General features: G+C 61.0%; 59 protein-coding genes, 1 tRNA gene and 1 pseudogene (2 of these 61 cut by a window edge). 28 read left to right on the top strand and 33 right to left on the bottom strand.

Annotated features, from left to right (window positions below):
• From FHX16_RS01065 to FHX16_RS01090, 6 genes are all read right to left on the bottom strand, one after another.
• Positions 1–1,261, bottom strand: the 5' portion of a protein-coding gene (locus FHX16_RS01065; RefSeq protein WP_183753659.1) for a CpaE family protein. The gene continues 17 nt to the left of window position 1, outside the view; 1,261 of the gene's 1,278 nt are visible here — the first part of the coding sequence; it begins with the start codon at positions 1,259–1,261; its stop codon lies off the left edge, out of view.
• A gap of 15 nt (positions 1,262–1,276) precedes the next feature.
• The gene (locus FHX16_RS01070; RefSeq protein ID WP_405049253.1) at positions 1,277–2,008 is read right to left on the bottom strand and encodes a CpaD family pilus assembly protein; all 732 of its coding nucleotides are present in this window, start codon (positions 2,006–2,008) and stop codon (positions 1,277–1,279) included.
• 17 nt (positions 2,009–2,025) lie between these two features.
• Positions 2,026–3,519: a type II and III secretion system protein family protein gene (locus FHX16_RS01075; RefSeq protein WP_183753655.1), complete on the bottom strand. Its 1,494-nt coding sequence runs from the start codon at positions 3,517–3,519 to the stop codon at positions 2,026–2,028.
• Positions 3,520–3,530: 11 nt separating this feature from the next.
• Positions 3,531–4,346, bottom strand: a complete 816-nt coding sequence (gene cpaB / locus FHX16_RS01080; RefSeq protein WP_183863345.1) for a Flp pilus assembly protein CpaB — start codon at positions 4,344–4,346, stop codon at positions 3,531–3,533.
• A gap of 109 nt (positions 4,347–4,455) precedes the next feature.
• Complete coding sequence (locus FHX16_RS01085; RefSeq protein ID WP_183863347.1) at positions 4,456–4,968, bottom strand: prepilin peptidase; 513 nt, start codon at positions 4,966–4,968, stop codon at positions 4,456–4,458.
• Between the two features lie 99 nt (positions 4,969–5,067).
• The gene (locus FHX16_RS01090; RefSeq protein ID WP_183863349.1) at positions 5,068–5,265 is read right to left on the bottom strand and encodes a Flp family type IVb pilin; all 198 of its coding nucleotides are present in this window, start codon (positions 5,263–5,265) and stop codon (positions 5,068–5,070) included.
• A gap of 401 nt (positions 5,266–5,666) precedes the next feature.
• Between FHX16_RS01090 and FHX16_RS01095 the strand changes: the two genes are divergently transcribed.
• From FHX16_RS01095 to FHX16_RS01125, 7 genes and pseudogenes are all read left to right on the top strand, one after another.
• Positions 5,667–6,077 carry a pilus assembly protein N-terminal domain-containing protein gene (locus FHX16_RS01095; RefSeq protein ID WP_183863351.1) on the top strand — a complete coding sequence of 137 codons (411 nt, stop codon included), beginning with the start codon at positions 5,667–5,669 and terminating at the stop codon, positions 6,075–6,077.
• A gap of 107 nt (positions 6,078–6,184) precedes the next feature.
• Positions 6,185–6,799: a TadE/TadG family type IV pilus assembly protein gene (locus FHX16_RS01100; protein ID WP_183753649.1), complete on the top strand. Its 615-nt coding sequence runs from the start codon at positions 6,185–6,187 to the stop codon at positions 6,797–6,799.
• A complete protein-coding gene (locus FHX16_RS01105) occupies positions 6,799–7,374 on the top strand; it encodes a TadE/TadG family type IV pilus assembly protein (RefSeq protein ID WP_183753647.1) in 576 nt (191 codons plus the stop codon). The genes FHX16_RS01100 and FHX16_RS01105 overlap by 1 nt, the downstream gene beginning before the upstream one ends.
• Positions 7,375–7,473: 99 nt before the next feature.
• Positions 7,474–8,694 (top strand): phosphopentomutase, encoded by a 1,221-nt coding sequence (locus FHX16_RS01110; RefSeq protein WP_183863353.1) that lies wholly within the window; start codon positions 7,474–7,476, stop codon positions 8,692–8,694.
• A complete protein-coding gene (locus FHX16_RS01115) occupies positions 8,691–9,659 on the top strand; it encodes an adenosine deaminase (protein ID WP_183863355.1) in 969 nt (322 codons plus the stop codon). Before FHX16_RS01110 ends, FHX16_RS01115 begins: the two co-directional genes overlap by 4 nt.
• 109 nt (positions 9,660–9,768) lie before the next feature.
• Positions 9,769–10,398 carry a uracil phosphoribosyltransferase gene (gene upp / locus FHX16_RS01120; RefSeq protein WP_016552306.1) on the top strand — a complete coding sequence of 210 codons (630 nt, stop codon included), beginning with the start codon at positions 9,769–9,771 and terminating at the stop codon, positions 10,396–10,398.
• A gap of 124 nt (positions 10,399–10,522) precedes the next feature.
• Positions 10,523–11,081: pseudogene (locus tag FHX16_RS01125) on the top strand (TIGR02281 family clan AA aspartic protease).
• A gap of 16 nt (positions 11,082–11,097) precedes the next feature.
• On the opposite strand, the gene FHX16_RS01130 reads toward FHX16_RS01125, so the two are convergent.
• From FHX16_RS01130 to FHX16_RS01185, 12 genes are all read right to left on the bottom strand, one after another.
• Entirely contained in the window at positions 11,098–11,889 is a 792-nt protein-coding gene (locus FHX16_RS01130) for an ATP-binding cassette domain-containing protein (protein ID WP_183753639.1), read from the bottom strand.
• Entirely contained in the window at positions 11,882–14,134 is a 2,253-nt protein-coding gene (locus FHX16_RS01135; protein ID WP_259126366.1) for an ABC transporter permease, read from the bottom strand. Before FHX16_RS01135 ends, FHX16_RS01130 begins: the two co-directional genes overlap by 8 nt.
• Positions 14,135–14,214: 80 nt before the next feature.
• A complete protein-coding gene (locus tag FHX16_RS01140; RefSeq protein ID WP_183753635.1) occupies positions 14,215–15,297 on the bottom strand; it encodes a substrate-binding domain-containing protein in 1,083 nt (360 codons plus the stop codon).
• A gap of 268 nt (positions 15,298–15,565) precedes the next feature.
• The gene (gene deoA, locus FHX16_RS01145; RefSeq protein ID WP_183863361.1) at positions 15,566–16,885 is read right to left on the bottom strand and encodes a thymidine phosphorylase; all 1,320 of its coding nucleotides are present in this window, start codon (positions 16,883–16,885) and stop codon (positions 15,566–15,568) included.
• A gap of 1 nt (position 16,886) precedes the next feature.
• Positions 16,887–17,663: a deoxyribose-phosphate aldolase gene (deoC, locus tag FHX16_RS01150; RefSeq protein ID WP_183753631.1), complete on the bottom strand. Its 777-nt coding sequence runs from the start codon at positions 17,661–17,663 to the stop codon at positions 16,887–16,889.
• Complete coding sequence (locus tag FHX16_RS01155) at positions 17,660–18,463, bottom strand: purine-nucleoside phosphorylase (protein WP_183863363.1); 804 nt, start codon at positions 18,461–18,463, stop codon at positions 17,660–17,662. Before FHX16_RS01155 ends, deoC begins: the two co-directional genes overlap by 4 nt.
• Positions 18,460–18,849 carry a cytidine deaminase gene (locus FHX16_RS01160; RefSeq protein ID WP_183863365.1) on the bottom strand — a complete coding sequence of 130 codons (390 nt, stop codon included), beginning with the start codon at positions 18,847–18,849 and terminating at the stop codon, positions 18,460–18,462. The genes FHX16_RS01155 and FHX16_RS01160 overlap by 4 nt, the downstream gene beginning before the upstream one ends.
• A gap of 4 nt (positions 18,850–18,853) precedes the next feature.
• On the bottom strand, positions 18,854–19,825 hold the full coding sequence (locus FHX16_RS01165; protein ID WP_183863367.1) for an ABC transporter permease: 972 nt from the start codon (positions 19,823–19,825) through the stop codon (positions 18,854–18,856).
• Between the two features lie 11 nt (positions 19,826–19,836).
• Complete coding sequence (locus FHX16_RS01170; protein ID WP_183863368.1) at positions 19,837–20,940, bottom strand: ABC transporter permease; 1,104 nt, start codon at positions 20,938–20,940, stop codon at positions 19,837–19,839.
• A 7-nt stretch (positions 20,941–20,947) separates the two neighbouring features.
• Complete coding sequence (locus FHX16_RS01175) at positions 20,948–22,459, bottom strand: ABC transporter ATP-binding protein (protein WP_183753621.1); 1,512 nt, start codon at positions 22,457–22,459, stop codon at positions 20,948–20,950.
• A 68-nt stretch (positions 22,460–22,527) separates the two neighbouring features.
• Entirely contained in the window at positions 22,528–23,520 is a 993-nt protein-coding gene (locus FHX16_RS01180) for a BMP family protein (protein WP_016552315.1), read from the bottom strand.
• Positions 23,521–23,779: 259 nt separating this feature from the next.
• Complete coding sequence (locus tag FHX16_RS01185; protein WP_183753619.1) at positions 23,780–24,097, bottom strand: hypothetical protein; 318 nt, start codon at positions 24,095–24,097, stop codon at positions 23,780–23,782.
• 228 nt (positions 24,098–24,325) lie between these two features.
• On the opposite strand from FHX16_RS01185, the gene FHX16_RS01190 reads away from it, so the two are divergent.
• Positions 24,326–24,415 (top strand) — tRNA-Ser (locus tag FHX16_RS01190).
• A 515-nt stretch (positions 24,416–24,930) separates the two neighbouring features.
• Here the strand turns inward: FHX16_RS01190 and msrA are convergent.
• The 9 genes from msrA to FHX16_RS01235 all read right to left on the bottom strand — a co-directional run bounded on the left by msrA (position 24,931) and on the right by FHX16_RS01235 (position 34,843).
• Positions 24,931–25,449: a peptide-methionine (S)-S-oxide reductase MsrA gene (gene msrA / locus FHX16_RS01195; RefSeq protein ID WP_183863422.1), complete on the bottom strand. Its 519-nt coding sequence runs from the start codon at positions 25,447–25,449 to the stop codon at positions 24,931–24,933.
• 131 nt (positions 25,450–25,580) lie between these two features.
• Positions 25,581–25,928 carry a hypothetical protein gene (locus FHX16_RS01200; RefSeq protein WP_259126368.1) on the bottom strand — a complete coding sequence of 116 codons (348 nt, stop codon included), beginning with the start codon at positions 25,926–25,928 and terminating at the stop codon, positions 25,581–25,583.
• 159 nt (positions 25,929–26,087) lie between these two features.
• Positions 26,088–27,392 (bottom strand): nicotinate phosphoribosyltransferase, encoded by a 1,305-nt coding sequence (pncB, locus tag FHX16_RS01205; RefSeq protein WP_183863424.1) that lies wholly within the window; start codon positions 27,390–27,392, stop codon positions 26,088–26,090.
• A gap of 170 nt (positions 27,393–27,562) precedes the next feature.
• On the bottom strand, positions 27,563–27,913 hold the full coding sequence (locus FHX16_RS01210; protein WP_183863426.1) for a hypothetical protein: 351 nt from the start codon (positions 27,911–27,913) through the stop codon (positions 27,563–27,565).
• A gap of 90 nt (positions 27,914–28,003) precedes the next feature.
• Complete coding sequence (locus tag FHX16_RS01215) at positions 28,004–28,963, bottom strand: glyoxylate/hydroxypyruvate reductase A (protein WP_183863428.1); 960 nt, start codon at positions 28,961–28,963, stop codon at positions 28,004–28,006.
• Between the two features lie 8 nt (positions 28,964–28,971).
• Positions 28,972–30,609, bottom strand: a complete 1,638-nt coding sequence (locus FHX16_RS01220; RefSeq protein WP_183863430.1) for an ABC transporter ATP-binding protein — start codon at positions 30,607–30,609, stop codon at positions 28,972–28,974.
• The gene (locus FHX16_RS01225) at positions 30,606–31,754 is read right to left on the bottom strand and encodes an ABC transporter permease (RefSeq protein WP_183863551.1); all 1,149 of its coding nucleotides are present in this window, start codon (positions 31,752–31,754) and stop codon (positions 30,606–30,608) included. Before FHX16_RS01225 ends, FHX16_RS01220 begins: the two co-directional genes overlap by 4 nt.
• On the bottom strand, positions 31,754–32,848 hold the full coding sequence (locus FHX16_RS01230; RefSeq protein ID WP_183863432.1) for a microcin C ABC transporter permease YejB: 1,095 nt from the start codon (positions 32,846–32,848) through the stop codon (positions 31,754–31,756). Before FHX16_RS01230 ends, FHX16_RS01225 begins: the two co-directional genes overlap by 1 nt.
• A gap of 156 nt (positions 32,849–33,004) precedes the next feature.
• Positions 33,005–34,843, bottom strand: a complete 1,839-nt coding sequence (locus tag FHX16_RS01235) for an extracellular solute-binding protein (protein WP_183863434.1) — start codon at positions 34,841–34,843, stop codon at positions 33,005–33,007.
• 228 nt (positions 34,844–35,071) lie between these two features.
• Between FHX16_RS01235 and mepA the strand changes: the two genes are divergently transcribed.
• The 6 genes from mepA to FHX16_RS01265 all read left to right on the top strand — a co-directional run bounded on the left by mepA (position 35,072) and on the right by FHX16_RS01265 (position 41,076).
• Complete coding sequence (gene mepA, locus FHX16_RS01240; RefSeq protein WP_183863436.1) at positions 35,072–36,160, top strand: penicillin-insensitive murein endopeptidase; 1,089 nt, start codon at positions 35,072–35,074, stop codon at positions 36,158–36,160.
• A 92-nt stretch (positions 36,161–36,252) separates the two neighbouring features.
• Positions 36,253–36,633, top strand: coding sequence for a methylglyoxal synthase (locus FHX16_RS01245; RefSeq protein WP_037115063.1), 381 nt, complete (start codon positions 36,253–36,255; stop codon positions 36,631–36,633).
• 34 nt (positions 36,634–36,667) lie between these two features.
• Positions 36,668–37,690, top strand: a complete 1,023-nt coding sequence (locus FHX16_RS01250; RefSeq protein WP_259126369.1) for a glucokinase — start codon at positions 36,668–36,670, stop codon at positions 37,688–37,690.
• A gap of 96 nt (positions 37,691–37,786) precedes the next feature.
• On the top strand, positions 37,787–39,574 hold the full coding sequence (locus tag FHX16_RS01255; RefSeq protein ID WP_183863440.1) for an ABC transporter ATP-binding protein: 1,788 nt from the start codon (positions 37,787–37,789) through the stop codon (positions 39,572–39,574).
• A gap of 20 nt (positions 39,575–39,594) precedes the next feature.
• Positions 39,595–40,419: a 4-hydroxy-tetrahydrodipicolinate reductase gene (gene dapB / locus FHX16_RS01260; protein ID WP_183863442.1), complete on the top strand. Its 825-nt coding sequence runs from the start codon at positions 39,595–39,597 to the stop codon at positions 40,417–40,419.
• 21 nt (positions 40,420–40,440) lie between these two features.
• Positions 40,441–41,076 (top strand): 2,3-bisphosphoglycerate-dependent phosphoglycerate mutase, encoded by a 636-nt coding sequence (locus tag FHX16_RS01265; RefSeq protein WP_183863444.1) that lies wholly within the window; start codon positions 40,441–40,443, stop codon positions 41,074–41,076.
• Positions 41,077–41,138: 62 nt separating this feature from the next.
• Here FHX16_RS01265 and FHX16_RS01270 read toward each other — a convergent pair whose 3' ends face one another.
• Positions 41,139–41,552 (bottom strand): helix-turn-helix domain-containing protein, encoded by a 414-nt coding sequence (locus FHX16_RS01270; protein ID WP_183863446.1) that lies wholly within the window; start codon positions 41,550–41,552, stop codon positions 41,139–41,141.
• Between the two features lie 87 nt (positions 41,553–41,639).
• Here FHX16_RS01270 and FHX16_RS01275 point away from each other — a divergent pair, with 87 nt between their 5' ends.
• The gene (locus FHX16_RS01275; protein ID WP_183863448.1) at positions 41,640–42,476 is read left to right on the top strand and encodes an oxidoreductase; all 837 of its coding nucleotides are present in this window, start codon (positions 41,640–41,642) and stop codon (positions 42,474–42,476) included.
• Between the two features lie 46 nt (positions 42,477–42,522).
• Here the strand turns inward: FHX16_RS01275 and FHX16_RS01280 are convergent, their stop codons facing one another.
• The 3 genes from FHX16_RS01280 to FHX16_RS01290 are packed head-to-tail and all read right to left on the bottom strand — an operon-like array spanning position 42,523 to position 44,089.
• The gene (locus FHX16_RS01280; protein WP_183863450.1) at positions 42,523–43,206 is read right to left on the bottom strand and encodes an MIP/aquaporin family protein; all 684 of its coding nucleotides are present in this window, start codon (positions 43,204–43,206) and stop codon (positions 42,523–42,525) included.
• Complete coding sequence (locus tag FHX16_RS01285; RefSeq protein ID WP_183863452.1) at positions 43,206–43,736, bottom strand: arsenate reductase ArsC; 531 nt, start codon at positions 43,734–43,736, stop codon at positions 43,206–43,208. Before FHX16_RS01285 ends, FHX16_RS01280 begins: the two co-directional genes overlap by 1 nt.
• Positions 43,733–44,089: a helix-turn-helix transcriptional regulator gene (locus tag FHX16_RS01290; protein WP_183863454.1), complete on the bottom strand. Its 357-nt coding sequence runs from the start codon at positions 44,087–44,089 to the stop codon at positions 43,733–43,735. The genes FHX16_RS01285 and FHX16_RS01290 overlap by 4 nt, the downstream gene beginning before the upstream one ends.
• 42 nt (positions 44,090–44,131) lie before the next feature.
• On the opposite strand from FHX16_RS01290, the gene FHX16_RS01295 reads away from it, so the two are divergent.
• A complete protein-coding gene (locus FHX16_RS01295) occupies positions 44,132–44,662 on the top strand; it encodes a DUF6428 family protein (protein ID WP_183863456.1) in 531 nt (176 codons plus the stop codon).
• Between the two features lie 49 nt (positions 44,663–44,711).
• Here the strand turns inward: FHX16_RS01295 and phnF are convergent, their stop codons facing one another.
• Complete coding sequence (phnF, locus tag FHX16_RS01300) at positions 44,712–45,443, bottom strand: phosphonate metabolism transcriptional regulator PhnF (protein ID WP_183863458.1); 732 nt, start codon at positions 45,441–45,443, stop codon at positions 44,712–44,714.
• 98 nt (positions 45,444–45,541) lie between these two features.
• On the opposite strand from phnF, the gene phnG reads away from it, so the two are divergent.
• The 9 genes from phnG (at position 45,542) to FHX16_RS01345 (ending at position 52,110) form a co-directional block, all read left to right on the top strand.
• Positions 45,542–46,009, top strand: coding sequence for a phosphonate C-P lyase system protein PhnG (gene phnG / locus FHX16_RS01305; protein ID WP_183863460.1), 468 nt, complete (start codon positions 45,542–45,544; stop codon positions 46,007–46,009).
• A complete protein-coding gene (phnH, locus tag FHX16_RS01310; RefSeq protein ID WP_259126370.1) occupies positions 46,009–46,617 on the top strand; it encodes a phosphonate C-P lyase system protein PhnH in 609 nt (202 codons plus the stop codon). Before phnG ends, phnH begins: the two co-directional genes overlap by 1 nt.
• Before the next feature lie 3 nt (positions 46,618–46,620).
• Positions 46,621–47,730 carry a carbon-phosphorus lyase complex subunit PhnI gene (locus tag FHX16_RS01315; RefSeq protein WP_183863464.1) on the top strand — a complete coding sequence of 370 codons (1,110 nt, stop codon included), beginning with the start codon at positions 46,621–46,623 and terminating at the stop codon, positions 47,728–47,730.
• Positions 47,727–48,608 carry an alpha-D-ribose 1-methylphosphonate 5-phosphate C-P-lyase PhnJ gene (locus FHX16_RS01320; RefSeq protein WP_183863466.1) on the top strand — a complete coding sequence of 294 codons (882 nt, stop codon included), beginning with the start codon at positions 47,727–47,729 and terminating at the stop codon, positions 48,606–48,608. Before FHX16_RS01315 ends, FHX16_RS01320 begins: the two co-directional genes overlap by 4 nt.
• A complete protein-coding gene (gene phnK / locus FHX16_RS01325; RefSeq protein ID WP_183863468.1) occupies positions 48,605–49,381 on the top strand; it encodes a phosphonate C-P lyase system protein PhnK in 777 nt (258 codons plus the stop codon). Before FHX16_RS01320 ends, phnK begins: the two co-directional genes overlap by 4 nt.
• A 64-nt stretch (positions 49,382–49,445) precedes the next feature.
• Positions 49,446–50,156, top strand: coding sequence for a phosphonate C-P lyase system protein PhnL (gene phnL / locus FHX16_RS01330; protein WP_183863470.1), 711 nt, complete (start codon positions 49,446–49,448; stop codon positions 50,154–50,156).
• Entirely contained in the window at positions 50,153–50,770 is a 618-nt protein-coding gene (locus FHX16_RS01335) for a DapH/DapD/GlmU-related protein (RefSeq protein ID WP_183863472.1), read from the top strand. The genes phnL and FHX16_RS01335 overlap by 4 nt, the downstream gene beginning before the upstream one ends.
• Positions 50,771–51,098: 328 nt before the next feature.
• On the top strand, positions 51,099–51,500 hold the full coding sequence (locus FHX16_RS01340) for a hypothetical protein (protein WP_183863474.1): 402 nt from the start codon (positions 51,099–51,101) through the stop codon (positions 51,498–51,500).
• Between the two features lie 79 nt (positions 51,501–51,579).
• On the top strand, positions 51,580–52,110 hold the full coding sequence (locus FHX16_RS01345) for a ribonuclease H (protein WP_259126371.1): 531 nt from the start codon (positions 51,580–51,582) through the stop codon (positions 52,108–52,110).
• A 94-nt stretch (positions 52,111–52,204) separates the two neighbouring features.
• On the opposite strand, the gene FHX16_RS01350 is transcribed toward FHX16_RS01345, so the two are convergent.
• Positions 52,205–52,417 carry a hypothetical protein gene (locus FHX16_RS01350; protein WP_183863478.1) on the bottom strand — a complete coding sequence of 71 codons (213 nt, stop codon included), beginning with the start codon at positions 52,415–52,417 and terminating at the stop codon, positions 52,205–52,207.
• Positions 52,418–52,679: 262 nt separating this feature from the next.
• Here FHX16_RS01350 and phnC point away from each other — a divergent pair, with 262 nt between their 5' ends.
• The 3 genes from phnC to phnE all read left to right on the top strand — a co-directional run.
• Positions 52,680–53,525, top strand: coding sequence for a phosphonate ABC transporter ATP-binding protein (gene phnC / locus FHX16_RS01355; protein WP_183863553.1), 846 nt, complete (start codon positions 52,680–52,682; stop codon positions 53,523–53,525).
• A gap of 89 nt (positions 53,526–53,614) precedes the next feature.
• Complete coding sequence (gene phnD / locus FHX16_RS01360) at positions 53,615–54,520, top strand: phosphonate ABC transporter substrate-binding protein (protein WP_183863480.1); 906 nt, start codon at positions 53,615–53,617, stop codon at positions 54,518–54,520.
• Between the two features lie 71 nt (positions 54,521–54,591).
• Positions 54,592–55,298: the 5' portion of a phosphonate ABC transporter, permease protein PhnE gene (gene phnE / locus FHX16_RS01365; protein WP_259126372.1), read on the top strand. The gene runs 274 nt beyond the window's last position; only the first 707 of its 981 coding nucleotides appear in the window; the start codon lies at positions 54,592–54,594; the stop codon falls past the right edge of the window.

Genomic DNA, 55,298 nt, shown 5'->3' on the forward strand with positions numbered 1-55,298 from the left:
GGCCGAGCAATCTACCTTTGCGCGCCTTTCTGACGGCAATCCGCCCAGTCACGATGTGTGATACCTGCGAAAATGTTTCCGCGGTTGGCGACTTCGCATCCATCTCCGAAATCATACGGCCGCTATTGGCCGCATTCCCGAAGAGGTTGGCGTCGAACGGGATGATGGCGATCGGATCGGTCTCCAGCGGCTCGCAGAAATCCGACGGGCTGATCTCCGGCCGTTTTGGCATGCCGACTTGATTGAGAATCAGATGCGGCATCTTGTCGTTGGGCCGCATCTTGCGCAGCGCGTCCATCATGTTCTTGGCGTTGCGGAGGTTGGCGAGGTCGGGGGAGGCGCAGATGACGACCTCATCGACGCTCGCGAGCACCGAACGCGTCCATTCCGACCAGGCATGCGGTACGTCGAGGACGGTAACAGGGGCATTGCGCTGCAATACCTCGAGAACGGGCTGGAACGCTTGTCCTTCAAAGTCATAGGCGCGATCGAGAAGGGAAGGGGCCGCAAGCAGCGACAGATGCTCGGAGCACTTGGTCAGCAGGCGATCGAGAAACACCTCATCCAGACGGTCAGGTGCATAGACCGCCTCGGCGATGCCCTGGGTCGGGTCCTGGTCGAAGTCGATATTGGCTGTGCCATAAGGCAGGTCGAGATCCGCGAGGATCGTTTCCGTCGAGAATAGGTTGGAAATACCGAAGGCGCAGTTGTGGGCGATTGTCGAGGAACCAACGCCGCCCTTGGCGCCGATGAAGGCGATGCTGCGGCCAAGCGGTTCCGCATCCGGGTCAACGAAGATCGTCGCCATCGCCATCATGATGTCAGGCATGGCAACAGGCTGGACCATATACTCGGAAATGCCGTTGCGGACGAGTTCGCGATAAAGCGCGATGTCGTTGTAATAGCCGACGATAATGACTTTGGTGGAAGGGTCGCATACCGAGGCAAGCGGCGCCAATTCGGTGAGCAGATTGCCGGCTCCGGCCTTGGTCTCGAGAATGATGAGATTTGGCGTCGGCGCCGACGCGAACATGTTCGCAGCGGCTGCGATGCCGCCGCTGGTGATCCGCAAGCCGACCTTAGACATGCGGCGGTCATGGCTGCAACGCTCCATGACCCGTTGCAATTCTTCGCTCTCGCAGAAGGCGTGCACCGATATGCGCGGAAGGGGACGCATGGTTTCGAGTTCGGCCATGCGCATGGCATCCTCGGCGTTCCGCAACTCGGTGGTATTCTTGATCTCGTATTCGACGGTGCTCATCTTCAATCCTACCGATCAGAAGCTGTCGGCGCTGCCGCTGACGTCCTCGATGTTGCTCGTGCGCTCACGGTATTCCTTGATCGCCGCGTTGCGCCGGGTCGCATCGATGGGGGTCATGCCGCGGGGCGCGATCAGGTCTTCAGGATTCGCTATTTGCGCGGCCAGATTATTCTGCGTTGCGCAGCCGAAGTTGTAATAATTCTGGTTGTTGAAATCGTTGATCATATCCCGCGGCCATTGTCCGCACTGCGAGGTCATCGCCGTCGTGCCGACGAAGGTCAGACGGATGGGAGCCGCGTCTCCGATGCCAGTGGCGGCATAGGTGCTGTTGACGATTTTGGAGCTGGCGACGCCGCGGGCCGAGAGCTCTGCGCGCACTTGGCCGCGGAGCTGCCGTGCTGCGGAGGAGTTGGGCGATCCTTCGGGGGTCAATAGGTAGACCGGTCCGGTCGCCCGCGACGTATAGTTCTGCGCAAAGCCGCGGATCATGTCGCGCTGGGCGATGTTTAGACGACGATCCGTCGAAGCGACCGGGATATCGACCGATTGCTCGGCTTCGGCAACCACGATCGGGTGACGCTGACGATAGTCGTCAGGAATGCCGCCGGTCGTCAGCTGGTCGTGGGAGGCGCAGCCGGAGAGCAGGGCGGTCGCCACTGTGATCGCGGTCAGCAGCGATTTCGAAAAGCGGTATTCATACGCAGTGTTCTGCTTGTGGGCCATCGGCTGATCTCTGTGTTGTGCCATCGCTGATCCTGCTGCGCTCATTTGTAGATGAACCCGATGGAGCCATGGAATTGAGCGTCGGCGACCGGCGTTTCGCGGCCGCCGTAAACCTTGTTGACGCGGTTGAGCAGGAAAGCCGCTGCGTCGTTTTCCGGGCTGAAGTTGTCGTCCGGACGGTTGAGTTCGTTGCGGGCAACCGGGCGGACGAGATAGGGCGTCGCGATGATGACCAGCTCGGTCTCGTTACGCTCCACCGTGCGCTGCCGGAATAAAGTGCCGAGTAGGGGAATCTTGTTGACGCCGGGCGTTCCGTTCGAGGTCTGCGCAACGTCGTCGCGGATCAGACCGGCGAGCGCGATCGAACCACCGGACGGAAGTTCAACCGATGTTTCAGCCGCGCGACGCTGGTAGGTCGGAGTCGAGCCGGAAACCGAAGGCGCTGGCTCCGATACGTTCGTCTTGATCTCCAAGCTGATGCGGCCGGAGGACAGAACCACCGGCTTGAAGGCGAGATTGATGCCATAATTGTACGGGACGATCGTCACGTTACCGTCGTTGTCCGTCGTGGAATAAAGCACTTGGCCGCCGGAGTTGAACGTTGCGGCCTGCCCGGAAATCGCTGTCAGCGTCGGTTCCGCGAGCGTCTTGACCACCTTCGCCTGCTCAAGAGCGCTCAGATAGGTCGAGATATCGTATTTTCCGATCGAGCTCTTGAAGAGTGCCGCAAGACCGCCGCCGATTGTCGCCGCTGCCCCGCTCGCGCTCGGAGAGCCGAGCTGCGCGACAGTCAGTCCGCCCGAGTTCGAAACCAGATTGTCGAAGCCGAGCTGCTTCAGTACTTCCCGACGAACTTCGGCGATAGTCACCTTCAACGTGACCTGATCTTCGCCCTGGATCTGCAAAAGGTTGACGACCTGCGAGGTTTGGCGGCCCTCAGCGAACAAGGCCACGGAGCCATCTCCACCTGAACTGGTGGCCGTTTCCGTACGCGTCGTCGCTTCGCCGCCCTTCAGGAAGACCTGGGCCAAATCAGCGGCCTGTGCGGCGTCCTGGGGCGTGCGAACCGTTCCGGTCAACACGATGTTGTCCGATACGATTTCCACCTTGATGTTGGAGTCCGGAATGAAGCGCCGGAGATTGGTTTCCAAGCCGGCGACGTCACGCTCGATTGCGATATCGAGGCTGACGATCTGCTGGCCATCGGCGCCGAAGATGAAGATGTTCGTTTGCCCGACGGTTTTGCCGAAGAGATAGATGCGGCGCGAGCTACGGGTGACCGCGTCCGCCATGGACGGGTCAGAAACGAGGATATCGTGAGCGTCGACCGGCAGGTCGACGACGATCGCCTTCTTCAAACCGAGCTTCAGACTGCGGTGTGCACCAGGTCCAGCCTGAGTGATGTTAACGATCCCATCTGAAACTGCGTATGCAGCTCTTGTAGCAAGAACGCCAGGTGCGGCGCCGGAGAGCCCGATTGCAAAAGACAAGCACCCTGCCATCAAGGGCTTCATGTGGCGCGTCAAACTGCCCATTCCCATTTCCTTTACTCGGCCTTCGGCGCGCTGGCGGCGTCTGTAACGATTGAGCCTGATTTGATGACCTGGACGATGGCACTGCCGTTGTCGCCGCTGAGGAGATAGTCCGCAGCGCTGGTATCCTGTTCCTGGGCATCGGCGACCGAGCGCAAGGCCAGTGACAGCCGGTCCGCCATCTGTTGCGCAACGGCCAGCACCTTGGTTTGGTCGGGCGTCAGTTCCAGTGTTGCGGTCGTGCCGACTACGGCTTTCGAGCCGTCTTCCTTTTCCTGAATCTGCTGGTCGATCGCCAGCACGCGGACGTTGCTGAGCACGGTCTCTGTCAGATACTTGTCCGCCTCCTTGGCCTTGCGAACCATGATGACGTCGACGCGGTCGTTCGGCAGGATGAAGCCGCCGGCACCCGTCGAAACCGAGATTTCGGTTGCGACCGCACGTTTTCCGGAAGGCAGGAGCGAAGACATGATGCGGCTGTTTGAGTCGGCGATCTTTTCCGCGCGGATCGGCTCGCCCTCGAAAATCGGAAAGCGGACGACGGCACCCTGCAGGTCTTTCAGGGCATCAGGCTTGTCCGCTTCGGTGATAAAGCCCTGGACGACGCCGCTCTGTGGCCACCCCATCCAGTGAACCGCCTTGTCATCCAATCGCGCGCCGACCGGAAGGTTGGCGCTGGAGACGAGCACACTGACGGTTGGCTCCTTTTCGACCACCGATTGAACTTGGGTGACAACGGAGCCGCGGCCCGCGAGCGTCATCGCCAGCACACCAGCAAGGCCGGCAGCAACGACAGCCACTCCAAGTATCAAAAGGCGGGCGGGTCTCATCGATCATTCCTCGGGGATTCGCGGTATTCACCCGAAGAATGGCTCACAATTGGTGTAATTATGGTTAATGAAAACCTTCGATCTTAAGTTAACGGAGGCTTAAATGACGCTATTTCAGGCCTTCTAATGCCGCAACAAAGATCGGTGAGGAGGGAAAGGCAATAAAGCCGCCCGCGGCGATAGCAATACCGTATGGGATTTTCTTGGCGAGAAGAATCGAACTCGGAACCGGTAGCCCGACCGCCAGGATAACATGGGCTTGTGTACGGATCAGGAGGATCAAAAGAGTGATGATGCCGCCGAAGACGCCGACATAAACCAGAAATTCAATAAGAGCCGGGCCAAAGCCGAACCAGAGGGCCGCCGCGGCGAGCAGCTTTGCGTCGCCGCCACCCATGATATTTAGGGCGAATAGGACAAAGCAGACGGCGAGAACTGCAAACGCAGCAACCAAGTGCGTCCCCAACACAATGAAGGGCATTCCTGTCGCTGTTGCGACTCCGAGGAACGTCACAGCGAGAATTACTGACGCACGGTTGGGGATCGTCATCGTGAACAGGTCCGAGAACGCAGCGATGGCAAGGCAGAGTGGGAAAATCACAAATACGACTGCCGAGATCATTCCGTTGAATCCCCATGAATAGAAAGGCTCACAGCGTTAACTGTGAGCCCGATTTTCACTTAGGCAAAGCGCGGTCTCGCCGCCGCCTTAAGCCGCTGATCAGGGAACGGCAGCCGGAGCCTTGGAGGCTGCCGAGTTCATGGTCACGGAAAGGTTGTTGAACAGAACGTTCAACTTGCCGCCGAGTGCACTGGCGCCGGTGATGAGGGCGACGGAGATCAGCGCTGCGATCAGGCCGTATTCAATTGCGGTCGCGCCGGATTCGTCCTTCAGAAAACGGCTAACAAGCTTGGTCATGGTAACTCCTACTCCAGTTGAGGTTCAGCACGTCCGCCAACTGTTGCCGTTGATCGGATTGCCACAATTTAGCCAACGCCTGTTTCCATCAACTTAAAGAGTTGGGTTACTGGTTCGTAAACACGACTAGACGATCTAGAGTGGTAAGTATTTTCTTTCCTGGTTACTTAGAATTTGACGAAAATCTAGCATGTCGCGCAGTAATCGACGCTTGTGATGTTCCAAAGATAATCTTGCGCGAACGCGCGAGGACCGGAAAGAGGCACTTCGCTAGCGAAAAGCTGTTTCTATCTGGTTCACAAAGCCGGCATCATGGACAAATTTGAATAGGTTTAAGGCTTCATTCACCAATTTTTCTCATCCTGTTCCGTGAAATCGCCGAAACCCGAAAGAGATCGAAAATGTCGCCGAGTGGCAAGAGGATCATTCCCGCCTGCTTTTTTGCCATCCTCGGCCTAGGTGGATCCGCGCTCGCTCAACAGGACATACTGCGCGTCTACATGGATCAAGCGCGTGTTTTGAAGCTCGACCGTCCGGTAAGCAAGGTGATTGTAGGCAACGCAAAGGTGGCGGACGCAACGGTCGCTGATTCCAAGACGATCGTCCTGACCGGGCGCAGTTTCGGAACGACCAACCTTGTGCTGCTGGATGCTGACGGTAACGCAATTCTGGATGAGAGCATCCTGGTATCGATCGACGAGGCAAACACGGTCCGCGTCTTCCGCCAGACGGAGCGCTCGGTTCTTTCCTGTACCCCAAATTGCGAACAGCACAGCCAGCAAGGCGCTGAAACCGCAGCGGCGGGCGAGTGACAGCCATCAAACGACATTTTCCGTTAAACTTCTGATCCGACCTGAAACGGAAAATCAACGATCACACCTTACAACAGTGTAGTCGTAGCTGTCCTCGGATGCATGCCATGAAGGAAACGGATAACGTAGCGGACGCGACCGCCCGCCTTCATCGGTGGAAGAGGCCGCGATTGACCGCATTTTCGCGCTCGCGTGACGGTGCAGCGGCGATCGAATTCGCTCTCCTGGCTATTCCCTATTTCATGGTTGTCTTTGCCATCATCGAGACGTTCGTCGCGTTCGCCGGCGAGCAATTGGTGTCCAATGCCGTCGATACGATGAGCAGAAAGATGCGGACAGGACAGATCACACCTGCAAACACGAATGCAACGGCATTCCGGACGGCGTTCTGCAATGAGATCGCAATTCTGATAACATGCTCTTCGACAGAAGTTGCGACGCCAAGCAAGCTGTTCATCGACGTGCAGAACTTCAGCACGTTTGCCGCCGTTCCCACGACGATACCGAGAACGTCCACCAGCACCTATGCAGATATCAAGACCTCTGACTTCAAGTACCTGCCTGGCGGATCGGGTACGATCAACATGGTCAGGGCCTACTACCGCTGGCAGATTATCACCGATCTGATCCGACCTTACATTAGCAGCGTCCGCCCCACCGACGGCTCCTCCTCCTATTTCCTGATCGTCGCCACGACAGCCTTCCAGAACGAGCAGTACTGATGGTAGCTCGTGGCGCGGTGATTCAACTTCACAGTCTCGCAAGACGCTTCATTCGGGATCGCCAAGGCGTGGGCGCGATCGAATTCGCCATCCTGTTCCCGATCCTAGTGATGCTGTACGTTGGCGCCTTTGAGATCACCGTTGGTCTCAGCATCAGCAAGCGCGCCAGTCGAGCGGCTGGGATGATCACCGACATCGTGACCCAACAAAAAAGCGTGACCAAGGTCTGGCTCACCGATATGCCGGCGGTCGCCACTGCGGCGTTCGTACCCTATGGCTCTACAGGTCTCGTGGTGAAGATCACTGGCATCGCGATCGACGGTACTGCAACCGCAAAGGTGGCATGGTCCTGGGCCCAGGATGGCAGCCGTCCTTACGCATTAAATTCTGCCACGACGATACCGACCGAGATGAAGAAGGCCAATACCTTTTTGGTCCGCACCGAACTCAGCGTTCCCTATAAGCTCTTCTTGTTCGCGCCCTATTTGGTGCCGAACGACAGCACGATCACCATCAGCCGCAGCTACCTCTATCTGCCGCGGGCGAGCCCGACTGTCACGTGTGGCGATTGCTGAGGTCCCAAGCTCGTTTGCCAAGCGCCCTCCACCGTTATAAGGCTTGAGCAGCAGCAGCCCGCACTACGCGGGCCGTCAATTTTTGTCGCTGGGTGGAGCATGGCGCGAGCCTTTCTTTTTGTTCTGGATTCATTTGGTGTCGGCGGCGCGCCCGATGCGACTGCCTATGGCGATGAGGGTGCCAACACGCTCGGACACATCGCGGAATTCTGCGCGGCCGGTGCCGGTGATCGCGAGGGATTGCGCTCCGGCCCCCTCAAGCTTCCGAATATGTCAGCCCTGGGTCTGGTCCATCTTGCCAAGGCCGCCTCGGGTCGCTTCCCGGCCGGGATGCCGGTGCCAGAAAAAACCTACGCTATGTTCGGTTCCGCCAGTGAAGTTTCCCGCGGCAAGGACACGCCATCGGGTCACTGGGAGATCGCTGGGACGCCGGTGACATTCGACTGGGGGTACTTTCCGACGGAAGGCGAAGCGTTTCCGGCGCAGCTCATCGAGGCGCTCTGCAGGGCGGCTGATGTTCCAGGAATTCTGGGCAACTGCCACGCCTCCGGCACCGACATCATTGCCCGCCACGGCGAAGAGCATATCCGGACCGGAAAGCTGATTTGCTACACCTCGTCAGACTCCGTCTTCCAGGTTGCCGCGCACGAGACACATTTCGGCCTCGACAGGCTGATGACCTTTTGCGCGATCGCGCGGGCGCTGCTCGACCAATACAATATCGGTCGCGTCATCGCTCGGCCATTCGTTGGGGAAACGGCCTCGAAGTTTCAGCGCACCGGAAACCGTCGCGATTTTTCGGTGCCGCCGCCGGAGCCGACGCTTCTCGATCGGCTTGTGAAGGAAGGCCGCAAGGTCCATGCCATTGGCAAGATCGGCGACATCTTTGCGCATAAGGGTGTATCCCGAGTGATCAAGGCGAACGGCAACGAGGCGTTGATGGACGCCAGCCTCACGGCCATGGATACTGCTGAAGATGGCGAGCTGGTCTTCACCAACTTTGTCGATTTCGACATGGTCTACGGCCACCGCCGGGACGTCGCGGGCTATGCCGCTGCGCTTGAAGCCTTCGACGCCAGGCTGCCCGAGGTCGGCGGCAAGCTGAAGCCCGGCGACCTTGTTATTCTGACCGCTGATCACGGTTGCGACCCGACATGGCGCGGAACAGATCATACGCGCGAACGCGTGCCGATCATTGCCTACGGACCTGGAATGCGATCTCGCGATATCGGCATTCGCACCACCTACGCCGACATTGGCGAGACGATCGCCCGCCACTTGCGGATTCCGCCGGGGGCACACGGGAGAAGTTTTCTATGACGTCGCATTTGAAGAAGGTCGAGCTGCACTGCCACCTGGAGGGTGCCGCGCCACCGGCGCTGACCTTGGCGCAGGCCCGGAAATACAACATCGACATCAGCGCGTATCTCGCGGATGGCGTCTATGTCTGGCATGACTTTGCGAGCTTCCTCGAGTGCTACGACAAGGTCTCCGAGGTCTACAAGACCGAGGAAGACTATGCGCTGCTGACCGAAACATATCTGAATGAGCTCGCGGGTATCGGCACCATCTACAGCGAGCTGATCGTCTCTCCTGATCACGGCAAGCGGATCGGGCTTGGCGCCGACGCCTACATCGAGGGCGTGTGCGAAGGCATCCGTCGTGCAAAGAGCAAAAGCGGCATCGAGGCACGCCTGATCGTCACTGGTGAGAGGCATTTCGGCCCGGAAAGTGTCATCGGCGCAGCCGAATATGCCGCCAAGGCGAAAAACCCGCTGATCTCCGGCTTCAATCTTGCTGGCGAGGAGCGGATGGGTCGGGTTGCCGACTATGCACGTGCTTTCGACATCGCCCGCGATTCAGGGCTCGGCCTTACCATCCATGCTGGTGAAGTCTGCGGCGCCTTCAGCGTTGCCGATGCGCTCGACGTTGTCAGGCCTTCGCGCATCGGACATGGCGTCCGTGCGATCGAGGACACGGATCTCGTCAAGCGGCTCGCCGATCTCGGAACCGTGCTGGAGGTTTGCCCCGGCTCGAATATTGCCCTGAAGGTCTTTCCGGACTTCACATCTCACCCTTTGCGAAAGCTCAAGGAGGCTGGTGTCCGCGTGACGATCAGTTCCGACGATCCGCCGTTCTTCCATACTTCGCTGGAGCGCGAGTACGAATTGGCCGCTGACGCCTTCGGCTTCAACGATGCCGCAATCAACGAGTTGACCCGAACCGGCATCGAAGCAGCCTTCGTCGATGAGCCAACGCGCCAGGCGCTGTTTGCCCGGATGTGATCCCCCAGCCCTGGGGATCAGCGTTGCAAAATGGCCTCCGCTCTTGCGGTGGAGGCAATTTCCATGAAAGAAACATCCGATAAGAACAACGATAGGAAGGGCTCTGGCCATGGACGGCGTAACGGTCATCGATCACCCGCTTGTGCAGCACAAACTCACGATCATGCGGCGCAAGGAGACATCGACCGGGAGTTTCCGCCGACTCCTGCGTGAAATCTCGACGCTGCTCTGCTACGAAGTGACCCGCGATCTGGAGCTCACGATGGAAACCATCGAGACACCGCTGCAGACAATGGAGTCGCCGATCCTCGAAGGCAAGAAGCTTGTCTTCGCCTCGATTTTGCGTGCCGGAAACGGCCTTCTTGAAGGCATGCTCGATCTCGTGCCGTCGGCGCGCGTTTCGCATATCGGCGTCTACCGTGACCATGAAACGCTGCAGCCCGTCGAATATTATTTCAAGGCGCCTGAAGATATCTCCGAGCGCTTGATCATCGTCGTTGACCCGATGCTTGCCACCGGCAATTCGTCGATCGCCGCGATCGATAAGCTGAAGGAGCGTGGCGCGCATAACATTCGCTTCCTCTGCCTTCTGGCCGCACCTGAGGGCATCAAGAACTTCCGCGACGCGCATCCCGACGTGCCGGTCTTCACGGCCTCGATCGACAGCCACCTGAACGAGAAGGGTTACATCATGCCTGGTCTCGGCGATGCGGGCGACCGCATGTACGGCACGAAGTAATTCGCAATTCGTTTACCAAGTTCATTGTTGCCTGTGGCCCGGACAAGTTTGCCGGGCCATTGGCCTTGCTGGCATTAGCAACTTATCAGCAATTATGGCGTAGAACCTGTAAGCATGGCCACGCATGACGCGGGGTTTATACAGGAAGGATTTCTGTCCCGATGCTCGTGCGTACCGTCATTTTTGCAAGCGTTGCCGCAGTGCTTGCGACGCAAATTCCATCCATCATGGAAAAGCGCGGCGGCGAAGTGGCTCTTTCGGCCAACTTCGTTACCGGCAGCGCCGATCAGGCGCCTGCCACGGCCGCCGCTGGCGGCACAATGCGGCTTCGAGCCGACGCCCAAGGGCATTACTCCGGAGACTTCAAGATCAACGGTCGACCGGTGCAGGGTCTGATCGATACGGGCGCAACCTATGTCGCTCTGAACGAGAGCTTCGCTCGGAGGCTTGGTTATACCGGCAACCAGCTGGATTTTCGCTATTCGGTCGACACCGCCAACGGGCAGACGAAGGCAGCGCATGTGACGCTTGATCGGGTGGAAATCGGCGGCATCCGCGTGCGGGAGGTGGAAGCTTTCGTGCTGAAGGATGACGCCCTTACCTCCACGCTCGTTGGCATGAGCTTCCTCAAGAAGCTTGCTTCCTATTCCGTTGCGGACGGATCGCTCAGCCTGAAGCAATAAACGGTGACCTACGGCGTCATGACGGATCTGTGTTTCTTGCTTGGTCGGCGGTCCGCGCACTCTCTCGCGTTCCGGAGACAATGATCTCCAGGACCTCATGCTCGTCCGTGTTCTTGACGTAGCGGTCGCCCACATACTCGCCGCGCTTGAGAACCATGACGCGATCGCCTACCGCAAAAATGTCGACCAGACGATGCGAGATAATGATCTGGGCAACGCCTTGCTTCTTCAGCTCCAGCATGGTTTCGAGCAGTCGTTCGGTCGCCATGACGGAAAGGTTGGCGGTCGGCTCGTCGAGAATCACGACTCGCGGTTCAAAAGAGATCGCGCGGGCAATCGCCACGGATTGCTGGCGGCCGCCCGACAGACTCTCGACCTTCTGATAGACGGAATTCACGTCGACCTTGAGACGCTTCAGTACGCTGTCCGCCTCGGCATACATCTTTCGCCGGTCGACGAAGGGCCCCCTGAGGGGCCAGCGGCCAAGGAAGATGTTCTGGCCGACATCCATGTTCCCGCAGAGCGCGAAGTCCTGGTAGATCATTTCGATTCCTGCTTCCCGACTCTCGTGCGGGCTCTTGAAGTACACCGGCTGTCCGGCAACCAGGATTTCGCCGGCATCGCGCTGGTAGGCGCCGGTCAGGATCTTCATCAGCGTCGACTTGCCAGCCGAATTGTCGCCAACCAGCCCGAGGATCTCGCCGGGAAAAAGCGCGAGATCGACTTTGCGGAGCGCTTGCACGGCTCCGAAGGCCTTCTCGATGCCCCGCATTTCCACGATGGGCCGTAGGGGCTCTGCGTCAGCCATGGATGCGTTCTCCGGTTGGCGCAGCTGTCGCGAAACGGGCCCGCAGTCGCGCGAAGAGATTGGCCTGCCGTACCCATATGTCGATCAGCACGGCGACGATAAGGATGAGCCCGATGAAAACATTGATCCAGTGTTGGGGCATGCTGAAGCCCTGGACATTGAGCTGTAGAAGCGCCCGGACGAGCGTGATCACGGCTGCACCTGCAAGCGAGCCGATCATCGTGCCGTAACCGCCAAAGATCGATCCACCGCCGATGATGACGGAGGCAATGGCGTCAAGCTCTCGGAATTGGCCGGCAACCGGGTTGAAGCTACGGAAGTAAGCGACGTTGATGATCCCGGCCATGGTGGAGCAGAGCGCTGCCAGCATCAGGGAGAGGAAGCGCACGCGGTTGGTGTTGATGCCGGCATAGGCGGCTGCGCGGACGTTGCCACCGGCAGCGCAGACCTTCAGTCCGAATGGTGTGTAGGCAAGTATGACGCCGGCGACGAGAGCGACGAGAAACATGAAGATCGTCTGGACACTGACGACCTCTGCCACCGCGCGAACGATTCCCGACGGCAGCGAAAAGCCGAAATGCAGGAGAACGTCGTTCACCTTGCGGCCAAGCAGGTTGTAGCCCTCCGGCCAGCCGGTCAGCTGCTGGCCTGCCACGAACCAGGCGGCAAGACCGCGGGCAATGTAGAACATGCCGAGTGTGGCGATGAACGCGGGCAGCTTGAAGCCGACCGTGACGACGGCGTTGACGAGGCCGGCAGCCGTCCCCGCCAGCAGACCCATCGCCACGGCTGTAAACGGATCGGCGCCCAGTACCTTCAGGAAATAGGCGGCGGTGCTGCCGGCAAGCGCAAGCACGGCGCCCACGGAGAGATCGATATCCCCGGCTGCAATGACGTAGGTGAGCCCGACGGTAATGAGTGCAAGTTCGGTATAGTTGAGCAGGATCGCGAAGGTGTTGGGCAAGTTCCACCAGTAGTCCGGCCTCAGCGCCAAGCCGGTCAGCCAGAGCACCACAGTCAGGATGATGGCCAGCGCGTCACGGCGCGCGAGGAACTTGCCGAGCCCCGTGGCCGAGAGAGCCATGTCGGTCGCCATCGCTCCTTTGGTCTGAACGCCTTCCAGTGCCACGCCGCCGGTTTCGTAGGCCGGCGGCGGCGGTCGACCGCGGAGCCAGGCCCAAAACCGAGTCGCGATCTGACGTCGAATGAGGAAGGGCTCGATAAGCACCGCCGTGACAAGGAGCAGGCCCAGGAAAACCAATACGGCCCCGGCGGGTAAGGTAAACCTCGCGCCGACGGCAACATTCTCGCCATCGATAACGACCGTGCGCGTGATCGGCCAGCCTTCACGCAACACCTTGTCGATCAACACAACGACTGCGGCGCCGAGGCAAGACCCGAATACCCGCCCACGCCCGCCGAGGATCGATGCGCCGCCAATGACGACCGAAGCGATAACGGTCAGTTCCCAGCTGACGCCGTAGAGGGGGGTGACACCCTTGTCCTGCGCCGCTGCCAGGAGCGCGGAAAGCGTCGCGCAAAGTGATGAGAGTAGGTAAGCGCGAATTCGCACCCACCGCGTGTTGATGCCGGCATAGGCCGCAGCCTGCTCGTTGCCGCCGGTCGCGAAGGTCTCATAGCCCCACCGGGTTTTAGCGAGCACATAGGCACCGACGACGGCGACGAGGAGGAAGACTGCGATCTGGTTGTTGAAACCGAGAGTATTTATCTCTCCGAGACGGAAGAAGAGCGGGTAGTCTTTCGCCTTGCTGGAATAGTAGATCGCCTGACCGTGCGTAAGCGCGAGAACGAAGCCGCGACCGATGAAAAGCATGGTCAGCGTTGCGATGAAGGCCGGCACTCTCAGGATCGTTACAAGGATGCCGTTGAGGAGGCCAATCACGGTACCGAGCAGCAAGCAGAAGATTGCGCACTCGATGACACCGAAATCGAGAGCATCAGACGCAAAGAGCCTGGCAAAAACCACGGCGATGAGGCCGTAGGTGGAACCGACCGAAAGATCGAGATCCTTGTTGGCGATAACAAAGGTCATTCCAACGGCGATGATCCCGACACGGGATGTATCGCGCAGCAGCGCCAGGAGGGCTTCCGCAGACCCAAAAAAAGCCGGATTAACAAGAGCTCCACCGAGATAGAGCAGGGCGAGAAAGATCAGCAGCCCCGCCTCCCAGCCGCCGACGAGCTGAGGTGGCGCACGGCCTAGCGATGTCGTCGTGGGCGCCATGGTATCCACCGATCAACCTTGCCGTCGCGATGCTGGGGGATTTTGCATCCCCCGCATCGATTTCCAGGCGTTCAGAATGGCTAGTTCTCGAAGCGCTTGCCGACTTTGGCGACGTTATCCTTCGTCACCAATTGGGCACGCGTGTCCAGGTTGGCGGCGGAAATGCCGCGATCGATCTGGAGGTAAAGCTGCATGACGGGCCAGAAGCCCTGCAGGAAGGGTTGCTGTCCCAGCGAGCCAGTGAGATTTCCAGCCGCGATCCCCTCTTGCTGTGCCGGGCCGAGATCGAAACCAAAGGCGCAGAACTTGCCGGTCTTCCCCATCTGTGCGACCGCCTTCACGAGCGGCGGCGTGAAGACATTGTTGGCTGTAAACGCACCGACTGCGTCACCACGCGACTCAAATAGCGAAACAAGCGCGTTGACGGGGTCGTTCGGATTCGTGTCGATGCCAACATTCTCCGGCCCGGCATCCACCTTGAACGCGTCAAGCTTGCCGGCATCCTTCAGCGTCTTGACGATTGCGTTGAAGGCGGCGGTCACGCGATTATTGACCTCGATGTTGCCCATCGCGGTCGACGACGGCAGGAGAATCGAGCCGCTGGTCGCGCCGCTATCAAGCACGCACTTGGCAAGCGCCTCGCCTCCGATGGCTGCGGCTGACGCGTCCTGGCCGGTATGGCTTATGCCACTGCGGTTCAAGATGGTTGCGTCGAACGAGTTGGTTGTGGCGATGGGAATGCCGGCCTTCTCGGCGGCCTTGACGATGTCGTTGTAGGCACCGACTTGCGGCGTCGTCATGATGATGCCGTCGATTGTCGGGTCCTGGACAATCTGGTTCAGGATCTCGATTTCGCGCGCCGGATCGTCAACTGGTGATTCCGAGCCGAGTAACAGGATCTTGGCACCGATCATGTTGCCGGCAACGGTTGCGCCGACGTAAACGGGGTCAAAAAAGCCATTGCCTGCCGTATGCGTCACAATCGCGAAGGTCAAATGACCGTCAGCCGAATGAAAATCTTTCGTGCCGGACGCTTCCTTGGCGGCCTCGACAAAATCATAGCCGCCTACCGCTTTCTCAACGCCGCCCGACTGCGCAAATGCATGTGTAACGCCCAGCGACAGTACCGCAGCCGACGCTGCGTACAGCAAAGTCCGCCTCATGATTAGTCCTCCCTTGAGCCGAGGGAGAAAGTCGTTCGGGCGCAAATTATGGAGAGTGAAGGCCCGAGGGCTTCCTCCCATGCGCTAATATTCTGCGCAATTTCAATGCAAGTAAACGGCGAACTCATCGTAAGGGCGAATTTATACGCCGCATAAGCATCTCATGGTTGCTTTGCTGGCAAATAGCCGCCGAAGTCGTGTTTCAGGCTTCCGAAAAGGGCGTAGCGCGCCAGTCGTGCCTCCTGTTCCGCAGTTGAGTGCGTCCGCCTCAGGCAATAGCCGCAATGCGCTCGCAAACGACATCAGGGATGGCGGGATGACGCTCGCCGATCCTGTAGTTGGCAGCCAGCGCGGCGACTGACGCGTCTGCGGCATCCTCGTTGGCTGCATGTACCAGCGCAATCGGATCGCCCTGTTCGACACGGGTGCCAAGCGGCAAAATGTCGGATACACCGACCCGGTGATCGATCCTGTCCTCGGGATGCCGTCGTCCGCCCCCGAGGTCGACGACGGTCATGCCGATCTCACGAACGTCGCAGCCGGAGAGCCAACCGGATTGAGTCGCGAGAACCGCCTTGGTTACCGGCGCGTGGACAAGGTATTTGTCCGACTCTTCCAGGAGGTCTGAGGGGCCGCCGAGCAGGCGCACCATGCGGGCAAAGCATTCGGCGGCCCTACCCGACGAAACGGCGTCAGCGGCTCGCGTTTCGCCATCCTGCACTGAGGAGGCCACGCCTGATTCCATCAGCATCTCGGCCGCAAACGCCAGAACGGCAGCCTCCAGCCGGGTGTTCTTCTTCCTGCCTGCCAGAAAATCCAGGCAGTTGCGGATCTCCACGGCGTTTCCTGCCGCATCCGCCAACGGCTGGTTCATGTCGGTGATCAGCGCCGACGTCCGCACCCCCGCGCTGTTGGCGACATCGACGAGCGCGCGTGCCAGCATCTCTGCGTCTTTCGGCTCGGCCATGAAGGCGCCGGTGCCGACCTTGACGTCGAGCACCAAGGTCTGCAGTCCGGCCGCGAGCTTCTTTGAAAGGATTGAGGCAGTGATGAGAGGGATCGAGTCGACCGTCGCCGTCACATCCCTGATGGCATAGAGCTTGCCATCGGCGGGAGCAAGCGCGCCAGTCTGACCGATGATGGCGCAGCCGACATCCTTCACGACCTTGCGGAAAACCGTTGCATCAGGCGTGATGGTGTAGCCGGGAATGCTCTCGAGCTTGTCCAGGGTGCCGCCGGTGTGGCCGAGGCCACGACCCGATATCATCGGGACGGCCAGGCCGCATGCGGCCGCGATCGGCGCCAGCATCAGCGAAACATTGTCGCCGACGCCGCCTGTCGAGTGCTTGTCGGCGATCGGCCGGTCGATGTCTGTCCAGCTCAGCGTGTCGCCCGAACGCGCCATGGCCAGCGTCAGCGCCACCACCTCCTCGCGCGACATGCCCCTGAACCAGACCGCCATGGCGAAGGCGCCGATCTGCCCCTCGGAGAGCTGACCGGAAGCAAGCGCGGCGATGAACGATTGGATGTCTTCTGTGGAAAGCGTTCCGCCGTTTCGCTTCTGGCGGATGATCTCCTGAGGGATCATTTCAATAGCTCGATGCAGCGGCAGGCGCGGACTGCGTGCCGCTGAGAACGGCAAGAATGTCGTCGAGCAGTCCGGATGCGCCAAAACGGAAGGTGGATGGCATCGGCCAATCGGGTGCCAGGATCGTTTCTGCGAGGCTCAGATAGAGCGCCGCGTCGGCCACCGACCCGATACCACCCGCCGGTTTGAAGCCGACCTTTCGACCACTTTGGCGAATGACCCGAAGCATGATGTCAGCTGCTTCGAGCGTCGCATTGACGGCGACCTTGCCGGTCGACGTCTTGATGAAGTCGGCACCCGCGTCGACGGCGAGTTCGGCGGCGCGACGGATCAGCGCCGCATCCTTGATTTCGCCGGTTTCGAGAATGACCTTCAGCAGGATCGGATCCTTGCACTCGGCGCGGATGGCCGTCACCATGTCGGTAACGGCCTTGCCGCTACCCGTCATGAACTTGCGATAGGGAATGACGAGGTCGATTTCATCGGCGCCGTCGGCAATCGCCTCGCGCGTTTCGGCGGCAACGTCGGCGATTTCCATTTCGCCCGATGGGAAGTTGACCACGGTTGCGATCCGCACCGGATGAGCGGTGCCGAGTTGGGCGCGTGCGCGGGCAACGAAGCGCGGCCAAATGCAGATCGCTGCCGTGTTGCCATAAGGGGTCTGCGCCCGGGCGCACAGCGCGTCGATCTGAGCCTCGGTGCAATCATCCTTGAGGTTGGTGAGATCGAGGAGAGAGAGGGCGACAGCGGCGGTCTCCTTGCTGGAATGAGTGGTCATTGTTCGCTTTCTCCTGCAATCATCTCTCTTAGGATGGCGGCGAGGCGGGAGCCGCCGATCGGAGCCATATCCTTGGTCTCCTCATGGCTCAGTTCACCACCGGTCATGCCCGCTCCATAGTTGGTGATTACCGACGCCGCTGCAACCCTTAAGCCCAGCATTCGCGCGATAATGACCTCCGGCACGGTCGACATCCCAACCGCATCCGCGCCGAGGATACGGGCCATGCGGATTTCAGCCGGTGTCTCGAAGCTTGGGCCGGAAAACCACATGTAGACGCCCTGTGCCAAGGGGATGCCGAGTTTCTCGGCGGCCTTGCGCATCTTGTCGGCAAGGCTGGCATCATAGGCGCTCGTCATGCCGACAAAACGGCGATCGCTTTCCTCGCCGATCAGCGGGTTCATGCCAGAATAGTTGATGTGATCGCTAATCTGCATGACCGAACCGGGCGGCATGTCGTCTTGTAGCGATCCCGCGGAATTGGTCAGGATCAGGGTCTCGATGCCAAGACCCTTGAGAACTTCGATGGGCAGCCTCATCGCGCCGGCATCGCCCTTCTCATAGAAGTGCACGCGACCGGACAGCATGACAACCGGCACACCGCCAAGCGAACCGGCAACCACTTCTCCGGCATGACCCGAAACCGCGCTGACCGGGAAGCCCGGCAAGTCGCGGTATGGAATCCGTTGCGCGTCCGTCACCTCGCCGACAAGCGAACCGAGACCGGAGCCAAGCACGATACCGTAGCGCGGCGAAAGGCCGCCGAGCCTTCCGGCAAGCACGTCGAGCGCGCCGCTCATCCGAGTTCAGTCTCGAAGCTGAACGGCAGAAGTTCGTCCATGGTCATCGTCCTCTGCACGCCGACCTCATCGCAGAGGTAGATCTTCGTGTCCTTGGAGGCGAACTCCGAGATCTTCTGCCGACAGCCGCCGCAGGGTGGGCAAAGCGGCAGCTTTTCGGCGATGACAGCCATTTCGACGATCTTCTTCGCGCCGCCCATGATCATGGCGCTGATGGCCGTCGGTTCCGCGCACCAACCTTGAGGGAAAGACAAGTTCTCGATGTTGGCGCCGGTATAGACCTTTCCGTCCTCAGCGCGAATAGCCGCGCCGACCGGGAACTTCGAATAGGGAGCATGAGCGAAAGCCATGGCGCCGCGAGCGGCCTCGAAAAGATCGTGGGACATGTTCTCAACGTTCCTTCGTATAGGGGACACCACCCGCCTTGGGCGGGATTGCCACGCCGATGAAGCCGGCGAGCAGGACACAGGTCAGGATATAAGGCAGCGCCTGGAAGATCTGCACCGGCACTTCGCCGATCAGTGGCACCTGCTTGCCCTGCATGAAGTTTGCCAGCGCATCGAGAAAGCCGAAGAGCAGGCAGGCGAACATGACAGGCACCGGCTTCCATTTGGCAAAGACCAGCGCCGCAAGCGCGATGTAGCCCTTGCCGGCCGACATATCCTTGATGAAAGCCGCCGACTGCGCGATCGCGAGATAGGTTCCGGAGAAGCCGCAGAGGATGCCGGCGCACATGACGGCGCGATAGCGCAGCCAGGTGACCGAAATGCCAGCCGTGTCGACGGCGCCCGGATTCTCGCCGACGGCGCGCAGCCGCAGGCCGAAGCGCGTGCGGTAGAGGATCCACCAGGAAAGCGGAACCGCGAAGAAAGCGAGATAGGTCAGGATGTTGTTGCCGGAAATCACGTTGGCATAAAGCGGGCCGATGATCGGAATATCGCGGATGGCATCGGCGCCAGGCAGCACGATCGGCACAAAGCGAGCCTCAGGAAGCAGCTGCGGCGTGCGGCCGCCCTGGCCGAACCAGGCGCCGCCGAGAACGATCGTGATACCGGCGACGAAGAAGTTGATCGCCACGCCCGAGATGATCTGGTTGCCGCGGTTGGTGATCGAGGCGAAGCCGTGCACGAGGCTGAGCGCCACGGAGCAGACGATGCCGGCGCCGAGACCGAGCCATGGCGAACCGGTCAGGTAAGCAACGCAGGCCGCCGCAAACGCCGATCCGAGCATCTTGCCCTCGAGGCCGATATCGAAGATGCCTGCCCGCTCGGAAAACAGCCCTGCCAGCGCCGTGAAGATCAGCGGGATCGACAGGCGGATCGTGGAGCTGAGGACGCTGATGAAGATGTCATAATAATCCATCGTGCGTTCCCTCACGCGGCCTTGAACTGTTGGTAGACGCGAACCATCGCGGGGCGGAACATGTATTCAAGCGCGCCGGCAAAGAGGATCACGAGACCCTGAATGACAAGGATCATTTCGCGCGTGATATTGGGCATCTCGAAGGAGATCCAGTCGCCACCCTGATAGAGGATGCCGAAGAGGATCGCCGAGAAGATGATCCCGACCGGATGGTTTCTGCCCATCAGCGACACGGCGATACCAACGAAACCAGCACCGCCGACGAACTCCACCTGCAGACGGGCCGAGGATCCCATGACCGGATTCAGCGCCATCATGCCCGCAAGCGCGCCGGACAGCAGCATCGCAATCATGACGATGCGAGGGTAGGGGATGCCGGCATAGGCTGCCGCGCTCTGGCTGACGCCAAGCGTGCGCATCTCGAAACCGAGCTTGGTACGCCAGATCAGCAGCCAGACGAAATAGGCCGCAACCAGCGCAATGAGGAAGGAAACGTTGAACGGCGCGGCGCCGAGCTTGGCGCCGAACAGGTCCATCAGCCAGCCGAGTTTCGGCAACTGGCCGCCTTCAAGGAAGGTGCGGGTTTCCGGCGCCATCTTGCCAGGCACGATCAGCACATGCACCAGCAGGTAGACCATCAGCGCCGCGCCGATATAGTTGAACATGATGGTGGTGATGACGATGTGGCTGCCGCGCTTTGCTTGCAGGAAGGCCGGAATGAAGGCCCAGGCCGCACCAAACAGGCCAGCACCGACAACCGCTACCGGCATGGTCACATACCATGGGACATAGTGGTCGAGCGCCAGCGCTACCAGGGCGCAGCCGAGGCCGCCGAGATAGGCCTGACCTTCCGAGCCGATATTGAACAGGCCGGCATGAATGGCGACGGCAACGGAGAGGCCGGTGAAGATGAAGCTCGTCGCGTAATAAAGCGTAAAGCCGATACCTTCGCCGCTGCCAAGCGCGCCTTCTATCAGCAGCGACAGGGCCGCAAGCGGGCTCTCTCCGATCAGCCAGACGACAAAGCCGGAGATCAGGAAGGCAACGAACAGGTTCAACAGCGGGATGAGGCCGTAGTTGATCCAATTTGGAAGTGGAACGGAAGCAGTGCTCATCGAGGCCTCACGCGGCAATGCCGGCCATCATCAGGCCGAGGGTCTGTTCACCGGCATCGGGCGTCTTCTCACCGACCACGTGGCCGGCAAACATGACAAGGATACGGTCTGAAAGGGCGCGGATTTCGTCGAGTTCGACGGAGACGAGCAGGATCGCCTTGCCCGCGTCGCGCATCTCGATGATCCGGCGGTGAATGAACTCGATCGCGCCGATATCGACGCCGCGCGTCGGCTGGCCGATGATCAGGGCCGTCGGATCGCGCTCGATTTCGCGCGCCACGACGATCTTCTGCTGGTTGCCGCCGGAGAAGTTCGCTGTCTTCAGGCGCGGGTTCGGCGGACGAATGTCGTATTTCTCGATCTTCTCCATCGCGTCCTTGCGGATCGCGTCGAGATCAAGCAGCGGCCCCTTGCTGTAGCCGGGATTGCGATGGTAGCCGAGAACCGAGTTCTCGTACTCCTCGAACTTCAGCACCAGCCCCATGTGATGACGATCTTCGGGAATGTGAGCGAGGCCGAGCTCCCTGAGCCGCGCCGGATCGGCCTTGTCGATTGGCTGGTTGTCGAGGAAAATCTCGCCGGAATGCGGCTTGCGGATGCCGGCAATTGCCTCCAAGAGTTCGGACTGCCCATTGCCAGCGACGCCGGCAATACCGACGATCTCGCCGGCTCGGACGTCGAAGGAGACGTTGTCGACCATGGTGACGCCGCGATTGTCCTTAACGGTCAGGTTGCGAGCCGACAGGATCACCTTGCCTGGATTGGCTTCGCCCTTCTGCACGCGCAGCAGGACGCGGCGGCCGACCATCAGTTCGGCCAGCTCCTCGACCGTCGTCTCGGAAGTCTTGCGGGTCGCGACCATCTCGCCGCGGCGCATGACCGACACCGTATCGGTGATCGCCATGATCTCGCGTAGCTTGTGGGTGATCAGAATGACCGTCTTGCCCTGGTCGCGAAGGACGCGAAGGATCTTGAAAAGATGGTCTGCCTCGGCAGGCGTCAGCACGCCGGTCGGCTCGTCGAGGATGAGGATCTCGGCGCCGCGGTACATGGCTTTGAGGATCTCGACGCGCTGCTGCAGCCCGACCGGAAGCTCTTCAATGAGCGCATCGGGGTTCACTTCGAGGCCATAGTCCTTCTCAAGGCGGCGCAGCTCGGCGCGCGCGGAAGAAACGCCTTTGGCGAGCAGGGCGCCGCCCTCGGCACCGAGCATGATGTTCTCGAGCACCGTGAAATTGTCGACCAGCATGAAGTGCTGGTGCACCATCCCGATGCCGGTCGCGATCGCGGCCTGGCTGTCCTTGATGGTGACGGGATTGCCGTTGACGCGGATTTCACCGGCGTCGGCATGGTAGAAGCCATAGATGATCGACATCAGGGTCGATTTGCCGGCACCGTTCTCGCCGATGATGCCGTGAATCGTGCCCTTGGCGACGGTAAGATTGATGTCTTTGTTGGCATGAACGGCACCGAATTTCTTGTCGATGCCCACAAGTTCGATAGCGGGCGTGTCTGTCACAGCAGGCTCCAAATACGAAAAGGGCGTATGGCGGAACGGATCCGCCATACGCCCGTCTCAGTCACGGATCACTTCGGGCAAGCATTGTCCGAGGTATAGTCGTGAACCTTGATGGTCCCCGCGATGATGCCTTCCTTGGCCTTGTCGAGAGCAGCCTGCATGTCAGGCGTGATCAATGCCTTGTTGTTGTCGTCCATGGCGGCTGCAACGCCGTCTTCCTTGACGCCGAGCGCGAGAACGCCGGCCGTGAACTTGTCAGCCTTGACGTCGCTGAAGCCGTTGTAGACAGCAAGGTCGACGCGCTTGACCATCGAGGTCAGGACGGAGCCCGGGTGCAGATGGTTCTGGTTGCTGTCGACGCCGATCGAGAGCTTTTTGTTGTCGGCTGCTGTCTGCAGGACGCCGAGGCCGGTCGCACCGGCTGCCGCGTAGATGACATCAGCGCCCTGGTCGATCTGGTTCTTGGTGAGCTCGCCACCACGAACCGGGTCGTTCCAGGCAGCGCCCGTCGTGCCGGTCATGTTCTGGAACACTTCGACATCGGCCTTGACCGAGCGGGCGCCCTGCTCATAACCGCATTCGAACTTGCGGATCAGCGGAATGTCCATGCCGCCGACGAAGCCAACCTTGCCGGTCTTCGAAGCGAGGCCGGCCAGCGTGCCGACGAGGAAGGAGCCTTCTTCTTCCTTGTAGACGACAGAACGAACGTTCGGCTTGTCAACGACGGCGTCAACGATGACGAACTTCGTGTCGGGGAATTCGGCTGCGACCTTCTCGATTGCCGAAGTCCAGGCGAAGGAGACAGCGATAACCGGGTTGAAGCCGCGGCTCGCGAAGTTACGGATGGCCTGCTCGCCCTGGGTGTCGCCGGTCGGCTCGAAGTCGCGATAAGCGATCCCGGTTTCCTTCTTGAACTTTTCGGCGCCGTTGTAGGCTGCTTCGTTAAACGACTTATCGAACTTCCCGCCGGTGCCGTACACGAGCGCCGGCTTGACGTCGGCGGCGAGCGCCGTCGTGGACATGGCAGCCACGGCCAGGAGAGTCAGAAGGGATTTTTTCATGAGTTGCAGCCCTATTGTTTCTAATTGTTTGGGTCCTCCCGCAAGCCGTTTAGGCATGTCTGCGGAACCACCGACCTCCCCCCGGAGGCCTGGCTGGGCGCATCCTTGCATGGCTCAAAAAAAAATTCACGAGAAATTTTTCGACTGGTAAAGATTTGCCGCAATTGCCAAAAATCAGCTCACGCGGGCTGAATTTTGTACAAAATCATCACCGGCTTGCGATTTTTCTCGGCAAATTTGGGTTCGCCAAGACCGCTTGTCATGCCGCAAAGCGGCCAGCCACCGAGGGCTTCTTGTAGCCCACCATCCACAACATCAGCGACAGCACCAGGAACACGGCAAAGGCCGGCTGGAGCATCAGCCACTGGAAGGCAAGCGTGTAGAAGCGCGGATGGATGTAATAGGCGATGGTCGATTGAAGGGTTTCCAGCGACGAGGGGCTAAGGTCCTGCCATGCGTCACCCATGGGAGTGATAACTACCGACGACGCGGCAACGGACTGAATGGAATCAATCGTACCGGCGATGACGGCGACGGCCAGCGCAACGAGACTTGCCAAACGCAAAAGGAAACGCATCAAACTCTCCGGCGATCAAACATGCCAGGCATTTTCCTGGCCAGCCGCGCCATTCGTCAACCTCTACAAAAGATAGTTATGGAGGGGTGGAGCTACAATGGAGGGCCAGAGCGCACTTTTACCGGAAGAAGTCAAAAAACTGTTAGATTTGGGTTGATCGGCAAAAATTCATCGGTATATATCGCGCCGTTCCGACGATTTGCATCTTCGCCGATGCAGACCGCCAAAGGACAGGTGGCCGAGTGGTTGAAGGCGCACGCCTGGAACGCGTGTGTACGTGAAAGCGTACCGAGGGTTCGAATCCCTCTCTGTCCGCCATTTGGCTTTCCGAGGATTGCGTCATTTCAGCTGCCTAGCGGCAAGCTTGCGCCTAGCATCCGTGTTTCAGCCCGCATTTCCTGGTCGATTGTCTGAGCCAGCTTTTCGCGAGTACTGACGCTGCACCTCGCAAAGCAACGACGTAGGGTGGAGTGACGGCAGCCTTCAGACGAGCCGCCATAAGGAAAAAGGTCGGAACGATATCGTGCCGACCTTCCTCAATCCGCCGCGACCATGGGCTGCCAGTACCTCCGTGGTCAGCCTATCGAAGGCGAATTCCGTAAGTCGAATGTAGCGCTTTGGGAAAGGAACTCAAGCACCCCTTATGGACGATGCGGCTGTAACGTATACCAACCGTGACCGGCGATTGTTGGTACGAACGGATCATTCGCTGTGGAGGCGGCGTTAGCGGCTGTTGTCCCCAGCCATTCGCCTGAAACCAAGAGGCCCTGCTCCAACAGCAAGGCCTCTTGTCAGTACGCGCTCGAACGCCACGCGGGCAAGCTAGCGCCCTGTTATCCGGCGGCCGTGCTGCGGGCTCGTTTCGGCAGTTTCCAGCCAGGCCGCACGAAGTGGCAGGTGTAGCCATTGGGAATGCGTTCCAGATAGTCCTGATGTTCAGGCTCCGCTTCCCAGAAGTCGCTGACCGGAACAACTTCCGTGACGACCTTTCCGGGCCACAGGCCGGAGGCATCGACGTCGGCAATGGTGTCCTCGGCGTTCGCTTGCTGAGCGTCGTCGGCGTAGAAGATCGCCGATCGGTAGCTGGCGCCGATATCGTTACCTTGCCGGTTCATTGTCGTCGGATCATGGATCTGGAAGAAGAATTCGAGGATGTCGCGGTAGCTGGTCTTCGCCGGGTCGAACAGGATCTCGATCGCCTCGGCGTGGTTGCCATGATTCCGGTAGGTCGCATTGGCGACCTCGCCACCGGTATAGCCCACGCGAGTGGATACGACGCCAGGGAGCCGCCTGATGAGGTCCTGCATGCCCCAGAAGCAACCGCCCGCCAGTACCGCACGCTCTACAGTCATTGGAAACGTCCTTTCCAGTCAAACAATGGGCACAGACATCTGCGACCATTTCTTGGGCCATAGATGGGGATTGGCGCCCCATTTTGCCAGACCGCGTTTTGCCGTCTGCTTTTCAGGGCTAGCGGCTCAAGCTACCGCTTCATGTCGGGGCAGACATAGGGAGCCTTGACGGCGGCATAACTGCGCTCGACGAGATCCTTCACCGCGGAGATTTGAAGAGTGAGCCTATCAGTAGAGATCGTCTTGATCTTGGCCAGTATGATCGCGCCGTCCTCATCCCATGAAATCTCGTTGGCCGACGGCTGTTTCCATGACCTGAGAGCGTAGGTTTCCCAGCAAGAGTCGATAAGGAGTTTGCCTTTCGGCAAAAAGATCATCATTGGGCCTGGCAGACCGGATTGCGATTTGGTCTCCGTCCAAGGCGTACCAATCAGCGGGGACGCTGCAGACTTCTCGGCAGCAAGGGTCGGCGTTTGCACGGGATGGCGGGTCCTCGAACGGCCAGGAAATCTGCGCAGCCGATTGGGTCCTGCGGTTCAACCAATGCAACACCGGGTAGCAAGTCGGATCGGGTGTCGAGCCGTCCTCCGCCGTAAAATATGTCCCGGGGATCTGCGCGGAAGACTCGCGCTTAGCGCCTACACAAATACCGCCTGATCGACGCGATCCTCCGTACCGAAGAACTTCAGATAGCGTTGAACCTCCGCCGGGTCGCCGGTTGCCTTCTGCGGATTGTCCGATAGCTTCACGGCCGGGCGGCCGTTGGCGTCAATGACCTTGCAGACGATGGAGATGGGATTGAGCCCGGAGATCTCAGTCGGCGCGCAGCCGGCGAAGTCGTTGGTGAGGTTGGTGCCCCAGCCGAAACTCATCCGCACCTTGCCTTCGAAGTGCTTGTAGGTGTGGATGATCGCGTCGACATCGAGGCCATCCGAGAAAATAAGCAGCTTCTGGCGCGGATCGCGGCCCATCTTCTTCCACCATTCGATGATCTTCTCGCCGCCTTCGACGGGCGGTGCGCTGTCAGGTCGGAAGCCCGTCCAATCGGCGACCCATTCGGGCGCGTCGCGCAGGAACGCTGCCGTTCCGAACGCATCCGGCAACACGATCAGCAGGTTGCCGCCATAGAGCTTGTTCCAGTCCCGCAGCACCTTGTAGGGTGCGTTGTGCAGTTCCTTTTCGGTCTGGGCAAGGGCCGCGGCCACCATCGGCAGCTCGTGGGCGTTCGTGCCGACCGCTTCGAGATCTGAATCCATGGCGAGCAGCACGTTGCTGGTACCGGTGAAGGCAGGCCCGATGCCTTCCTTCAAGGCCTCGACGCACCAGCGCTGCCAAAGGAAGCTGTGGCGGCGGCGCGTACCGAAGTCGGAGATCCGCAGGCCAGGCAATTCGCGCAGCCGCTCCACCTTTTCCCACATCCGCGCTTTCGCGCGGGCATAAAGCACATCGAGCGTAAACGGTCCAAGCGCTTTCATGGCGGAGCGCGACCGCAGCTCGTTGATGATGGCGAGCGCTGGGATTTCCCACATGGTCGTGTCCTTCCACGATCCATGGAAGTCGAGCACGTACTGCCCGTCACGTTTCGACAGTTCGTATTCCGGCAGCTGGAAATGCGAGAGCCAGGCAAGGAACTCAGGCTCGAAAATCTGCGCGCGGCCGTAGAAGCTGTTACCAGCGAGCCAGATCGTTTCCTTCTTGGAGAGACGCAGGGTGCGGGCATGGTCGAGCTGCTCGCGCAGTTCGCCCTCGTCGATCTCTTCGGCCAAAAGCACGCGCTTGGTGCGGTTTATGAGCGTGAAGGTGGCGTTGACCTCAGGGTAGAGCTTCCAGATCATCTGCAGCATCAGCAGCTTATAGAAGTCCGTGTCGATCAGGCTGCGAACAATCGGATCGAGCTTCCAGGTGTGATTGTAGACGCGCCGCGCGATATCAGTCTTGGCCATGTACTCCGCCCATTCCCAAGCCGGGTAAGGTGCGCCGACCGGCGCACGAAAACCGGCTCGTGTGCTTTTCTTATCGAAAAATCAGCCGGTAAAGTCCAGCGCAAACAGAAAAGCACCCTGCCGGCGGTCCGACAGGATGCGTGGTAGTGACCGCCTTGACCCGCCCGCTCCTATTGTGCAGGAGGCTTGGGCGTTGCCGGCGCCGTGTTCGAGGCTGGCGGCTGAGTCGGTGTCTCGGTCGGCACCGCATTGCCGTTTTGCAGCGAGGGCGATGGTGTCGGTGCTAATTGCTGCGACTGGATCTGCTGTCCTGGCTGCTGGGGAGCGACATCCGCTGACTCTTTCTTGCCCCAGATTTCGACGGGAATCCATACGATGAAGGCGAGCACCAGCGCGACGATCAGGACCATGAGAATCCGGGTTCCCGTCCGGCCGTGTTTTGCCTTCACAGGTGAAATCGTCTCCTCGGCATGAAGCTTGCCGTCCGCTTCTTCCCAGCGCGTTTCCGTCTGCTGAGCCATGCTTGCCTCCTTCCGATGTCGCGCAAGCCGTCATCGGCTCGCCACCTCACCTCGGAGAAAAACGAACGGAAAGCAGCATGGTTCCGGCGCTTAGTAACCCATCTGCCGATCGACGACGAATTGCAGCGGCTCGCCGCCCTCGTAGCGGGCGATCTGGCGCTCGACGTGGCGGAAGAGCGCTGTCTCATCGGAAACTGCCGCATCGTGCGGCGTGATGAACACGTTTTCGAGCCCCCAGAGCGGATCGTCGGAGGCAAGCGGCTCGACTGCGAAGACGTCGATCGACGCGCCGCCGAGCACGCCGCCCTTAATCGCGGCGACGATGTCCGATTGCACCTGGCTCTTGCCGCGGCCTGCATTGATGAACACAGGCTTGCCGAGCGCACCACCCTGCCGCAGCTTCGAAAATAGCGCGGCATTGTAGAAGCCTGTCGTCTCCGGTGTCAGCGGCAGCAGGCCGACGAGGAAATCGGTCTTGGAGAGGAATTCATCGAGCTGGCTGGAATTGTAGGTTTCGACGCCGTCGATCTCCTTGCGGCTGCGCGACCAGCCGATGACATTGAAGCCCATGACCTTCAGCTTGTACGCTGCATCCTGGCCGAGCACGCCAAGGCCCATGATGCCGACGGTGATTTCGGCGGCCTCGGGCGGAACCAGCTTGCCCCAGATGCGCGCCCGCTGATCCTTGTCGTGCTGATGCTGCTGGCGGAGATGCATGAGGCACTGCATCACCACCCATTCGCTCATTCGCGTCGTCAGGCTGCGGTCGGAGAAGCGAATGATCGGGACGTCGGGCAGCCCCGGCAGGTTCATGAAGCTGTCGACGCCGGCGCCACCGGAGAAGATGACCTTCAGATTGGGCGCGCGGCTGAAAAGATCCGCGTCCGGCTTCCAGAGCAGCGCATAGTCGATGCCGGTCAGGTCGCGATCCTTGTTGGCGGGATCGGCGAGGTTGATGCTGCCGCGATCCGCAAAGGCCGTTTTCAGGATGCGGGCAACGGTTTCGGGGTCGAACTTGAGATCGACGAGAATGGGCGGTCTTGCGGACATGATCGTCTTTACTGTTGGACGGCGGGCGTCGGCACCGCCTCGATGTTGAAGGCGGCAGCCATCAGCGCCTTGGTATAGTCATCCTTCGGCGCACCGAAGATATCGGCGGACGATCCCTGTTCAACGACCTTGCCGAAGCGCATGACGATGACGTCGTTTGCCAGCGCCTTCACCACCTTCAGGTCGTGGCTGATGAAGAGGTAGGCGAGATCGTGCTTCTTCTGCAGATCTCGCAGGAGATCGACGACTTGCGCCTGGACGCTCATGTCGAGCGCCGAGGTCGGCTCGTCCAGCATCACGAAGCGTGGTTTCAGTACCATGGCGCGGGCTATGGCGATGCGCTGGCGCTGCCCGCCGGAGAATTCGTGCGGATAGCGCCAACGGGTCAGCGGATCGAGCCCGACCTCCTCCAGCGCCCAGCAGACCCGGCTGTCGCGCTCTTCATAGGAGAGCGACCGCTCATGCACCTTCAGACCCTCGGCAATGATGTCGCCGACCGACATGCGCGGGCTGAGCGAGCCATACGGATCCTGGAACACGACCTGCAGCTGGTTTCGCAGCGGTCGCATTTCCGTAAATGAATAGCTGGCTATATCCTCGCCGACGAAGCTGATCCGGCCCTGCGAGGAGATCAGCCGTGTCAGCGCGAGGCCGAGCGTCGTCTTGCCGGAACCGGATTCACCGACGACGCCGAGCGTCTGGCCAGCGCGCAGCTGCAGGTCGATGCCGTCGACGGCCTTCACATGATCGACGACCTTGCGCATCAGCCCGGCCTTGATCGGGAACCAGACGCGGATGTCGGATCCCTGCATCACGATCGGCTTCGAGGAATCGGCAACCGGTGGTTCACCGCGCGGCTCGGAGGCGAGCAGATGCCGCGTGTACTCATGCTTCGGATTGCGGAAGACTTCTTCCACCGTGCCGGTCTCGACGATCTTGCCTTTGGTCATGACGCAGACCCGATCGGCGAACTTGCGCACGATGCCGAGGTCGTGGGTGATGAACAGCATGGACATGCCATGCTGACCCTTCAGCTGCCGCAGCAATTCGAGGATCTGCGCCTGCACGGTGACGTCGAGCGCGGTCGTCGGCTCGTCGGCGATCAAAAGCTCCGGTCGGTTGGCGAGCGCCATGGCGATCATCACGCGTTGCCGCTGGCCGCCGGAAAGCTCGTGCGGATAGGCTTTCAGCCGCTTTTCCGGCTCGCGGATGCCGACCTGGTTCAGCAGTTCGAGTACCTTGGTGCGTGCCGCCTGACCGGTCACGCCCTGGTGCAGCTCGAGAATCTCTGCGATCTGCTTTTCGATCGTGTGCAGCGGGTTGAGCGATGTCATCGGCTCCTGGAAGATCATCGTGATGTCGTTGCCGCGCACCTCGCGCAACGCCTTGTCGGATGCCTTCAGGAGGTCTTTGCCCTTGAACAGGATTTCGCCGGAGGGATGGCTGGCCGCGGGGTAGGGGAGCAGCCGCAGGATCGAGTTGGCGGAGACCGACTTGCCCGAACCGGACTCCCCGACCAGCGCCACGACCTCGCCCTTGCGGATATCGAAAGAAACGTGATCGACAGCCAGCGATGTATCGCCGCCCTGGTGGAATGCCACCGAAAGATCGCGAACGGACAGCAGTGTTTCGGCAGCGTCACTCATTGAAACGTCTTCCTGGGATCGAATGCGTCACGAACCGCCTCGCCGATGAAGATCAACAGCGACAGCATGATCGACATGGTGAAGAACGCGGTCAGTCCGAGCCACGGCGCCTGCAGGTTGGCCTTGCCCTGTGCGATCATCTCGCCGAGCGACGGCGAGCCCGGCGGCATGCCGAAGCCGAGGAAGTCGAGCGAGGTCAGCGTGGTGATCGAGCCCGACAGGATGAACGGCAGGAAAGTCAGCGTCGCCACCATCGCGTTCGGCAGAAGATGCCGCCACATGATCGTCCTGTTGCCGACGCCCAGCGCTCTCGCCGCTCTGACATACTCGAAATTGCGCGCCCGCAGGAACTCGGCGCGTACGACGCCGACGAAGCCGACCCAGGAGAAGAGCAGCATGATCCCAAGCAGCACGAAGAAGCCGGGCGGCAGGATCGCCGCGATAATCAGCAGAATGTAGAGCACCGGCATCGACGACCAGATCTCGATGAAGCGCTGCAGTAAGAGGTCCGTCCAGCCGCCGAAATAGCCCTGGATCGCACCGGCGGTGACGCCAATGACGGCCGAGCAGATCGTCAGTACCAGGCCGAAGAGCACGGAGATGCGGAAGCCGTAGATGACGCGGGCAAGCACGTCACGCGCCTGATCGTCCGTGCCGAGCCAATTGAGGTTGCCGAAGTTGCAGCCGGGATCGGAAGCACCCTGCGGATATCCGGAGCAGCGCTCCTCCTTGCTCATCATCCAGAAGGGCGCCGTCGGCGCCGAATGCGGGATGTTCGAGTTGACGGACCGATAGGAGTAGTGGATCGGCGGCCAGATCATCCAGCCGTTGGCATTGATCTCGTCCGAGATCACGTCGGAGCGGTAATCGGTTTCCGCCAGAAACCCGCCGAACTTCTCCTCGGGGTAGTTGACCAGCACAGGGAACAGGATCTCGCCCTTGTAGGAGGCGATGATCGGCCGGTCGTTGGCGATGAACTCGGCAAACAGGCTGAGCACGAACAGCACGAGGAACAGCCACAAGGACCAGTAGCCGCGCCGGTTGGCCTTGAAGTTCTTCCAGCGCCTGATGTTGGTCGGCGACAGCAGCCCCTTGCGCGGCGGCTTGACCGGCGTTGCGGTCGTCGGATTGGCGGCGGTGTCCATCACACATCCCTCCGCTCGAAGTCGATGCGCGGATCGATCCATGTGTAGATCAGGTCGGAAACCAGGCTGACGAACAGGCCGAGCAGCGAGAAGATGTAAAGGGTCGCAAAGACGATCGGGTAGTCGCGGTTGACCACTGAGAGATAGCCGAGCCGCCCCAGCCCATCGAGCGAGAAGATGTTCTCGATCAGCAGCGAGCCGGTGAAGAAGGCGGAGATGAAGGCGCCGGGGAAACCGGCGATGATGATCAGCATGGCGTTGCGGAACACATGGCCGTAAAGCACCTGCCGTTCGTTCAGCCCCTTCGCCCGCGCTGTCACCACATATTGCTTCTTGATCTCCTCGATGAAGGAGTTCTTGGTCAGCAGCGTTGTCGTTGCAAAGGCGGCCAGCGAAAGCGAGATCAGCGGCAGCGTCAGGTGCCAGAAGTAGTCGAGCGGCTTCTGCCACCAGGCGAGCTGGTCGAAATTGTCGGAGACGAGGCCACGCAGCGGGAACCAGTCATAGAAGGATCCGCCGGCAAAGAGCACGATCAGCAGGATACCGAACAGGAAGCTCGGGACGGCGTAGCCAATGATGATGATACCCGAGGTCCAGACGTCGAAGGTCGAGCCGTCCTTGACCGCCTTGCGGATGCCGAGCGGGATCGAGATACCGTAGGAAAAGATCATGATCCAGATGCCGAGCGAGGCGGAAACCGGCAATTTTTCCTTGATCAGTTCGAGAACCGTGGTGTTGCGGAAGAAGCTCTCGCCGAAGTCGAAGCGGATGTAGTTCCACATCATCTCGCCGAAGCGCGTCAGCGGCGGCTTGTCGAAGCCGAACTGCTTTTCGAGCTTCTTGATCAGTTCAGGATCAAGCCCCTGCGCGCCGCGGTACTTCGAGCCGCCTTCGTCGAGGCCACCGCCGCCGAGAAGATCGCCGCCACCGCCTGAAAGCCGCGAGTCGGCGCCTTGCGCATCGCCGGTCAGCTGCGCAATTACCTGCTCGACCGGACCGCCCGGCGCGAACTGGATGACGGTGAATGAGATAGCCATGATGCCGATAATGGTCGGGATCATCAGAAGCAGGCGGCGAAGGATATAGGCTCCCATCAGCGAGCGGCCTCCGGGGGTTTCTGTCGTAGGCTGTCCAGTCTAACGCCGCTCAATCGTCAACCTTCCTTTGCCGGTCAGTCCCGGCACTGATCATGTCCGAAGTGATTCGGTTGGCCCATTTGGAGCCCAGCCGTCAGGCCAATGCAAGTCCGCTCATTTCTTGGCGGAAGACGACCACCAGACATCAGGGAAACCGGTCGAGTAGGTCGGATATTCGGCCGGCCGGGTGATCGTGTTCCAGTAGGTGATCGACTGCGTATCGCGGTAGAACAGCGGTACTACGTAGTGGCCCGCCAACAGCACGCGGTCGAGCGCCTTGATCGCCGCCACCTGCTCGTCTCGATCAGGCGCGAAGATCACCATGCGGATCAGCGCGTCGATTGCTGGGTCTGAAATGCCGGCATAGTTGCGCGAGCCCTGCTGGTTGGAGGAGCCGGAACCCCAGTAGTCCGCCTGTTCGTTGCCGGGGTTCATCGTCTCGGCCCACACGTTCCAGATCATGTCGTAGTCGAAGCTGCGCACGCGATTGGTATATTGCGAGGCGTCGACGGTGCGCACCCGCACATCTATGCCGATCTTCTTGAGGTTGTTGGCATAGGGCACGGCCCAGCGCTCGAAGATCGGGCTCGACAGCAGGATCTCGAAGCTCATCGGCTTGCCGGTCTGCGTGTTGACCATGCGGTTGCCCTTGATCTCCCAGCCGGCTTCCTTCAGCAGCTTGATCGCGGTGCGCAGGTTATCGCGGCTCTTCTGCGGGTCGCCGCCGACAGGGTTTGAATAGGTCGTGGTGAAAATCGAAGGCGAGAGCTTGTCCTTGAGGCCGGTGAGGATTTCGAGCTCGCGCCCCTGGGGTAGGCCGGAGGAAGCAAGCTCGGTATTCCAGAAATAGCTGTCGATGCGCTTGTAGCTATTGAAGGCGACAGTGCGGTTCAGTTCCTCGAAATCGAAACCGTAATTCAGCGCCTCGCGCACCTTCTCGTCCTTGAACGTGTCACGGCGGGTGTTCAGCACCATGGCCTGCATGATGCCGGTGGCGCGCAGTGCGTTCGGCACGTCCTCTTTCTTCACGCGGCCTTCCTTGACGGCGGGGAAATCATAGCCGGTCGCCCAGCGCGCGGCGAGAGTCTCCTGCCAGAAGTCGCTGTTGCCGGCGCGGAAGGCTTCGAACTCAACGTCACGGTCGGCATAGTAGGTGTAGGTGATCGAGCCGAAATTGTTCTGCCCGACATTCACGTTGAGGTCCTTGCCCCAATAGTCGTCGCGCAGCTCGTAGCGGATCGTCGCCCCTGCCGAGAATGCGGCGATCTTGTAAGGCCCGGAGCCCATGACCGGTTCCAGCGTCGTCTTGGCGATATCGCGCGGCTTGCCGTCGGCCCCCGTGCCTTCCCACCAGTGCTTCGGCACCACCACGAGCTGACCTAGGATATTGGGAAGCTCCTTGTTGTTCTTCTCGTCGAAGGTGAAGGTCACGTCGCGCTCGCCCGATTTCTCGGCCTTGACCACATGCTTGTAGTAGTTGGAAGCGAGCGGGTTGAGCTCCTTGACCTTGTCGAAGCTGAAGATCACGTCCTCAGGCGTGACGGGCTTGCCATCCGCCCACTTCGCCTCGGCGCGCAGCCGGAACGTCGCGCTCGAGACGTCGTCGGGATAGGAAAGCCCTTCCGCAAGCAGCCCGTAGGAGGCGAGCAGCTCGTCGTCCGCCGATTTCATCAGCGTCTCGAACGGCAGCGTCAGGCCGACCGCTGTTTGGCCCTTAGAAAGCAGCGGGTTGAACGTGTCGTAGGTGCCGGATGCCGATAACCTGAGATTACCGCCCTTCGGCGCATCCGGATTGACGTAGTCGAAATGTTTGAAGCCCGGCTTGTATTTCAGCTCGCTGATGACGGAACTGCCGATGCGGAAATTTGGCTCCTGGGCAACGGCCTGCACGGGCAACGCTATTGTGCCGAGAAGAGAAAAGACCACAGCAAGTTTCGACCACGTAAGCGCCATTCGCCAACCCCGATTGTTTTTCTGCTTTCGCCGACAATAGGCGAAAAGCAGGCGAAAAACAGGTGATGTGGGAGTTTTTGTCTGGCTCGCGAGATCGTGACCATTTGTTGCTCGGGCAAGCCTGGCTCATTCCCTGCTGTGCAAAACATCGATTCACCAAAATTGCTTTTCACGGTAGATTCGATTGCAAATCACTCGGCCTTGCGCCGCAGACGCTCAGGACATGGCATGGCTTTCCATACCACCAGGACTTTCCAGACATTTTTGAAATTGGCGTTCGCCGGCCTGCTTGGCACAAGCCTTGTTGCCGGCGAAGTCGGTGCCGAGCAGAAGCAACCGAGTCCCGGCAGCGCCAAGGCGATTTTCGGCTCCGTTTCCCTGCCGAACCAGGGAACAGCTCAGCCTTATGGCTTCTATGCCAAAGGCTGCATGTCCGGCGCCGTCGCGTTGCCGGTCGATGGACCCACGTGGCAAACCATGCGGCTTTCGCGCAATCGCCGCTGGGGCAATCCCGCCATGATCTCGCTCTTGGAGCGGCTGTCTCGCGATGCGGCAAAGTATGACGGATGGCCTGGTCTGCTCGTCGGCGACATCTCGCAGCCGCGCGGTGGACCGATGTTCAACGGTCATGCGTCACACCAGATCGGACTTGATGCCGACATCTGGCTGACGCCGATGCCCGCTCACCCACTCAGCATCGAAGAACGCGAAACGCTGCCCTTCACGACGATGCTGCAGAAGAACGCGTTCCTGACAATCAACCCCAACGTCTGGACCGAATCGCGCGCCAGGCTGTTGATGCGTGCGGCGAGCTATCCGCAGGTGGAGCGGATTTTCGTCAATCCAGCCATCAAGAAGAAGATGTGCGATACCTGGACGGGAGACCGCACCAATCTTGGCAAGCTGCGCCCGATCTACGGCCACGATTCGCACTTCCACATCCGCATCAAGTGCCCACCGGGCTCAACCGCCTGCAAGCCGCAAGCGCCGGTGCCAACTGACGACGGATGCGGAAAGCCGCTGGCATGGTGGTTCACCAAGGAACCCTGGGCGCCGCCGAAGCCACCGAAGCCCGGCACGAAGCCGGTCAAGCCGCGCGAAGTGATGGTTTCCGACCTTCCGAACGCCTGTGCCGCGGTTCTCGCAGCGCCGTCCGTCGACTCTATCCAGGCCGCGACGTTCGGCGGTGCTCCCGGTGCTCCCGGTGCTCCCGGCGCGCCCGCGGTTGCGCCTATGGCGGTGATGCCTGCCGCGACGTCCGACGAGGCGCTGCCCGACATCGGCCCGGTACCGGACGACAAGCCGTCCGGCGAGTGACGCATTGCCAGCACTGCAGCGGTCTTTCAAAAGACGGGCGCTTCGTATAGAAGCAGCCAAATCGATTGAATTTTCAGGCGGAGGTCCTTTTCATGGCCGGCGGCAAGTGCCTTGCATTGATTGCGCATGACCAGAAGAAGGACGACATGGCGGAGTTTGCCCGCCGCAACCGCGAGACATTCGCGAACTGGAAGATCGTTGCCACCGGTACAACGGGCGGCCGGGTGCTGGAGGCCGCTCCCGATCTCGATGTAACCCGCCTGAAAAGCGGCCCGCTCGGCGGCGACCAGCAGATCGGCGCCCTGATTGCGACCGGCGAAGTCGATGCTCTGATCTTTTTTGTCGATCCGCTGACGCCGATGCCGCATGATGTCGACGTCAAGGCTTTGATGCGGCTTGCAATCGTCTACGATATCCCGATGGCGCTGAACGAGGCGACCGCCGACAAGCTTATTGCCACCCTTCACGCGTAACCGGCGCTTGAAAGCGCCTCGCAGGGAAACTGCCATGCAACTCGACACCAGCGACACCGTCATGCCCTTTCCGATCCTGATCGGCGATATCGGCGGCACCAATGCCCGTTTTTCCATTATTCCGGATGCCGAGGCAGAGCAGATCCATTTTCCCAATGTCCGCACCGCCGATTTTGAGACGATCGATGATGCGATCCGCAGCTGCATTCTGGAAAAGAGCAGCCTGCGGCCGCGTTCGGCGATTCTGGCCGTTGCCGGGCCGATCAGCGCTGACGAAATTCCGTTGACGAACTGCGACTGGGTCGTGCGTCCGCGAACGATGATAGACGGTCTCGGTATCGAGGACGTTCTTGTCGTCAACGACTTCGAGGCACAGGCACTCGCAATCTCGGATCTCTCTGACGAACATCGTGAGCAGCTGGGCGACGCGTCCGGCGAGATGATCGCCTCGCGTCTCGTCCTCGGCCCCGGCACCGGTCTCGGTGTTGGCGGGCTCGTGCATGCACGTGGCGCGTGGATCCCCGTGCCAGGCGAGGGTGGCCACGTCGATCTCGGGCCGCGCACCGCACGCGACCTGCAGATCTTCCCCTATGTGGAAACGATCGAAGGCCGAGTATCGGCCGAGCAGATCCTCTGCGGCCGCGGCATCGTCAATCTCTACCGGGCGATCTGCACGGTGGATGGCATTGCCCCGGTCTATTCCGATCCGGCGGACATCACCTCCCATGCGTTGGCCGGTTCCGACGCCGTTGCCGTCGAGACGATCAGCCTGTTCTCTACCTATCTCGGCCGCGTTGCCGGCGATATGGCGATGATCTTCATGGCCCGCGGCGGCGTGTTTCTGTCGGGTGGCATCCCGCAGAAGATCCTTCCAGCACTGAAGAAACCGGAATTTCGCGCGGCGTTCGAGGACAAGGCGCCGCATTCCGAGCTATTGGCGACGATCCCGACCTATGTCGTAACGCACCCCCTCGCGGCTCTTGCCGGGCTGTCGTCGTATGCCCGCAAGCCCGAGAGTTTCGGGGTCTCGACCGACGGCCGTCGCTGGCGGGCCTAACGGCTCTGGTCAAAAGGCCGTCAACTCTTTATAGAGCCGCGCGAGCGCACGCAGTCATGAGGGCTCGCGTGTCCTGACACACAGGAAGACTGATTTTTGCAATCACCCGACACCCAGAAGACGCCCGTTAACAGCGACAGCATCACCGGCATCTTGAAGCGCATCCTCGCGGAAAACGGCCGTGATCATCTGTGGGGCTATGTTTTTGCGATCACCTGCCTCGTCATCGTCGCCCTGTCGACGGCGTATACCGCCTGGATCATGAAGTCCGTCGTCAATGAGGCGTTCCAGAACCGGCGTGCGGATATTGTCTGGGCGATCTGCTTTACAATTTTCATTGCCTTCGTCGCGCGCGGTTTCGCGAGCTACGGCCAGGCGGTGGTGCTCTCGAAGATCGGCAACAATATCGTGGCGCGATATCAGCAGCGTGCCTATTCGCACCTGATGAAGCTGTCGCTCGGCTACTTCAACCAGACGCGCTCGGCCCACGTCGTTTCGCAGCTCAATCAAAACATCAGCGGCATTCGCGATGTGATGAACCTGACGATCACCTCGACCGTGCGCGACCTTCTGACGTTCGTCTCGCTGCTGGCGGTGATGATCATCCAGGATCCGCTGCTGAGCCTCGCGGTGTTTGTTCTGGCGCCGCCTCTTCTTTACGCATTGCGATATGTGTCGAAGCGGCTTCGTACCGCGACAAAAGACGCGATCCACGTAAACAACCATGTCGCAGGCGCGATGCAGGAAACGATCCAGGGCATCGCTATCGTCAAGGCCTTCACCATGGAAGGCCAGCTGGAAGGCAAGGTTGACAGGCTCGTCGAGAGCGCAGAACGGCGCGCGAACCGGATCGCCCGCCTGTCGGAACGGACGGCACCGCTGACGGAAAGCTTTGCCGGCCTCGCGGTCGCCAGCGTCCTTGCCTATGCCGCCTACGGCACGATCTATAACAACATTCCACCGGGCGCCTTCTTCTCTTTCGTCACAGCGTTGCTGCTCGCATACGATCCCGCACGCCGCCTCGCGCGCCTGCAGGTGCAGATGGAGCGCGCTGTCGTCAACGCCCGCATGATCTACGAATTCCTCGACACGGTCCCGCATCAGCGCGACGTGCCGGACGCGAAGGCGCTCGTCGTCACGGACGCCAAAATCGAATTCCGCAACGTTTCCTTCGCCTACGGCGAGGATGAAGTGTTGCGCGATGTCAGCTTCTTCGCCGAAGGCGGCAAGACCACGGCGCTGGTTGGTCCGTCCGGCGCCGGCAAGTCGACGATCATCACCCTCATTCCGCGCTTCTATGATCCGAAGGCCGGTCAGATTCTGATCGATGGTCAGGACATCGCGCACGTAACGAAGCAGTCGCTGCGCGAGCAGCTGGCCTATGTTTCCCAGCAGCCGTACCTCTTCGAGGGCACGATTCGCGACAACATCCGGTATGGCCGCCAAGAGGCGACCGACGAGGACGTCGAACGCGCGGCCCGCCTGGCCTATGCGCATGAGTTCATTCTTGCGCAGCCGCAGGGCTACGACACGCCGGTCGGCGAGAATGGCGTGACGCTCTCCGGCGGTCAGCGCCAGAGGCTCTCCATCGCCCGCGCGCTGGTCCGCAACGCTCCGATCCTGCTGCTCGACGAGGCGACCTCGGCGCTCGACACCGAGTCCGAGGCGGCCGTTCAGAAGGCGCTCGATGAGGCCATGGTCGGCCGCACAGTGGTCGTGATCGCCCACCGTCTTTCGACCGTCGTCCGCGCCGACAAGATCGTCGTCATGCAGCAGGGCCGCATCATCGAAGAGGGCAACCACGACAGCCTTGCGCGGCGCAGCGACGGTCTCTACGCTCGACTCAACAATCTGCAGAGGCCGGCCGCCTCCGATGCCCGCTGACAATAGGATGATCGACTGACATGAGCGATGCTGCGATGAAACTGGTGGTGGTTGGCGCAGCAGGGCGCATGGGGCAGACGCTCATCCGTCTCATTCACGCCATTGACGGCGTGACATTGCATGCCGCCGTCGAGCGCACCGGCTCGCCCTTCCTCGGCAAGGACGCCGGCGAAATTGCCGGTCTCGGCCCGAATGGCGTGATCATCGGCGATGATCCGCTGGCGGCCTTTCTCCATGCCGAAGGCGTTCTCGATTTCACGTCGCCCGCCGGCACGGTGGAATTCGCCGCCTTGGCGGCCCAGGCACGCATTGTCCACGTCATCGGCACGACCGGCTGCTCGGTCGACGACGACGCGAAGATCGCGGCTGCTGCCCGTCACGCCCGTGTCGTGAAATCAGGCAATATGGGCCTCGGCGTCAACCTGCTCAGCGTCCTCGTCGAACAGGCGGCTCGTGCCCTGGAACCTGCCGACTGGGATATCGAAGTTCTCGAAATGCATCACAAGCGCAAGGTCGATGCACCCTCAGGCACCGCACTGCTGCTTGGCGACGCGGCGGCCAAGGGCAGAGGCATCGACCTCGCCTCGCATTCGGTGCGGGTGCGCGACGGTCACACCGGCCCGCGCGAGCAGGGCACCATCGGCTTTGCGACGCTGCGCGGCGGCTCCGTCGTCGGCGAGCATTCGGTGATCTTCGCCGGCGAGGGCGAAACCGTAACGATGTCGCACAGCGCCACCGACCGCTCGATCTTCGGCCGCGGCGCCGTCAAGGCAGCGCTCTGGGCGCGCGACAAGAAGCCCGGTCTCTATTCCATGCTCGACGTGCTCGGGCTTTCTTCAAAGTAATCTTTTTCGGAGGCATTTTTCATGAGCGGCACTCTCGTCCTCGTTCGCCACGGCCAGAGCGACTGGAACCTCAAGAACCTTTTCACCGGCTGGAAGGACCCTGACCTGACCGAACTCGGCATTCAGGAAGCCAACACCGGCGGCAAGGCGCTCGCCGATTACGGCATCAAGTTCGACGTCGCCTTCACCTCGGATCTGAAGCGCGCCCAGGACACGCTGAAGATCATCCTCGACAACGTCGGTCAGCCGGACCTCAAGGCCTTCAGGGATCAGGCGCTGAACGAGCGCGACTACGGCGATCTCTCCGGTCTCAACAAGGACGACGCCCGCGCCAAGTGGGGTGAAGAGCAGGTCCATATCTGGCGCCGCTCCTACGATGTTCCGCCTCCGGGCGGCGAAAGCCTGCGCGACACCGGCGCCCGCGTCTGGCCGTACTACCTGACCGAAATCCTGCCCCGCGTCCTGCGCGGCGAAAAGGTGCTGGTCGCCGCCCACGGCAACTCGTTGCGCTCTCTGGTCATGGTTCTTGACCGTCTGACCAAGGAACAGATCCTGGCGCTGAACCTCGCGACCGGCGTTCCGATGGTCTACAAGCTCAACGCCGACTCGACCGTCGCTTCCAAGGAAGTGCTTGGCGATATGTCCGGCGCGCATTGATATCGATTGCGCCTCGCACGTCCGGCTGCGCGGCGCTTTCCAGCCTTGTCGCCACCAGCTTACTAGCTCTTTGACGTGGCTCCCGCCCGGGGCGCCTTTGCTCGGGCCGCCTCGAAATCCGGCAGGCGGTTGGCGATCCACTGCCAGAGCGTCACTACCTCCACCAGAAGCTCGCCGCCGAGCGGCGTCAGTTCATACTCCACCCGCGGCGGCACCTGTGGGTAGAGCGTCCGCGTCACCAGCCCGTCGCTTTCGAGCGTCCGCAGTGTCTGCGTCAGCACCTTCTGGCTGATCCCCTCGACCCGCTCCAGAACCCGCGAAAAGCGCAAGGGGGCCTTGGCCTCGGCAAGGATGTGCATGACGCGCAGCGGCCACTTTGCGCTGGCGCGCTCCAGCATCTCGCGGGCCAGCGCATCCTGCGCGTCGGTCAGTGTCTCGCAAAAATCGAATGTACCATCGTCCAGGTCAGTTACCATTAGGTATGTATAGCTCCTGCGGGTGCCTTCTTTCAAGATGAAACCGACTTGCCTATATGGTCTTGCGACGGATCAAGGAGATTTTGGATGTCACAGGTTTGGTTGATTACAGGCAGCTCTCGCGGCCTCGGCAGGGCGCTTGCGGAAGCGGTGCTGGCGGCAGGGCACAAGCTGGTCGCGACCGCGCGCGATCCATCGCAGCTAGAGGATATCAAGCACCGCTACCCCGCCAATGTCTTGACGATTCCTCTTGATGTGACCGACGAGCAATCGGCCGCATCAGCCGTGAAGGCAGCGGTTGAGACGTTCGGACGCCTCGACGTGCTCGTCAACAATGCAGGCTACGGCGACGTCGGATCGATCGAGGATACCAGCCTTGCCGATTTCCGCGCCCAGATCGAAACCAACCTGTTTGGAACAATCATCGTCACCAAGGCGGCGCTGCCGCTGATGCGCGAGCAGGGTTCCGGTCACATCATCCAGTTTTCCTCCGTCGGCGGCCGCATCGGCCCAGCCGGCCGCGCGCCTTATGCGGCCGCAAAGTGGGGCGTCGAAGGTTTCTCGGAGGTGCTTTCCCGGGAAGTCGGTCCGCTCGGCATCAAGGTGACGATCATCGAGCCCGGCGGCTTCAGGACCGATTTTGCTGGCGCCTCTACCACGCTCCGAGAAGGGCGCCCGGAATACGAAGACACCGTCGGCAAGATGGCCCGCTACCAGCGCGACTACAACGGCAAACAACCGGGCGATCCAGCAAAGGCGGCCACGGTAATCATCCATGTCGCCGCTCTCGCTGAACCACCGCTGCGCCTGTTGCTCGGCAGCGATGCGGTGCGCGGCGTCGAGCAGAACGATGCGGTGCGAGCCAAGGAGCATGTGGCCTGGCGGGATCTCAGTGTCTCCACCGACTTCGAGCCCGGTCGCTGATGCCTCCATCCACGGTCGCCTTTCTGCACGCGGCTGGGCGTGAAATTTAGGCTCTGCCGGTCTGAGCACTACTTGGCCGCAGAAGCCAAGTACACAGGATGAGGGCGGCGACCGCTCCGGCAATCTCGGCGAGCCAGAATCCCGGCAGGTCGACCGGACGGATCCCGGAGAAGGTGTTGGTCAACGATCGTGCCAAAGCGACGGCGGGATTGGCGAACGAGGTCGAGGCAGTGAACCAATAGGCGGCCGTGATGTAGAGCCCCACCAGCCAGGGCACTGCTTTTTGTTCGAACTTGACGCTGGCGAGGATCACCGCCACCAGCCCGAACGTTGCAACGCCTTCTGAAAACCACTGCGCGCCGCCGGTACGGACCTTGGTCGACATTTCAACAAGTGGCAGGGCGAACATCAGGTGAGCGGCGATCGTGCCAGCCACGCCGCCGACGATCTGAGCCAGGATGTATCCCCCAAAGTCGCGCTTCGGCAACCTGCGGGAGAGAGCGAAAACCAGCGAGACCGCAGGATTGAATTGGGCGCCGGAGATCGGGCCGAGGATGGTGATCAATACCACCAGGATCGCGCCCGTCGCCAGCGTGTTACCCAACAGTGCCAGGCCGACATCCTGGGTGAGCGATGCCGCCATGATGCCGGAGCCGACCACTGTTGCGACAAGCATCGCTGTCCCGAGCGCTTCTGCAACCAGCCGGCGCGGCAGATCAAACCCGGCCATCAGCTTGCCTTGGGCTGCCGGATGCTGGTGCCTTCGAGGGCGCCGATCTGGCGCAGGTGCGTTTCCAGCGCAAGCTTGTCGATCGAGGACAGCGGCAGGCTCAGAAAAGCAGTGATACGATTCTTCAGGAAGCGGGCGGCTTGCGCGAAGGCGCGGCCCTTGTCGACTTCGCTGCCTTCGACGGTAGCGGGATCCTCAACACCCCAATGAGCAGTCATGGGATGGCCAATCCACACCGGACAGGCCTCGCCGGCTGCGCTGTCGCAGACCGTGAAGATGAAGTCCATCTCCGGAGCGCCTGGCGCGGCGAATTCGTCCCAGTTCTTCGAACGGAATCCGGTCGACGGATAGCCTTGCGCTTGCAGCTCCTTCAATGCGTAAGGGTTGACCTCTCCCTTCGGCTGGCTGCCGGCCGAATACGCTTTGAACCGGCCTTTGCCTTCCGTGTTGAGAATGGATTCGGCCAGGATCGAGCGAGCGGAATTGCCGGTGCAAAGAAAGAGCACGTTGTAGGTGCGGTCGGTGGTCATTGCAGTTCCTCCTCCATCTTAGGGGCGCAACAGGCCGCAACCTCGGCGGCGGGCGCGCAGATTTCCGGGTGTCCGGAGCAGCAGTCTTCCATCAGGAAGCGAACCAGGCCGCCGAGCGCCTCGTAGTTTGCGGTGTAGATGATCGATCGGGATTCTCGCTGTTGCGCGATCAGGCCAGAGCGTTCCAGTTCCTTCAGGTGGAAGGAGATGTTGGAGGGCGATACCTCCGCCTGTTCTGCGATTGCGCCCGCCGCCATGCCTTTTGGGCCGGCGACCACGAGCATGCGGATGATTTGCAGGCGGGTTTCCTGAGATAGCGCGCCGAACGCAACGAGGGCTTGACGTTGATCCATATTTCAACAATCCTTGAATAATTGAAATTAGGAATAACGCAGATGGATACGATCGACAATAGCAAAGTTCAGGAAGACGATATCACGCTCTGCCAGCTACTCGGCGTGCTTACGGGCGCCAACGATTTTCCGCTGATATTCTACTACGACGGACGACCGGTGAAGCCGGGCTATCATGTCACCGAGGTAAAGGCCGGCCAGTTCTCGGCGCTGGACTGCGGTGCCAACCGGGAAGCATGGACGGAGATCTTCGTTCAGCTTTGGGATATCGAGGAGGACGACCGTACCCATATGCCTGCCGGCAAATTCCTCGCGATCATCCGCAAGGTTACTGAGGCCGTGAAGATCGACGATTCAGCCAAATTGACATTCGAAGTCAGCGACGGCGTTCAACCGATGCAGCTTTACCGCGCCGCGATGCCAGTGCTGCGCGACGGCACCGTGCACGTCGACCTGTCGCCGCGGCCGGCGAGCTGCAAGCCGCGCGATCGCTGGCTTGCGGAACAGCCCGCACAATCTTGCTGTATTCCCACTGCGAGCGCGAAGCCGGTTGACGCTGAGCCGAGCGCGTGACTGTCGGGCGAGGGCGGCTGATCAACGCCAGGTTTTCAGACGCGCCCTCTCAATTCTCGATCGTGAACTGTACGCGGTCGGCCGCAAACCGGCTGATCGCATATTGCACCGGCACGCCTTCGAGGTCGGTGTTGACGGCCTTGGTGATCAGCAGGATCGCGCCGGGCGCCAGTTCGAGTGCTGCGGTATCCGCCTCATCGGCATGGACGGCGGTGATCTCGGTGGTCGCGCGCACGTAGTCGGATAGTCCAAGCTCCGCAAAGGCCTTGGTGATCGATTCCGTCCGCTTGTAGGCGTCGGGCATGCCGCCGAAGCGCGCGGCCGGAAACCACGCCGTCGCGCAGGAGACCGGGCGGCCATCGGCCTTGCGCACCGTTTCCATGCGCACGACAGGCTCGCCCGGCCGGATCTTCAGCCCGCGCGCCACGTCCGCGTCAGCCTTCTCCTCCGAATGGGAAAGCAGCAGTGCGCGCATCTCGCGCGCCTGCTCGCCGATCCCTGTTGTAAACCGGGTGCGCTTGGTGATCGGAAAGTTCAGCCGCTCCTTGCGCTCGATCAGCGTGCCGCGCCCCTGCACGGCGCGCACGATACCCTCCTGGGCAAGGGCAGCGATCGCGCTTCTGACTGTATGTCTGTTGACGCCGAACTGCAGCGCCAGCACCGTCTCCGGCGGCACCATGCCGGTCTCGTCATAGGCACCGGCGCTGATCGCCTGGCGAATGCGGTCGGCGATCTGCCGCCACAGCGCCACGCCCGTCTGTCTTTGTACCTGCCCCGCCATTTTACCCCTTGATGTCACACGCTTGTCATGTCGCCGATTTAAGCGTAACCATATCTTGTATAGTTGTCTATATCAATAAACATTTAAAGGATGTGGCGATGACCTTAGCGGAAAAGAATGAGCCGGGGGCAGGTGGGCGCAAGCGCGTCGTCGACCTGCTTGCGCGTGCGGAGCGGCAGGAGCTGGTCGCGGCTTGGGACAAGCTGGCGGAAAAGCCGGCGGTCCAGCCTGTGCGCGGACCGGAAACGGGCCTCGTCATGGTCCGGGGTCGGATGGGCGGCGGCGGTGCGCCGTTCAACCTCGGTGAGGTGACGGTGACCCGCGCCACCGTGCGCCTTGCCTCGGGCTCAGTCGGTCACGCCCAGGCGCTCGGCACCGATCGTGAGAAGGCCCGGCTCTCCGCCATCTTCGACGCCCTCTGGCAGGAGCAGACCACACAATCCTTCGTCGAGCAGGCGCTGCTGCAGCCGGTCGCCGCACGCGTGGCGGATGCCGATCGCCGCAAGGCCGATGAGACGGCAGCAACCCGCGTCGATTTCTTCACCATGGTTCGCGGAGACGACTGATGAGCCTCAAGACGGAAGTTCTGACTGGTGGCTTTGCCGAGCCGGTCTTCCACGCCCAGCGGGTTTTCAAGCTGATGATGGATGCGATGGCGCGTCCGGGCACGATCCAGACGGTTTCCCCCGATGCTTTGCCGCCGGCCCCCCTCGGCGTTGCGGCAGGCGCGATCGCGCTGACGCTCTGCGATCACGATACCCCGGTCTGGCTGTCATCAGGTCTCGCGAAATCCGCCGTGCCGCAATGGCTCGGCTTCCACACCGGCGCGCCTGTCACGCCGGAGAAGGCCGGAGCGCGCTTCGCCTTCGTCGAAGCCGGAACGCCTCTGTCGTCCTTCGGTCTCTTTGCCGCCGGCACCCAGGAGTATCCTGACCGTTCGACGACACTGGTCATCGAACTGGCGGATATCGAAGGCGGCCGCAAGCTGGCGCTCATGGGCCCTGGCATCAAGACGGTCACCGATATCGCGCCGCTTGGCCTGCCCGACACCTTCCTGCGCCTCTGGACGGAGAACCGCGCCCTCTTCCCGCGCGGCATCGACATCGTGCTGACCTCGGGCAGCCGGTTCGTCTGCCTGCCGCGCACCACCAAGATCACCGCAACGGAGATGTGACCCATGTATGTTGCTGTCAAAGGGGGCGAAGCCGCCATTGCCAACGCCCATCGCCTGCTGGCGGATCGCCGTCGCGGTGACCGTTCGTTGCCGGCTATCGGTATCGACCAGATCGTCGCGCAGCTGGCGCTGGCCGTCGACCGTGTCATGGCCGAAGCCTCGCTCTACGATCGCACGCTTGCCGCTCTCGCCGTCCGCCAGTCGCGCGGCGACATGATCGAGGCGATCTTCCTGCTTCGCGCCTATCGCACGACGCTGCCGCGCTTCGGTTATAGCAAGCCGGTCGATACCGCCCGCATGAAGATCGAGCGCCGCGTCTCCGCCACCTACAAGGATCTGCCGGGCGGCCAGCTGCTCGGTCCGACCTTCGACTATACGCATCGCCTCCTCGACCCTTCGCTGCTGTCAGACGAAGCCGTCGAGGAGCCGACACTTCGCGATGCCGAATCCGGCCGCGTCATGCGCGTTTCGGAAATTCTGGCACAGGAAGGCCTGATCGAGGGCGATGGCGAAATGCCCGAGGATCACGAGATCGGCGACCTGACGCGCGAGCCGATGGAATTCCCGATGACCCGCGATCTGCGCCTGCAGGCGCTGGCCCGCGGCGACGAAGGCTTCCTGCTGGCGCTCGGCTATTCGACCCAGCGCGGTTACGGCCGCAACCATCCCTTCACCGGCGAAATCCGCATCGGTGAAGTCGAGGTCGAATTCGATGTTCCCGAACTTGGTTTCGCCGTCTCGCTCGGCACCATCCAGGTGACGGAGTGCCAGATGGTCAACCAGTTCAAGGGTTCGTCCAAGGCGCCGCCGCAGTTCACCCGCGGCTACGGCCTGGTTTTCGGCCAGAGCGAGCGCAAGGCAATGTCGATGTCGCTTGTCGATCGAGCACTGCGCGCCGAAGAACTCGGCGAAGACATCACGGCTCCGGCACAGGACGAGGAATTCGTCATCTCGCATGCCGACAACGTTCAATCGACCGGCTTCGTCGAGCATCTGAAGCTGCCGCATTACATCGACTTTCAGGCGGAACTCGATCTGGTTCGCCGCATGCGCAACGAATTCGAAGCCAACCGCGTCGGCGGCGATGACACGATGAAGGAGGCTGCGGAATGACCGATCTAGCCAGCTACAATTTCGCTTATCTGGACGAACAGACGAAGCGCATGATCCGCCGCGCGATCCTGAAGGCGATCGCCATTCCCGGCTATCAGGTGCCGTTCGCCTCGCGCGAGATGCCGATGCCTTACGGCTGGGGCACCGGCGGCGTGCAGGTCACGGCCTCGATCATCGGGCCGGATGATGTCCTCAAGGTCATCGACCAGGGCGCCGACGACACGACCAACGCCGTCTCGATCCGCGCCTTCTTCCAGAAGGTTGCGAATGTCGCGGTGACGACGCACACCAAGGACGCGACGATCATCCAGACCCGCCACCGCATCCCGGAAGAGAAGCTCGGGGCCAACCAGGTGCTGGTCTACCAGGTTCCGATCCCGGAGCCGCTCCGCTTCCTCGAGCCGCGCGAGACCGAGACCCGCAAGATGCACGCGCTTGAGGAATATGGCCTCATGCATGTGAAGCTCTACGAGGACATCGCGCACAACGGCCGCATCTCGAAGACCTATGCTTATCCGGTCAAGGTTGCCGGCCGCTACGTCATGGATCCGTCGCCGACGCCGAAGTTCGACAATCCGAAAATGCACATGTCGGACGCGTTGCAGCTCTTCGGGGCAGGGCGCGAGAAGCGCATCTATGCGGTTCCGCCCTATACCGAAGTCGTCAGCCTCGATTTCGACGACTACCCCTTCGAGATCCAGCGCTTCGGCAAGCCTTGTGCGCTCTGCGGCGCCGAGGAGGTCTATCTCGACGAGGTCATCCTCGATGACAAGGGCGGGCGCATGTTCGTCTGCTCCGACACCGACCATTGCGAAGACCGCCGCGCCCATGGGCATGCCGGCGAGATGTTGGCACCCAATCAGGAGGCCGCCGAATGAGCGACACCCCGCTTCTCAAAGTCAATGACGTCTCGAAATTCTACGGCAACCGCATCGGCTGCCGGAATGTCTCCTTCGAGCTCTGGCCCGGCGAAGTGCTCGCCATCGTCGGTGAATCCGGCTCAGGCAAGACGACACTGCTCAACTGTATCTCGACGCGCCTGATGCCGACGACCGGCAGCGTCGAATACCACATGCGCGACGGCGCCTATCGCGACCTCTATCGCATGAACGAGGCCGAGCGCCGCTTCCTGATGCGCACCGACTGGGGTTTCGTGCATCAGAATCCGGCTGACGGTCTGCGCATGACGGTCTCGGCCGGCGCCAATGTCGGCGAACGCCTGATGGCGATCGGCGATCGCCACTACGGCAATATCCGCTCCACCGCGGTCGACTGGCTGCAGCGCGTCGAGATCGACGAGGGTCGTATCGACGACCAGCCGCGGGCCTTCTCCGGCGGCATGCGGCAGCGCCTGCAGATCGCCCGCAATCTGGTGACCGGCCCGCGTCTGGTGTTCATGGACGAGCCGACCGGCGGCCTCGATGTGTCGGTGCAGGCCCGCCTGCTCGATCTCGTTCGCGGGCTCGTCAACGATCTTGGTCTTGCCGCCATCATCGTCACCCACGACCTTGCCGTCGCGCGCCTGCTGTCGCACCGCATGATGGTGATGAAGGATGGCCATGTCATCGAGCAGGGGCTGACCGATCGTGTGCTTGACGATCCGCGCGAGCCGTACACGCAGCTCCTCGTTTCCTCCATCCTGCAGGTCTGATCGCGAATGCCGTTCTGACTCCGGCTACCGGTGTCCGCGGCAAGCGAAACTAAGGAAAGAAATCATGGCAACGCCACTCGTTGTTTCTGAAGTCGTCAAGAGCTTCACCATGCACCTGCGCGACGGCATCAAGCTGCCGGTCGTTTCGGATGTATCCTTTTCCGTTGCCTGCGGGGAATGCGTCGTGCTCGGCGGCCCGTCGGGCATCGGCAAGAGCTCGCTCTTGAAGATGATCTACGGCAACTACGCCGTCGATAGCGGCCAGATCCTCATCAAGCATCACGACAAGATCGTCGATCTGGCAACAGCCGACCCGCGCACCGTCATCGCCGTGCGCCGCGATACGCTTGGCTATGTCAGCCAGTTCCTGCGCACCGTGCCGCGCGTCGCGGCGATCGACGTTGTTGCCGAGCCGCTGGTTGCCCGTGGCGAGAAGGCGGAAACGGCACGCGAAAAGGCGGCAGACCTTCTCGCGAAGCTGAACCTGCCGGAAGCGCTCTGGCAGCTTCCGCCAGCCACCTTCTCCGGCGGCGAGCAGCAGCGCGTAAACATCGCCCGCGGCTTCATCACCGATCACACAGTCCTGCTGCTCGACGAGCCGACCGCTTCCCTCGATGCCAGGAACCGCGCCGTCGTCGTCGGCATGATCGAGGAGAAGAAGAAGGCGGGCGTCGCCCTGCTCGGCATCTTCCACGATGAGGAAGTGCGCGAAGCCGTCGCCGACCGCATTCTCGACGTCCAGAAGTTCTCGCCGCGAAAGGCAATCGCAGCATGAGCCGCAAGATTGGCCTCGAGCCTTATTTCCATGAATCGGCATCCGTGAAGAACGCCACCTTCGGCCGCTTCACGGAGGTCTCGGAGCGTTGCCGCATCGAGGAGGTCGAGTTCGGCGACTATTCCTATGTCATGCAGGACGGCGCCATCTGGTGCGCGACGATCGGTAAGTTCGTCAACATCGCAGCATCGGTGCGCATTAATGCCACCAACCACCCGACCTGGCGCGCGACGCTGCACCATTTCACCTATCGCGCCGCCGATTATTGGCCGGATGCCGATATGGAGACCGACTTCTTCGAATGGCGCCGCTCTAACCGCGTCGTCATTGGCCACGACGTCTGGATCGGTCACGGCGCCACCGTCCTGCCCGGCGTCACGGTCGGCAATGGCGCCGTCATTGGCGCCGGTGCCGTCGTCTCCAAGGATGTCGCGCCCTACACCATCGTCGGCGGCGTCCCGGCCAAGCTGATCCGCGAACGCTTCCCGAAAGAGGTCGGCGAACGGATGGACAAGCTCGCCTGGTGGGACTGGGAGCACGATCGCCTGCGCGTTGCCCTGGCCGATTTCCGCGCGCTGAGCGCCGAAGATTTCCTCGCCCGCTACGAAGCATGATCGGGCGCCCCGGAGCTTGGCCGCCCAAAAGCGGCCGGCCGATCACCGCTATTCGCGGCTCGCCCGGTCGCTAAAACTTGCAGCCGACGAAGCATCGGCGCACCCCGTTGTCACAATAGTCGCGTCTGTCTCTGCTAGGGAAGAGCCGGAGGCGACCCCTGTTTGCCGCAAGGATACCACCCGTTTGGCCGTGGATGAGCTTGCGCGAATGCCAATTCCTGTAAGAATCGGAAATACATTGTGACTAAGTCTTTACAAAAGCTAACCTTTTCCGACTTGTCTGATAAACGTACTTCATGGATATTAGGCTGATCTTGAGGAAGTCATCATGATCAGAATGATTGAAGATCCGGCGGAATTGGCCGGCGAAGATATCACTGGCAAATATATTCTGCGCAAGCTGAACTATCATTGGTTCGCTTACGGCAAGGCTGCGATCGTGACGGCCTGCAAGGGCACGATCCTGCAGCTTGAGCGTGAGGAAACGGTCTATTCGGAACAGTGGGGTCGTCGCGCCTACACGGGAACCGGCAAGCGGTATCCGGGTGGCATCTGTCCGATATCGGCGGTCGCCTGCGTCTGCGATACCCCGGACGACGTAAATGCCGTCATCCAGCTCGATGTCGAAGCGACAGACGAGTTCTATCGGCTGATCGCCAGGACGGAAGCCAGGGTTCGCGCCCTTGCATCTTCGTCAGAGAACGCGGTGTTTCTGGCTGCTGCCGAATAGGTCTGGCTTTCCGGACGGCTCGGCGTAAGACCGAGCCTCCGCGATCCGTCCTTCGCGGATGGATATCCACAAGGCGCAAATGACCGACCACCCCGACACTGTCCACCTCCCTGAAAATGTCGCTGCCGGGCAAGAACTCTACGTCTTCGCGGACGGTTGCTACGAACCTGTTTCAAGCGAGGGTGGCTGGGCGTTCGTGGTCCATCGCGACGATGCGGAAGTCGCCTGCGGTTTTGGCGGCGTCAAGGATACCGCCAACAATACGACGGAACTGATCGCGCTGCTCGAAGCCGTGACCTGGATCAACGCCAACGCCACGGAGGAAGCTGCTGTCGTATGGTCCGACTCGGCTTACGCCGTCAAAGGCTGCAATCAGTGGCGCCACATCTGGAAGAACAACGGCTGGAAGAAGATAAGTGCCAACGCGAAGGCCCGGAGCCGAACCATCGCAAATCCGGATCTCTGGAAAGCGATCGACGGCCAGCTGTCTCGCAATCGCCTGCTGACCATCGCCTGGTGCAAGGGCCATTCGGGCCTTGCCGGCAACGAGCGCGCGGATGAGCTTGCCGAGCGCGGCCGCCTGTCGTTGCGTGGCAAAGGTACCCGGTGAACGGTTGACTCAGGCTGGTCCGGCCGCGGCGGTGCGGTTTCCGGTAGGGGCTGCCGGCGCGTAACTTGCCGCGATCAACTGTTGGCTTCGGCCCTCACGCCCACGGGTTCTTCGCCAGCTGCCATTCACCGTTCTCATCGGGCTCGACGCGCTTGTTGCCGCGGTAGAAGATCGGCAGTCCGGTCTTCTTGTCCATCGAGAAGCGGCTGGGCGTGAACTTCTCGTCCTCGTGTCCGCGGGTGGCGAGAGCGAGTGCCTCTTTGAACTTGCCGCCTTTGCACAGGCTTTTGAAGAGTGTCTGATCCATCGCTTTGCTCCACTATCGTCGGGTCCCGGATTGCCTGCCATCGACTGGCGGTCCGGTCAACCGTCAACGGCGACAGGCCGGGGGTTGAAATCGCGAGGCGAGACGCCGACCAGCAGGCCCTTGTCTGCAGGCAAGCCGGCGGGTTTCGTTATCCACCAAAGCCTCGATTATGACAGTCCTTACACAAAACTGACATTGGAGCTTCATGAACCGGGACTAATGCACTGCCCCATATCGCACCTGGACTATGAGGAAGAGCATGATGTTCGAACTGAAGAATGTCACCCGCCGTTTCGGAACCAAGACTGCCGTCGATTCCGTGACGCTCGATATTCCTCAGGGACAGATGGTCGGCATCATCGGCCGCTCGGGCGCGGGCAAGTCCACGCTGCTGCGTATGATCAACCGCCTGCAGGAGCCGACGTCAGGCTCGATCCATTTCGCAGGCGTCGAAGTCTCGCGTCTGCGTGGCCATGCACTGCGCAATTGGCAGCGCGACTGTGCGATGATCTTCCAGCAGTTCAATCTCGTGCCGCGTCTCGACGTGCTGACGAACGTCATGCTCGGCCGCCTCAACCACCGCTCGACGACAATGAGCCTGCTCGGCGTCTTCAGCCGCGAAGAGCGCATTCACGCCATTGCCGCCCTCGAGCGTCTTGGCATCGAGCAGACGGCGCTGCAGATGGCCGGCACCTTGTCGGGTGGCCAGCAGCAGCGCGTCGCCATTGCCCGCGCCCTGATGCAGAACCCGAAGATGCTGCTCGCCGATGAGCCGATCGCCTCGCTCGATCCGCTGAACGCCAAGATCGTCATGGATGCACTCCGCGACATCAACGAGCGTGAAGGCATCACCGTCGTCACCAACCTGCATACGCTCGACACCGCGCGCAATTACTGCGAGCGCATCGTCGGCATGTCGGCCGGTCGCGTCGTCTTCGATGGCAAGCCGTCCGAACTGACGGCGGAAGCCGTCAAGCAGATCTACGGCACCGACAAGAACGGCGCCGGCATCGACGAAACGATGACGTCGACCTCGATCAACATTCCCGCGGCCGCAGCCGCGCAACAATCCGCCGGCTTGCAACCGCTGGCGCTGGCCGGTCTCTGAGAGGGGCGGCCTCGATCGTAAGCCTGCGTTATGGGCACACTTCTTCTTAAACAGAATTGCCGGAGACCCCGGTCAATCAGGAGAGAACCATGTTGAAGAAAGCACTTTTTGCCGCCACGGCGCTGTTTGCGCTCGCTGGCGTTTCGCATGCTGCCGACCTCAAGGAATTCCGCGTCGGTATCCTCGGCGGCGAAAACGAAGCCGACCGTCTTCGCAACTACGCCTGCCTTGCCGACCACCTGAAGCAGGAGTTCGGCTTCGAGAAGGTTTCGCTCTTCCCGGCTGCCGACTATGACGGCGTTATCCAGGGTCTCCTCGGCGGCACGCTCGACTTCGCAGAACTCGGTGCTTCCGGTTACGCAGCCGTCCACATCAAGGATCCGAAGGCTGTAACCCCGATCCTGACGACGCAGCAGGAAGACGGCTCGACCGGCTACTACTCGATCGGTCTCGCTCTGAAGTCGGCCGGCATCAAGGACATCAAGGACGCCAAGGGCAAGAAGCTCGGCTACGCCGATCCGGACTCCACGTCTGGTTACCTGATCCCGCTGACGCAGATCCCGAAGGACACCGGCGTTCCGAACGACAAGTACTTCGCTTCGACGCAGTTCAACGGCGGCCACGAGAACAACCTTCTCGCTGCCTATGACGGCAAGGTCGACGTTGCTGTTGACGATAGCTCGGGCATCGGCGACTTCAAGGACGGCTACACCTCCGGCACCTTCCGCAAGGCTGTCGACAAGGGCACCGTTGATCCGAACAAGCTCGTTGAAGTATGGCGCTCGCCGCTGATCCCGAACGGCCCGCTCGTCGTTCGCAACGAACTCGGCACCGAGTGGCAGGCCAAGCTCACGGACTTCTTCATGAAGCTTCCGGAAAAGGACGCCAAGTGCTTCGCAGCCATCGAAGGCGGCGACTTCAAGGGCTACTCCAAGGTCAAGCCTGACTTCTACAACGCGATCATCGACGCTCGTAAGGCTGCCATCGGCGGCTGATCGATCTTGAGATCGAGAGGGGCGGCCCTTGTGGCCGCCCTTTTTCCTGCCAAGAAAGCGGACATCGTTTCATGACCTTTGCCGATCCCCATTCCCAGACGCACCGCGCGCAGCAACCGCAGCAGAGCGCCCATGAAATCGGCGAGGCGTGGAGCAAGATGGTGGCGCGCCGGCGCCTCTACACTGGTCTCGGCCTGGTGATCCTCCTGGTCGCTTTCGTCAGCTCCGTGAAGTTCGCGGACGAAAGCAATGCCGGCCATTTCTTCGAACGCCTTCCGCACCTCTTCGATTTCGTGAGCTGGCTTGTTCCGAAGGACTGGAACGACGTCTGGCGGGCGCTGTTCGATATCGAAAGCCCGAGCCACCAGACCGGCGAAGAATACAATTTCGCGCTCGGTCGTGTGCCTGTATCGGGCAGCTTCTACATCCCCGAATATTTCGAGCTGATGATCATCACGATCAACATCGCGCTGGTCTCGACCATCATCGGCTTTGTCTTCGCCGTGCCGATGAGCTTCCTCGCAGCCCGCAACCTTTCGCCTTCTTCGCCGCTGCGCATCGTCGTCAAGCGCCTGATGGAATTCCTGCGCGCCTTTCCCGAGATCGTAATCGCCGGCCTCTTTGCCGCGATCCTCTCGATCGGTCCGGTCGCCGCCATCATCGCCGTCAGTCTTCACACGATCGGCGCACTTGGAAAGCTCTTCTACGAAGTCGTCGAGAATATCGACATGAAGCCGGATGAAGGCATGAAGGCCGTCGGCGCCAGCTGGGCCGAGCG

This window comes from Rhizobium sp. BK661 (assembly GCF_024808825.1).
Lineage (GTDB): Bacteria > Pseudomonadota > Alphaproteobacteria > Rhizobiales > Rhizobiaceae > Rhizobium.

Excerpts from the sequence above, each read along its gene's own strand:
- FHX16_RS01265 (WP_183863444.1), top strand. The coding sequence starts at position 40,441 with ATGAGCGGCACTCTCGTCCTCGTTCGCCACGGCCAGAGCGACTGGAAC.
- FHX16_RS01290 (WP_183863454.1), bottom strand. The coding sequence starts at position 44,089 with ATGGATCAACGTCAAGCCCTCGTTGCGTTCGGCGCGCTATCTCAGGAA.
- FHX16_RS01070 (WP_405049253.1), bottom strand. The coding sequence starts at position 2,008 with ATGGCACAACACAGAGATCAGCCGATGGCCCACAAGCAGAACACTGCG.
- FHX16_RS01115 (WP_183863355.1), top strand. The coding sequence starts at position 8,691 with ATGACGTCGCATTTGAAGAAGGTCGAGCTGCACTGCCACCTGGAGGGT.
- phnG (WP_183863460.1), top strand. The coding sequence starts at position 45,542 with ATGACCTTAGCGGAAAAGAATGAGCCGGGGGCAGGTGGGCGCAAGCGC.
- FHX16_RS01320 (WP_183863466.1), top strand. The coding sequence starts at position 47,727 with ATGACCGATCTAGCCAGCTACAATTTCGCTTATCTGGACGAACAGACG.
- FHX16_RS01165 (WP_183863367.1), bottom strand. The coding sequence starts at position 19,825 with ATGGATTATTATGACATCTTCATCAGCGTCCTCAGCTCCACGATCCGC.
- deoA (WP_183863361.1), bottom strand. The coding sequence starts at position 16,885 with ATGATCCCTCAGGAGATCATCCGCCAGAAGCGAAACGGCGGAACGCTT.
- FHX16_RS01210 (WP_183863426.1), bottom strand. The coding sequence starts at position 27,913 with ATGGCTCAGCAGACGGAAACGCGCTGGGAAGAAGCGGACGGCAAGCTT.
- FHX16_RS01160 (WP_183863365.1), bottom strand. The coding sequence starts at position 18,849 with ATGTCCCACGATCTTTTCGAGGCCGCTCGCGGCGCCATGGCTTTCGCT.
- FHX16_RS01140 (WP_183753635.1), bottom strand. The coding sequence starts at position 15,297 with ATGAGGCGGACTTTGCTGTACGCAGCGTCGGCTGCGGTACTGTCGCTG.
- dapB (WP_183863442.1), top strand. The coding sequence starts at position 39,595 with ATGAGCGATGCTGCGATGAAACTGGTGGTGGTTGGCGCAGCAGGGCGC.
- FHX16_RS01285 (WP_183863452.1), bottom strand. The coding sequence starts at position 43,736 with ATGACCACCGACCGCACCTACAACGTGCTCTTTCTTTGCACCGGCAAT.
- FHX16_RS01135 (WP_259126366.1), bottom strand. The coding sequence starts at position 14,134 with ATGGCGCCCACGACGACATCGCTAGGCCGTGCGCCACCTCAGCTCGTC.
- FHX16_RS01130 (WP_183753639.1), bottom strand. The coding sequence starts at position 11,889 with ATGGCTGACGCAGAGCCCCTACGGCCCATCGTGGAAATGCGGGGCATC.
- FHX16_RS01315 (WP_183863464.1), top strand. The coding sequence starts at position 46,621 with ATGTATGTTGCTGTCAAAGGGGGCGAAGCCGCCATTGCCAACGCCCAT.
- FHX16_RS01335 (WP_183863472.1), top strand. The coding sequence starts at position 50,153 with ATGAGCCGCAAGATTGGCCTCGAGCCTTATTTCCATGAATCGGCATCC.
- FHX16_RS01295 (WP_183863456.1), top strand. The coding sequence starts at position 44,132 with ATGGATACGATCGACAATAGCAAAGTTCAGGAAGACGATATCACGCTC.
- phnF (WP_183863458.1), bottom strand. The coding sequence starts at position 45,443 with ATGGCGGGGCAGGTACAAAGACAGACGGGCGTGGCGCTGTGGCGGCAG.
- FHX16_RS01105 (WP_183753647.1), top strand. The coding sequence starts at position 6,799 with ATGGTAGCTCGTGGCGCGGTGATTCAACTTCACAGTCTCGCAAGACGC.
- FHX16_RS01225 (WP_183863551.1), bottom strand. The coding sequence starts at position 31,754 with ATGGACACCGCCGCCAATCCGACGACCGCAACGCCGGTCAAGCCGCCG.
- deoC (WP_183753631.1), bottom strand. The coding sequence starts at position 17,663 with ATGACCACTCATTCCAGCAAGGAGACCGCCGCTGTCGCCCTCTCTCTC.
- FHX16_RS01340 (WP_183863474.1), top strand. The coding sequence starts at position 51,099 with ATGATCAGAATGATTGAAGATCCGGCGGAATTGGCCGGCGAAGATATC.
- FHX16_RS01095 (WP_183863351.1), top strand. The coding sequence starts at position 5,667 with ATGTCGCCGAGTGGCAAGAGGATCATTCCCGCCTGCTTTTTTGCCATC.
- FHX16_RS01220 (WP_183863430.1), bottom strand. The coding sequence starts at position 30,609 with ATGAGTGACGCTGCCGAAACACTGCTGTCCGTTCGCGATCTTTCGGTG.
- FHX16_RS01085 (WP_183863347.1), bottom strand. The coding sequence starts at position 4,968 with ATGATCTCGGCAGTCGTATTTGTGATTTTCCCACTCTGCCTTGCCATC.
- FHX16_RS01280 (WP_183863450.1), bottom strand. The coding sequence starts at position 43,206 with ATGGCCGGGTTTGATCTGCCGCGCCGGCTGGTTGCAGAAGCGCTCGGG.
- FHX16_RS01345 (WP_259126371.1), top strand. The coding sequence starts at position 51,580 with ATGACCGACCACCCCGACACTGTCCACCTCCCTGAAAATGTCGCTGCC.
- phnD (WP_183863480.1), top strand. The coding sequence starts at position 53,615 with ATGTTGAAGAAAGCACTTTTTGCCGCCACGGCGCTGTTTGCGCTCGCT.
- FHX16_RS01275 (WP_183863448.1), top strand. The coding sequence starts at position 41,640 with ATGTCACAGGTTTGGTTGATTACAGGCAGCTCTCGCGGCCTCGGCAGG.
- FHX16_RS01230 (WP_183863432.1), bottom strand. The coding sequence starts at position 32,848 with ATGGGAGCCTATATCCTTCGCCGCCTGCTTCTGATGATCCCGACCATT.
- phnK (WP_183863468.1), top strand. The coding sequence starts at position 48,605 with ATGAGCGACACCCCGCTTCTCAAAGTCAATGACGTCTCGAAATTCTAC.
- FHX16_RS01245 (WP_037115063.1), top strand. The coding sequence starts at position 36,253 with ATGGCCGGCGGCAAGTGCCTTGCATTGATTGCGCATGACCAGAAGAAG.
- FHX16_RS01155 (WP_183863363.1), bottom strand. The coding sequence starts at position 18,463 with ATGAGCGGCGCGCTCGACGTGCTTGCCGGAAGGCTCGGCGGCCTTTCG.
- cpaB (WP_183863345.1), bottom strand. The coding sequence starts at position 4,346 with ATGAGACCCGCCCGCCTTTTGATACTTGGAGTGGCTGTCGTTGCTGCC.
- FHX16_RS01090 (WP_183863349.1), bottom strand. The coding sequence starts at position 5,265 with ATGACCAAGCTTGTTAGCCGTTTTCTGAAGGACGAATCCGGCGCGACC.
- FHX16_RS01100 (WP_183753649.1), top strand. The coding sequence starts at position 6,185 with ATGAAGGAAACGGATAACGTAGCGGACGCGACCGCCCGCCTTCATCGG.
- FHX16_RS01250 (WP_259126369.1), top strand. The coding sequence starts at position 36,668 with ATGCAACTCGACACCAGCGACACCGTCATGCCCTTTCCGATCCTGATC.
- mepA (WP_183863436.1), top strand. The coding sequence starts at position 35,072 with ATGGCTTTCCATACCACCAGGACTTTCCAGACATTTTTGAAATTGGCG.
- FHX16_RS01110 (WP_183863353.1), top strand. The coding sequence starts at position 7,474 with ATGGCGCGAGCCTTTCTTTTTGTTCTGGATTCATTTGGTGTCGGCGGC.
- FHX16_RS01235 (WP_183863434.1), bottom strand. The coding sequence starts at position 34,843 with ATGGCGCTTACGTGGTCGAAACTTGCTGTGGTCTTTTCTCTTCTCGGC.
- FHX16_RS01270 (WP_183863446.1), bottom strand. The coding sequence starts at position 41,552 with ATGGTAACTGACCTGGACGATGGTACATTCGATTTTTGCGAGACACTG.
- FHX16_RS01215 (WP_183863428.1), bottom strand. The coding sequence starts at position 28,963 with ATGTCCGCAAGACCGCCCATTCTCGTCGATCTCAAGTTCGACCCCGAA.
- FHX16_RS01180 (WP_016552315.1), bottom strand. The coding sequence starts at position 23,520 with ATGAAAAAATCCCTTCTGACTCTCCTGGCCGTGGCTGCCATGTCCACG.
- phnL (WP_183863470.1), top strand. The coding sequence starts at position 49,446 with ATGGCAACGCCACTCGTTGTTTCTGAAGTCGTCAAGAGCTTCACCATG.
- pncB (WP_183863424.1), bottom strand. The coding sequence starts at position 27,392 with ATGGCCAAGACTGATATCGCGCGGCGCGTCTACAATCACACCTGGAAG.
- FHX16_RS01170 (WP_183863368.1), bottom strand. The coding sequence starts at position 20,940 with ATGAGCACTGCTTCCGTTCCACTTCCAAATTGGATCAACTACGGCCTC.
- FHX16_RS01075 (WP_183753655.1), bottom strand. The coding sequence starts at position 3,519 with ATGGGCAGTTTGACGCGCCACATGAAGCCCTTGATGGCAGGGTGCTTG.
- phnH (WP_259126370.1), top strand. The coding sequence starts at position 46,009 with ATGAGCCTCAAGACGGAAGTTCTGACTGGTGGCTTTGCCGAGCCGGTC.
- FHX16_RS01350 (WP_183863478.1), bottom strand. The coding sequence starts at position 52,417 with ATGGATCAGACACTCTTCAAAAGCCTGTGCAAAGGCGGCAAGTTCAAA.
- FHX16_RS01185 (WP_183753619.1), bottom strand. The coding sequence starts at position 24,097 with ATGCGTTTCCTTTTGCGTTTGGCAAGTCTCGTTGCGCTGGCCGTCGCC.
- msrA (WP_183863422.1), bottom strand. The coding sequence starts at position 25,449 with ATGACTGTAGAGCGTGCGGTACTGGCGGGCGGTTGCTTCTGGGGCATG.
- upp (WP_016552306.1), top strand. The coding sequence starts at position 9,769 with ATGGACGGCGTAACGGTCATCGATCACCCGCTTGTGCAGCACAAACTC.
- phnC (WP_183863553.1), top strand. The coding sequence starts at position 52,680 with ATGTTCGAACTGAAGAATGTCACCCGCCGTTTCGGAACCAAGACTGCC.